This is a genomic window from Streptomyces sp. NPDC044719, from assembly GCF_056433405.1.
The window spans coordinates 1-48,067 of the sequence record NZ_JBWKHE010000018.1; the positions used below are offsets into that span (position 1 = coordinate 1).

Sequence of the window (48,067 nt, forward strand, 5' to 3'; positions counted from 1 at the left end):
TGGAGCCGGTGGTGTCGCGGGTGCCGTTTTGTTCCACGGTCACCGGTGACTGGCTGTCGACCGAGCGGCTGGATGCCGGGTACTGGGTGCGTAATTTGCGGCAGCCGGTGGAGTTCGAGACGGCGACTAGGAGTCTGCTGGCGCAGGGGTATGGGCTGTTCATCGAGTGCAGTCCGCATCCGGTGCTGACGCCGGGGATCACCGAGACGATCGCCGCGGTGGATGTGCCGGGTGTCGTGGTGGGATCGCTGCGTCGTGACGAGGGTGGTATGGAGCGCTTCGCCACCTCGGTGGCGCAGGCCTACGTCCATGGTGCCGATGTCGACTGGACGGCGCTGCTGCCCGGCGGGCAGCGGGTGGAGCTGCCTACGTATGCCTTCCAGCGCCGGCGGTACTGGCTGGAGTCGGAGGTGGGGGCGGGGGGTGTTGGTAGTAGCTCGGTGGATTCGTGGCGGTATCGGGTGGTGTGGCGTCCGGTGGCGGTTTCTGTGCCGGTGGCCGGGGGTGTGTCGGGGACGTGGTTGCTGGTGTCCGGGCTGGGGGAGCGGGAGGGGTGGGTGTCGGCGGCCGCGGAGGTGTTGGTGGCGGCGGGTGCCGAGGTGCGGCGGGTGGAGGTGGATACCGCTCGGCCGGATCGCCGGGCGTGGGCCGCGATGCTGGCCGCGGCGGTGCCGGACGGCGAGGTGTCCCGTGTGGGTGGGGTGGTGTCGTTCCTGGGGTGGCAGGAGTCCCCGCTGGAGGAGTCCGGGGCGGTGTCGGCGGGGCTGGCTGGAACGCTGACGCTGTTCCAGGCCCTGGGCGATGCGCGTATTCCGGGGCGTTTGTGGTGTGTGACGCGGGGCGCGGTGTCCGTGGACGGCACGGGCGGCACGGGCGGCGTGGAGGGCGTGGATCAGGGTCCGCGGCCGGTGCAGGCGCAGGTGTGGGGTCTGGGCCGGGTGGCGGGTCTGGAGGAGCCGGATCGTTGGGGTGGTCTGGTGGATGTCCCGGAGGTGGCGGACGTGCCGGCGGCGCAGCGGCTGGCTGCGGTGCTGGCCGGGGTGGGGGATGAGGATCAGCTGGCGGTGCGTGATTCGGGGGTGTTCGTACGGCGTCTGGTGCGCGCCCCGTTGGAGCCTTCGGCCGCGGTGAGGCCGTGGCGTCCGGATGGCACGGTGCTGGTGACCGGCGGTACGGGCGGCCTGGGCGGCCATGTGGCGCGGTGGCTGGCGTCGTTGGGTGCGGAGCATGTGGTGCTGGCGAGCCGGCGCGGAGCCGGCGCCGAGGGTGCCGGGCACTTGGCGGCACAGCTGGAGCAGCTCGGTGCCCGGGTGTCGTTCGCCGCCTGTGACATGGCGGATCGTGTCGCGCTGGCCGGGCTGCTGGACAGCCTGGAGGCGGAAGGGTCACCGGTGCGTTCGGTGGTGCATGCGGCAGGTGTTCCCGGACGTTTCGTGGCGCTGGCGGACGCTGAGGTGTCGGATCTCGCCGAGGCGCTGGGGGCGAAGGCGCTGGGTGCGACGGCGCTGGATGAGTTGCTGGATTCCGGCAGGCTGGATGCGTTTGTGCTGTTCTCGTCGAATGCCGGGGTGTGGGGTGGCAGTGGGCAGGGGGCGTACGCGGCGGCGAATGCCCATCTCGATGCGCTGGCGGAACAGCGTCGGGCACGGGGCGCGGTCGCGACCTCGCTGGCCTGGGGCATGTGGCACGGCGAAGGACTGGCCAATGAACAGGGCATGGGGGAGGAGCTGAGCCTTCGCGGGCTGCGCGCGATGGATCCGGATCGGGCGATCTCGGTGCTGCACCAGGCGCTGGACCAGAACGAGACCGTCCTCAGCGTCACCGACATGGACTGGAAACGCTTCGCTTCCCTCTACACAGCGGCCCGGCCGAGCACCCTGCTGGACGAGCTGCCCGACGCCCAGCTGACTGCGCACATCCCTGCGGCGCAGACGGACTCCGCGCCCCGCTCCCCCCTCGCCCAGCGCTTGACCGGAATGCCCCCGGCCGAGCAACGCCGGATGCTCCTGGACCTGGTTCGCGGCGAGGCCGGTGCCGTTCTGGGGCATGCGGAGTTCCAGGAGATCGACTCCCAGCGCGGCTTCCTCGAATCGGGCTTCTCCTCCCTCACCGCGGTGGAACTACGGAACCGGCTCAACGCGGTGACCGGACTCAAACTCCCTCCCTCGGTCATCTACGACCACCCCAACCCTTCCGCGCTCAGCCGGCATCTCCAGGCCGAACTGGCACAGGACGGGGGCGACAGCCAGGAGTCCCTCCTCGAAAGCCTCCGGCAGATCGAGGCGGCCGTGCTGGCGGAGTCCGTCACCGACGGCGCACGCACCCAGCTCGTCGAGCGCCTACGGGATCTGCTCTGGAAGGTGGACGACGGCGGACCGGACCCCAAGGCCAACGGCGTCATCGACCGATCCGTGATCGAGTCCGCCACGGACGACGAAATGTTCGCGCTGATCGACGAAGAACTCGGGCTTGAGTAATACGCCCTCCTGATCGGCACTTTATCGAGTGGGAGAAAGAGCGAAATGGTCGGCGTGGAAGACAAGCTTCGGGGTTACCTCAAGCGCGTCATGACAGACCTGTCCGAGACCCGGCAGCGGCTGCATGCCGCCGAGGCCAAGTCGAGGGAACCGATAGCGATCACCGGAATCGGGTGCCGTTTTCCCGGGGGCATCGAATCCCCTGAGGACTATTGGCGGTTGCTCGTCGGGGGCGAAGATGCGGTCGCCGAGTTCCCTGATGACCGGGGCTGGGACCTGGAATCGCTGTACGACCCGGACCCTGATGTGCCCGGCAAGAGTTACGCACGCGAGGGCGCGTTCGTCTACGGGGCCGGTGACTTCGACGCGGCATTCTTCGGAATCTCACCCCGCGAGGCACTGTCCATGGATCCGCAGCAGCGGCTGCTCCTGGAGGCGTCCTGGCAGGCGATCGAACGCGCGGGGATCGACCCGGCCTCGCTCCGTGGCCGCGAGGTCGGGGTGTTCGCCGGGGCGGCCCGGTCCGACTACGTCTCCGGCAGCCGGCAGATCCCCGACAGCGCGGAGGGCTACGCCATCACCGGCGGATCGTCCAGCCTGCTCTCCGGCCGGATCTCGTATGCGCTGGGTCTTGAGGGGCCGGCGGTGACGGTGGACACGGCGTGCTCGTCGTCCCTCGTGGCGCTGCACCTCGCCGCTCAGGCACTCCGTGCCGGCGAATGCTCGATGGCGCTCACCGGCGGCGTGTCCGTCCTGGTCAACCCCTATCCGTTCGTCGGTTTCAGTCGGCAGCGTGGGTTGGCGCGGGATGGGCGGTGCAAGTCCTTCTCGGCGGACGCTGATGGTGTCGGCTGGGGTGAGGGTGTGGGTGTGCTGGTGCTGGAGCGGTTGTCGGATGCCCGGCGGAATGGGCATGAGGTGCTGGCGGTGGTGCGCGGCAGTGCGGTGAATCAGGACGGGGCGAGTAGTGGGCTCACGGCGCCGAATGGGCCGTCGCAGCAGCGGGTGATCCGCGCTGCACTTGCCAGTGCGCGTCTTGATGCCGGGGACGTGGATGCCGTGGAGGCGCATGGTACGGGGACCGCGTTGGGGGATCCGATCGAGGCGCAGGCGTTGCTGGCGACCTACGGTCAAGGCCGGCCGGAGGGGCGGCCGTTGTGGCTGGGGTCGGTGAAGTCGAATATCGCGCATACGCAGGCGGCGGCGGGTGTGGCGGGTGTGATCAAGATGGTGTTGGCGCTGGGGCATGGGGTGTTGCCGCGGACGTTGCATGTGGGGGAGGCGTCGCCGCATGTGGACTGGTCGGCGGGTGCGGTGGAGTTGCTGACCGAGACGCGGCAGTGGCCGCGGACGGGGGACCGTGCGCGTCGGGCGGGGGTGTCGTCGTTCGGGATCAGTGGGACGAATGCGCATGTGATCGTGGAGGAGGCCCCGAGGGCGGAGGCGGATGGCCGGGAGGTTCCTGTCCCGGGTGTGGTGGTGCCGTGGGTGGTGTCGGGGCGCAGTGCTGAAGCCCTGGCGGCGCAGGCGGGGCGGCTGGCGGAGTATGCGGAGGCGCGCCCGGATCTGGATCCGGTGGATGTGGGGTGGTCGCTGGCGTCGGCGCGGTCGGTGCTGGAGCACCGGGCGGTGGTGCTGGGTGCGGGCGGGGACCGGGGCGAGCTGCTGGCCGGGCTGCGTGCCGTGTCGTCCGAGGGTGTGGCGGGTGGGGTGCGTACGGGGTTGTTGTTGTCGGGGCAGGGTGCGCAGCGGGTGGGGATGGGGGCGGAGCTTGCCGGGGTGTATCCGGTGTTCGCCGATGCGTTGGGGGAGGCGTGCCGGGCGGTGGGTGTGGATGCCGGTGTTTTCGCTGATGGTGTCCGGTTGGAGCAGACCCGGTTCACGCAGGGTGCGTTGTTCGCGGTGGAGGTGGCGTTGTTCCGGCTGCTGGACAGCTGGGGTGTGGGTGTGGATTACCTGTTGGGGCATTCGGTGGGGGAGTTGGCGGCGGCGCATGTGGCGGGGGTGATGTCGCTGGAGGATGCGGGTCGGCTGGTGGCTGCGCGGGGCCGGTTGATGCAGGCGTTGCCGCCTGGTGGGGTGATGGTGGCGGTGCAGGCCGGTGAGGCCGAAGCCCTGCAAGCCCTGCAAGCTCTTCAGGAGTGTGGGGGGCGGGTGGATGTGGCGGCGGTCAATGGGCCGCGGTCGGTGGTGTTCTCCGGCGAGGCGCAGGCGGTGGAGCGGGTGGTGGCCTGTTTCCCGGGGCGGCGCAGTCGTCGGCTGTCGGTCAGTCATGCGTTTCATTCGCCGTTGATGGAGCCGATGCTGGAGCAGTTCGAGGAGGTGGCCCGTCAGGTGGGTTACCGGCCGCCGAGGATTCCGGTGGTCTCCAATGTGACGGGCCGGATCGCGGGGCCGGGGGAGTTGGAGTCGGCGGAGTATTGGGTGCGGCATGTGCGGGCGGCGGTGCGGTTCGCTGACGGTATCCGCACTCTGGCTGGTGAGGGTGTGAACGTGTTCCTGGAGGTGGGGCCGGGAGGTGTGCTGGCCGCGATGGCCGAGGAAACCCTCGAAGAGCACGAAGAGTCCGGCACGCCCCGGCTGGTCCTACCGCTCCTGCGTCAGGATCGTCCCGAGCCGCAGTCCCTCACCACCGCACTGGCCCAGGCCTACGTCCATGGTGCCGATGTCGACTGGACGGCGCTGCTGCCCGGCGGGCAGCGGGTGGAGCTGCCCACGTATGCCTTCCAGCGCCGGCGGTACTGGCTGGAGTCGGAGGTGGGGGCGGGGGGTGTTGGTAGTAGCTCGGTGGATTCGTGGCGGTATCGGGTGGTGTGGCGTCCGGTGGCGGTTTCTGTGCCGGTGGCCGGGGGTGTGTCGGGGACGTGGTTGCTGGTGTCCGGGCTGGGGGAGCGGGAGGGGTGGGTGTCGGCGGCCGCGGAGGTGTTGGTGGCGGCGGGTGCTGAGGTGCGGCGGGTGGAGGTGGATACCGCTCGGCCGGATCGCCGGGCGTGGGCCGCGATGCTGGCCGCGGCGGTGCCGGACGGCGAGGTGTCCCGTGTGGGTGGGGTGGTGTCGTTCCTGGGGTGGCAGGAGTCCCCGCTGGAGGAGTCCGGGGCGGTGTCGGCGGGGCTGGCTGGAACGCTGACGCTGTTCCAGGCCCTGGGCGATGCGCGTATTCCGGGGCGTTTGTGGTGTGTGACGCGGGGCGCGGTGTCCGTGGACGGCACGGGCGGCACGGGCGGCACGGGCGGCGTGGATGGCGTGGAGGGCGTGGAGGGCGTGGATCAGGGTCCGCGGCCGGTGCAGGCGCAGGTGTGGGGTCTGGGCCGGGTGGCGGGTCTGGAGGAGCCGGATCGTTGGGGTGGTCTGGTGGATGTCCCGGAGGTGGCGGACGGGTCGGCGGCGCAGCGGCTGGCTGCGGTGCTGGCCGGGGTGGGGGATGAGGATCAGCTGGCGGTGCGTGATTCGGGGGTGTTCGTACGGCGTCTGGTGCGTGCGCCGTTGGAGCCTTCGGCGGCGGTGAGGCCGTGGCGTCCGGATGGCACGGTGCTGGTGACCGGTGGTACGGGCGGCCTGGGCGGCCATGTGGCGCGGTGGCTGGCGTCGTTGGGTGCGGAGCATGTGGTGCTGGCGAGCCGGCGCGGAGCCGGCGCCGAGGGTGCCGGGCACTTGGCGGCACAGCTGGAGCAGCTCGGTGCCCGGGTGTCGTTCGCCGCCTGTGACATGGCGGATCGTGTCGCGCTGGCCGGGCTGCTGGACAGCCTGGAGGCGGAAGGGTCACCGGTGCGTTCGGTGGTGCATGCGGCAGGTGTTCCCGGACGTTTCGTGGCGCTGGCGGACGCTGAGGTGTCGGATCTCGCCGAGGCGCTGGGGGCGAAGGCGCTGGGTGCGACGGCGCTGGATGAGTTGCTGGATTCCGGCCGGCTGGATGCGTTTGTGCTGTTCTCGTCGAATGCCGGGGTGTGGGGTGGCAGTGGGCAGGGGGCGTACGCGGCGGCGAATGCCCATCTCGATGCGCTGGCGGAACAGCGTCGGGCACGGGGCGCGGTCGCGACCTCGCTGGCCTGGGGCATGTGGCACGGCGAAGGACTGATGGCCGGCCAGGAAGACGTGGCAGAGGCGTTCGCCCGGCTCGGTATGCGCGCGATGGATCCGGAGCAGGCGATCTCGGTCCTGCACCAGGCGCTGGACCAGGACGAGACCGCTCTTACCGTCAGCGATGTGGACTGGGGACGCTTCGCTTCCCTCTACACAGCCGCCCGGCCCCGCCCGTTCCTCGACGACCTGTCCGACGTCCAACAGCTCCACCGCCCGTCGGAAAGCGCTCACGAAGGCGCCCACGAGGAGTCCGCGTCCCGCTCCGCGCTGACCGACCGCTTGGCCGACAGCCTGGCCGGGATGCCCCCCGCCGAGCAGCACCGGACGGTACTGGCGCTGGTGCGGGCCCAGGCCGCCGCCGTACTCGGGCACGGTTCCGGGGACGAGGTGGACGGCGACCGGCAGTTCATGGACCTCGGCCTCAACTCGGTGACCGCCGTCGAAATGCGCAATCGGCTCAACGAGGTCACCGGACTGCGCCTGCCGGTCTCGTTGGCCTTCGACCACCCCACGCCGCACGCGCTGGCCCGCTATGTCCGGGCGGTGGTGATGGGCACCGAGGACGATGCCCTGACGGAGACCGCCGCCGAGACAGCCGCGGTCATCACGGGTGCTGACGACGACCCGGTCGCGATCGTCGGAATGAGCTGCCGTCTGCCGGGCGGAGTGGAGTCACCGGAGCAGCTGTGGGAGCTGGTCATGGCAGGCCGGGATGCGATCTCCGACCTGCCGGGCGACCGCGGCTGGGAGGCCGTGGAGCGGCTGGCGGAACTCGGGGTGGACCTGGCCGGCGGACGCTGGATCCGTAAGGGCGGATTCATCGACAGCGCCGCCGAGTTCGACGCCGAGTTCTTCGGAATCTCCGCTGAAGAGGCGCTGGCAATGGACCCGCAGCAGCGGCTGCTGCTGGAGATGTCCTGGGAAGCGATCGAACGGGCGGGTATCGACTCGCGGACGATGCGCGGAAGCGGCACTGGTGTTTACGTCGGTACCTTCTACCAGGCGTACTGGGCGGGCCCGGACGGGATCGCCGAGGACGTCAAACCGTTCCTCGGGACGGGAGTCAGCCCCATGTTCGCCTCCGGGCGGATCGCCTACGCACTCGGCCTGGAGGGTCCCACCCTCACGACGGACACCGGATGCTCGTCATCGGGGGTGGCGCTGCACCTGGCGTGTCAGGCGGTGCGCCGGGGCGACTGCTCCTCCGCACTCGTCGGCGGGGTGACCGTGCTGTCCAGCCCGATGGGCATGCCGGACCATGGCGGTATCGCCTCCGACGGCCGTTGCCGGGCGTTCTCCGCGGATGCCGACGGGACCGGCTGGGGTGAGGGTGCGGCGATGGTGATGATCGAGCGGCTGTCTGAGGCCCGCCGCCTCGGCCACCCGGTCCTCGCGGTGATCCGGGGATCCGCCGTCAACAACAACGGTGCGAGCAACGGCCTGTCGGCCCCCAACGGTCCGTCGCAGCAACGGCTGATCCGCCAGGCGCTGGCGAACGCCGGGCTGTCCGCGGACGAGGTCGACGCGGTGGAGACGCATAGCACGGGCAGCCCTCTAGGCGACGCGATCGAGGCGCAGGCGCTGCTGGCCGCCTACGGTCAGGACCGTCCGGCGGACCGGCCTGTGCGGCTGGGCACGGTCAAGTCCAACATCGGTCACTCGCAGGCGGCTTCCGGCCTGGTCGGCGTCATCAAGATGGTCATGGCGATACGCCGCGGTGTGCTGCCGAAGACCCTGTACGCCGAATCCCGCTCGCCACGGACGGACTGGGATTCCGGAGCGGTCTCGCTGCTGACCGAGACGGTGCCGTGGCCGGACACGGGCCGGCCGCGGCGCGCCGCGGTCTCCTCTTTCGGAGCCAGTGGCACCAAAGCGCACATCATTCTCGAACAGGACATGCCGCCACTACCGTTCGCGGACCAGACCTCCGCGATCACCCCTGCCTCGGAGCACCACCGTGCCGGCCCGGTGCCGGTACTCGTGTCGTCCCGGAGCCGTGACGGGCTGCGGGAACAGGCGTGCAGGCTGAAGGAGTTCATGGCAGACCACCCGGAGACCGGGCCGCACGACCTCGCCTGGTCTCTGGCGACCACCCGGTCGGCGTTCGAACACCGGGCCGTGCTGTTCGCCGAGGACCGGGATGAGCTGCTGGCGGCGCTGGCGGCCGTGCAGCGGGGCGAAGCCCCGGAGCAGATGGTGGGCGGCAGGGCCGCGACGGACACCAGGACCGGGCTCCTCTTCACGGGGATCACGAATCTCACAGGGGTCACGGAGCAGGGGGCACGCTCCCTCGGAGCCGAAAGCCGGCGCAAGGGCGCCGCGAAGGAGCTGTACGACCGCTTCCCGGCCTTCGCCGACGCACTGGACGAGGCGTGCGCGTGCCTCGATGCCGCCTACGCAGGCCTGGAATCCCCGACGCGAGACATCGCACTGGGCCTGGACCCGGACGGGGTGACACCCGATCCGGTGGTGACTCGCGCGGCGTCCTTCGCCCATGAGGTCGCGTCAGGCGCTTTGCTGCACCAGCTGGGCCTCGAACCGGAGGTCTCGGCCGGGCAGGGCCTCGGCCTGATCGCCGCTGTTCACGCGGCCGGGACACTGACCCTCGAGGACGCGGCCACCCTGGTCGTCGCCGCGGGCCGACTGCCGAAGGCGGCGGGACCGGCGGCCGAGGAGGAGTTTCGGCGCGCGGTGAAGCATGTGAGGCTTCACCCGGCGCGCTTGCCCTGCGTCTCCGCCCCGACCGGTGAACCACTCGTGTACGAGCGCCTGCTGACGCCTGGCTATTGGTCACGAGAACGCGAGACAGACGAGACCCAGGAGACCCACAAGGCGGCCATCGGCGCACTGGCCGGCAGCGTCGCCCTGACACGAGCCGAGCCCGCCGCCCTGAACGAGGGCCTGCGGCCCGGTGACGGTGTGCTGCGGGCCATTGCCCAGGCGCACGTGAGTGGCGCACCGGTCGCCTGGCGGCGGACGCTGTCCGCGCTGGGCGTGCCGGACGTGCCCGTCGAGCTTCCCACGTATGCCTTCCGGCGCGACCGCTACTGGCTGAAGGCCAACCCTGTGGCAATGTTCGGCAATGCTCTGGTCGCAAAGAACGCTTCCGGCTAGACCGGCGCACGAGCCATGGGGAATTGATCGAATACCCGCGGGGATCACGTCCCGTCTTTACGGGACATGTCGAGGACTGCGGCGGCACCGAGGATTAACCCGGAGAAGAGGTATCGCCCGGCGGCCGTGCCGTCGAATTAAACCAGTACGGGGGGCAGCGATCCCTCAGGGAGTTGTGATGACTGTTGCCGCACCTGTCGATGAGCGGAGCCCGGTCGTGGAGCTGAGCCGGGCCGAGGCGAATTCCGTTGCCCGGACAGCCGAAGGACTCTGTGCGGCCGGCCATGAGCGGGTGGACAGTGAGGGGTTCGTCCGGCTGGCCAGGGAGGTGTGGGAGGACATGCCGCGGCAGTTACGGCGTACGATGCGCGAGTTTCGCCGAGATTCCGGCCGTCATGGTGCTCTCATATTCCGCGGTCTGCCGGTTGGCGCCGGGGCACTTCCGCCCACACCCAATGCAAGGGGCTCGGTGCAGTCCACGGTGACCGTCTCCGCCGCCGTTCTGCTTCTCATGGCGCATGGTCTCGGCGACCCGGCGGCCTTCCGGGAGGAGAAGTCCGGGGCGCTCGTTCAGGACGTCGTCCCCGTTCCCGGGCAGGAGGAAATCCAGGGCAATCCCGGATCGGTGCTGCTGTCGTTCCACATCGAGAGCGCGTTCCATGAACACCGTCCCGACTATGTGTCGCTGTTGTGTCTACGATCGGACCAGGAAGGCGTCGCGGGGCTGCGAACGGTATGTGTGCGGCAGGTACTCTCCGCGCTCAGCGACGAGAGCCGGGAAACGCTGTTCCGCGCGGAGTTCCAGACCGCACCGCCGTCCTCGTTCGCCCTCGACGGCGATCAGGCCCCCGTTCACGCCGTCCTGTCGGGCGCACCGCACGACCCGGATCTCCGGGTCGACCTGGCCTCGACGACGCCCCGGACATCGGCGGCCGCGGCCGCTCTTCTGGAGTTGGGCGAGCTCTTCGACAGCACTGCCGAGACGTTTCATCTCATCCCCGGCGATCTCGCCGTTGTGGACAACAGGGTGGCGGCACACGGTCGCACTGCTTTCCGGCCCCGCTACGACGGCCAGGACCGCTGGTTGCAGCGCACTTTTGTCATGAGTGATCTACGGCGTTCCCGCGACCACCGGCCCCACGACGGCTACGTTCTCCATTCTGGAGACGAAGGGGCATAAGAATTCCGCAAACGAAGAGGCGTGAGAAAGGTGGACTGAAAGGTGCCCTCGTCGAACCGGTTACCCGACGCCGCTCACCTGACCGCCAACATCACTCCCGGCATCGAGGCCGCTCAACATCGCCGCGCGCGTCAGTTCGGCTTTGTTGCCGAGATCGAGCTTCGATCTGATGCGCTTGACGTACGTGTCGACAGTGTGCGGGCTGATGGCCAGGGCGCGGGCTATTTGCCCGTGCGTCAGACCGACCGCGATCCGGGCGAGAACCTGTTGTTCCCTGGGCGACAGTGCGCCGGGTTCGACGTTCTGCTCGGTCACGTCGGCGAGTTGAGAATGGGGTGCGATTCCGTCGAACGTGACGGTTCTGACCACCTCGACCACGGTACTCGCCGGGGCACTGCGGTCGATCGTGGCGGCTGCCCCGGCCCGCCGATACTCCTCCAAGGTCCGGTTGTCACCGGCAGGGACGATAAGAACAACCGGTACGCCGGGAGGGATCTCTGCGGTGAACGCGCCTGGCGATGTGTTGTGCACGGTTTCCCGGGCGACGAGAAAAACGTCCGCACCAGTGGTACGACGCTCCTCCCACACGGTGTGCACGCCGATGACCGTGAAACCCGCGCGGACGAGTATGTCGGTCAAGCCGTGGGCAAAGATCGGGAACGCTTCGAAGATGCCGACTTTGATCACATAAGCCCCTGGCGATCCCGAACTCGTTTCTTTGACGAGGTCGAGGATAGGACGGCCGGGCCTTGGGGGGTCCTCAGCCGCTCCTCGCCCGGTCCTCACAGCAGGTCCGCGGCGGCCCGTCAGGTGACGTCTTCGCGCGCCTCGTCCAGAGGGATGATCAGGCGGTACTTGCCGCCCGCTGACTGCTGTGGCGCATCGGTGTCGAGCGTGACCTCGACGTTGTGCAGGCCGTGCTCGCCGAGGAACCGGTGGACTTCGGACCGCACGTTGTTCCACACGTGATCGGCGTCGGCGTCACGCGCGTGCTTGACCCGCACACCCAGGGCCGTCCGGCTCGTCTGCACCACTTGCGCGAGTTCAAGCCCCGGAGCCATGTCCACGACGAGAGCCAGTGCCCCCGGCGGGACGCCGACCGCACGACTGCGGACATCGTGGAAGGTGAGCGCCTCGGTGGAGCGCCCCTTGATGCGGATCGCGGTGAACGGACTGCCGCACGGGCACGGATCGGGCCGGGTGAGGACGGAGTCGCCGAGGTCGTAACGCAGGATCGGCTGGACGCGGTTCGCGAGATTGGTCAGCAGCACGGTGTGCGAGTGTTCACCGGCCGGCACCGGGCGGTGCTCGGCGTCGACCGGCTCCAGGATGACCCAGTCGGCGTTGACGTGCAGCCAGCCGTGCGCACAGCTGACCGCGGCCGACATGAACTCCGTGGCGCTGTAGCTGTTCGCGATCCTGGCGTCGAAGACCCGCGCGATCCGCTCGTACCCCTGTTCCGTCAGGCCCTCGGCGGACAGGACGACCAGCCGCGGGGAGATGCGCAGGCGGCCGGCCTCCTGCTCGCCGGCGAGGAGCGCCACCTGGCCCGCGTAGCCGACCAGGATGTTGGGCTGGAACCGGTTGAGCTCGTCGACGATCTCCGGCAGGGGTGAGAAGACGGAGAAGCCCCGCACTGTCTTGCTGCCCTTTCCGTCCCTGACGATGGACCGCGGCAGCACGGTCGAGGACGCGAAGTGGCCGCCGAGCGCCATCACGTACGCCATGCGTCCGCCGCCCCGGACGATGGCGCGCACATCGGCCGGCCGAAGCCAGCTCTTGAAGGAACGCAGGGCGAGCGCGCTGGTGACGGCCGTGCTCCGCTTGTCGAACACGAAGATGCCCCGGACGCCGCTGCTGCCCGACGTGGTGCCCACCCGGTATTTGCCGAGAAAGTCCGTCCCCACGAGTGCGGGGTCGTCGGTGAACGCGACGGCCCGCTCCAGTGAGACATCACGGTCCGTCACCCAGTCGTCGAACCGCCCCATGAGGCTTTTCTTGTCCGTTATGGGAAGTGTGGTGATGTCGCCGACATATTCGGGCAGACCGCTGTAGAGCTCGCGATAATAGGGTGAATGGGTGCGGGCATGGGACACGGCCGCGGCCAGACGCGTGGCGCGTCGCCGTTCCAGCTTTATGGGTCCCTCTTTCTCTGCCCGGCGTATGTCGAGAAGGAGTTGGGCGGTTCTGTAGACACTCATGCAATACCCGCCGTGGTGTCGCTCAGGCTACTCGGTTGAAAGTTTACCGAGTAGCGATTATTCCGCACGCCGGCCTCGAAGGATGGGAGTTTCTCAGGTTTTTTCTAGACCGTTTTGGAGGCTTTCCCCCGCGATGGGCATTATCCGCGCCCCTGCGCGCTGCTGACCCACCGATAGACCAGTTCAGGCCTGCCGACCTGTCCGTAACAGGGACTCCGTCCTGCCCGGCCCGCCGACACCAGATGCTCCAGATACCGCCGGGCCGTGATCCGGGAGATCCCCACGGTCTCCGCGACGCCGGCCGCCGTGAGCCCTTCCTCGGCCTCCCGCAAGGTGCCCGTCACCCGCTCCAGCGTCGGCGCGCTCAGCCCCTTCGGCAGGGCGGCCGGCCCCGGCGCCCGCAGGACGGCCAGCGCCCGGTCGACCTCTTCCTGCCCGCTCGCCTCGCCCGCCGCCGCGTGGAACTCCGCGTACCGCACCAGCCGGTCCCGCAGCGTCGCGAAGGTGAACGGCTTCAGGACGTACTGGACGACGCCCAGGGAGACCCCCTCCCGCACCACCGCGAGATCCCGCGCCGACGTCACCGCGATCACGTCCGCGTGGTACCCGGCCGCCCGCAGCGTCCGCGCCGGCTGCAGCCCGTGCACGTCCGGCAGATGCAGATCCAGCAGCAGGTCCACCGGTATCCGTTCCAGCGCGCGCCGCGCCTCCGCCCCGGTGTGGACCTTGCCGACGGCCACGAAACCCGGCACCCGGCCGACGTACATGACATGCGCGGCCGCCGCCACCGGGTCGTCCTCCACGACCAGCACGCGAATGGGGTGCCCGTCCACCGTCATGCGTCACCTCCTGGCACCGGAGCGGACTCGACCGCCGTACGTTCCGCCGCCGTAGGTTTCTCCGCCGTAGGCAGCGGCAACCGCACCTCGAACTCCGCCCCGCCCGCGTCGGCCTTCCGCACCGACAGTGTCCCCTCGTGCCGCGCGACCGCCTGCCGCACCAGCGCCGGGCCCAGCCCTCGCCCGTTCGCCCCGCCCGGCTTCGTGGAGAAGCACCGCTGGAAGACGAGCTCGGCGTGCGCGGGATCCACCCCCCGGCCCGGTGTCCGAGACCCGCAGCACCCAGCTCGGCACCGTCCGTGTACGCCGTCACCGTCGCCCGCGCCCGCCTGCTCCCCTGCGCGGCGTCCACGGCGTTGTCGATCAGGTTCCCGAGGATCGTCACCAGGTCCCGGGCCTGAAGGCTCTCCGGGAGTAAACCGTCGTCCAGTCGGCTGTCCTCCGACACCACCAGCACCTACTTCGAGCTGGAGGAGTCCGACGAACCGGTCGCCCGCGACAGCACGGGCCGCAAGCTGGAGGGCGGCCAGGCAGACGGCGACGCGACGCAGGCCGGGTTCCGGACCTACGGCAAGTCGAAGGACTCCCGCGACGACCTGCCGCAGATCGTCATCGGCATGGCGGTCACGCGGGACGGGATCCCGGTCCGCTGCTGGTGCTGGCCGGGCAACGCCTCCGACCAGACCCTGATCCGCCAGGTCAAGGACGAGATCCGGGACTGGACCCTCTCCAAGATCGTGTGGGTGGCCGACCGCGGCTTCTCTGGGCTGGCGACGACCCCGACGGCCGACTTCTACGACCTGGTCGTGATCGGCGGCGGCCCGGCCGGCAGGGCCGCTACCAGGACGTCGGCGAGAACATGCGCGTGAAGGAAGTACGAAGCGGCCGAGCATGACCGGCACATGCGCGAACAACTCGTAGCCCAGCTAGCCGACTTGATCACCGACACCGACAAACTCAGCGACTTCAAGCGGGGCGAACTGCGCGGGCGGATCGCCGACAAGCCCGGCCTGAACCGCTACCTTCGCGCCACCCCGGCCGGCAAGCTCCGCATCGACCAAGCGAAGATCAAGGCGGAGGAGAACCTCGACGGGAAGTACCTCCTGCGCTGCTCGGACCCCCATCTCAGCGCCGAGGACATCGCCCTGGGCTACAAGCAACTGCTCGAAGTCGAGTGCGGCTGGCGCGACATGAAACAGATCATCGACCTGCGGCCCGACTACCACCGCCTCGAAGAACGCATTCGCGCCCACGTCATCCTGTGCTGGCTCGCCCTCCTGCTCATCAGGATCACCGAGACCACCGCCGGGGGCACCTGGCCGCGGATCCGACGCGAACTCGACCGCCTCCACCTGGGCACCTTCACCGGCCCCACCGGAACGTTCCAGCAGGTCACCGCCCTGACCAAGCCCCAGCGAGACCTGCTCGCGAAGCTGGAGATCCCTATCCCCAAGCAGGTTGTCACGCTCCAGCCCGCACCCCGCTGACCAGCACGAACGCCACCGCGTAGAGAAACGCCCTCCAGGCGGTCCCACCCATGTCTGCCCAGGTCAAAGCCCGGAGTAACTTGACCCGATCAAGACGGCTTCGCCCGTCCAAGCCTCCTAGGGGCACGAGGCCGCGATGTAGGGGTTTCGGCGGGCAGGTCGGCCTTTTACGGTCCTCAAGGACCCGAGTCGGGATTCGTCTCCTGCCTCGATCGACAACGCCGCACCGCCCAGTGACGCCCCGCATATCGAGGTAGTGACATGGAAGCCATAGTGAGCGCCGTATTGTCCGGCGAAGCGACCTCCGAAGACTTCGCCGGTCTGCGCATCCCCGAGAGCTACCGGGGCACGGTTGTCCGAAAGGAAGAGGCCGACCTCTTCGAGGGATCGCCTTCCGCGGACAAGGATCCGCGCAAGTCGTTGCATCTCGACGACGTTCCGGTGCCGGAGGTGGGGCCGGGTGAGGCCCTGGTGGCCGTGATGGCCTCCTCGGTCAACTACAACACCGTCTGGTCCGCGATCTTCGAACCGCTGCCGACCTTCCGCTTCCTGGAACGGTACGGAAAGCTGTCGCCGCAGGCCAAGCGTCACGACCTGCCGTACCACGTCATCGGCTCCGACCTCGCGGGCGTCGTCCTGCGCACCGGCCCGGGCGTCAACGCCTGGCGGCCCGGTGACGAGGTCGTCGCGCACTGTCTGTCGGTCGAGCTGGAGTCCTCCGACGGCCACAACGACACGATGCTGGACCCCGAGCAGCGCATCTGGGGCTTCGAGACCAACTTCGGCGGTCTCGCCGAGGTCGCGCTGGTCAAGTCGAACCAGCTGATGCCCAAGCCGGACCACCTGAGCTGGGAGGAAGCGGCGGCCCCCGGCCTCGTCAACTCCACCGCCTACCGGCAGTTGGTCTCCCGCAACGGCGCCGGCATGAAGCAGGGCGACAACGTCCTGATCTGGGGCGCGAGCGGCGGACTCGGCTCGTACGCCACGCAGTTCGCGCTCGCGGGCGGGGCCAACCCGATCTGTGTCGTCTCCAGCGAGCAGAAGGCCGACATCTGCCGGGCCATGGGCGCCGAGGCGATCATCGACCGCACCGCGGAGCGCTACAAGTTCTGGAAGGACGAGCACCACCAGGACCCGCGCGAGTGGAAGCGCTTCGGCAAGCGCATCCGCGAACTCACCGGCGGCGAGGACGTCGACATCGTCTTCGAGCACCCGGGCCGCGAGACCTTCGGCGCGAGCGTCTTCGTCACCCGCAAGGGCGGCACGATCGTCACCTGCGCCTCGACCTCGGGCTACATGCACGAGTACGACAACCGCTACCTGTGGATGTCGCTGAAGCGGATCATCGGCTCGCACTTCGCCAACTACCGCGAGGCCTGGGAGGCCAACCGGCTCATCGTGAAGGGCAAGATCCACCCGACGCTGTCGAAGGTCTACTCCCTGGAGGAGACCGGGCAGGCCGCCTACGACGTGCACCGCAACCTCCACCAGGGCAAGGTCGGCGTGCTGTGCCTGGCGCCCAAGGAGGGCCTGGGTGTGCGGGACCACGAGAAGCGCGCCCAGCACGTCGACGCCATCAACCGCTTTCGTGAGCCAGGTATTTGACCTGCGCCGCCCAGCCAAGAAACGGGCCAGGCAGGAAGGATGCGGCAAGTACGGCGAGCCGACTGTCCATCCATGCCTGGCCCACAATGACATCACCCAGTCACGAGGCGATCCACCGTCGTGATTTCGCCAGCTCGACGACAATGCCGCGGACCTCTCTGACCTGTGCCGCAGTGAGAGTATCGGCTCGTTCGAGCAGCGCTTCTGTGAGGTCGGCACGGAAGCGTGCGGTGTCCTGCGGACCCGCTTCAAGGGCGTCGTCGTCCGTGTCGCTCAAGAACACCGGCTGCCGCTCGGTTGGCGCGCTGTCGACCTCCGCACCCCGAGTGACCCGATGGGAAGAGGGTTGGTAGACGAGACGGATCTCCGATGCTTTGGGCCCTTTTTCTCCCATTTGCAAGAAGAACTCTACTTCGCTGCCCTCCTGATACAGGAACTTCTCGTCAAGGAGGTCATTCGCGTGCATGAACACGTCGTCGCCACCCTCCTTGGGCGCGATGAACCCATACCCCTTGACCTCGTCGAACCGAAGGACTTTACCCAACGTCAACACAGCCATACCCCCAACACACACCGCAACATGAGGAGTCGCTCCCTCAATGAGCAACCCAAGGGAGGAATCTACAGTCCCTGCTCGGCAGCGTGCGTGTTTTATCGCCAACCCCCGTTGGGGGACAACACTGGCCCTCGCCGAGGATCAGGTGCTTCCACCCGCTGCCGGGGGGCCCGCGTCCGCGTGGTGTGCTTCCCGCACGCCGGTGGCTCGGCGTCGTACTACCACCCGGTGTCGAGAGCACTCTCCGACCCAGCCGAGGTGTTGGTGCTCCAGTACCCGGGCCGTCAGGATCGCAGGACTGAGCCCTACTCATGGTTTCCGGGCGGCGTCCCCCCGGGCGACTCGTCCCTGAGTCGGTGCACGCGTCAACGGAAGCCCAACTGATCGCACACGTCACGTCCGGGACCGGCTCTCCCAGGAGTCGCACGTGCGTCGTACAACGTGGACGATGCGCGAACAGTACGTTCGGATGACACAAACATGGCGGTTATTTGAGGGAAACTCAGGTCAACCGAATCGTCGACGCAGACAACTCCTCTACAACCCGCGGGTCGAGCGGGTCACGGCAATACGCTGTGTGGCAGGCAGGGGGCGTCGGTGACGAACAACGGGGATCGGGTCGGTCAAGGGCGGGCACAGGGGGACGGGTTCGATCCCCTGCGTGTGCCGGTGGAGGGGAACCTTCGGGACTACTTGACCTACGCGGACGAAAGCATGGCCGACGAAGCCGCGGCGCGGGCCGAGTTGGGAAAGTACGTACGCACATATCTGGACGACGGCGCCGGAGTGCTGGTCCTCGCCGGGCTTCCCGCCGATCGCGACAGCGGTGAGCGAGCCGTCTCCCGCGCGACCAGCCTGATCGGCGCGCCGCTGCCGCAGAACCGGGAAGGCACCCTCGTCCGCGAGGTGAAGGACCGGGGCATGAGCATCAGCCAGCGGGGGCGTACCCGGTACTCCGACTCCCGGCTCGGTGGTGACCTGCACACCGATGGCGCCGAGGCGGCGCTGCCCGCGCCCGATGTGTTCACGCTCTTCTGCGTACGCCAGTCCGAGTGGGGCGGGGCTCTCCAGTGCTTGCACGTACGGGACGTGGAACGCGCACTCGAGCCGGGCGTTGTGCGGACCCTGCGGGAACCCTTCCATTTTGACCGGCGCGGCGACCAACAGCCGGGCGAGGCCCCCACGACAACCAAACCCGTCCTGTTCACCCAGCGCGGACGGCCCGCCATCACCTACCTGCGCAGCTATATCGACCAGGGCCACGATCACCCGGACGTGCCTCCCCTCACCGCCCGGCAGCGGACAGCCCTTGACGCTCTTGACGCGTTGATCGGTTCGAGCAGCGCATTGCTGACCGGAAAACTGCGCGAAGGCGAACTCGCCCTGTTCGACAACCTGGCATTGCTGCATGGGCGCACGGAGTTCCGGGACGAGCCCGACCACACCCGGTTGCTCCTGCGCACATGGATACGTCGCACCATCGAAGCGTCGTGAACGCCGGCCAGGCGGCCGCCGCGGACATCGTGGTGGCTCCCAACTGCATGCGCGGACACGCCTCGGCCACTGAAGTGGCCGCCGCGCTCGTCGCAGGCGTCCGACGGGCCCGGCCCGCCGCGAGCGTGCTGGCCCGGCCGCTCTCGGACGGCGGCGACGGCACGCTCGACGTCCTGCACGCGACCCGGGGCGGCCGCCTCCACCCGCTGGACGTCATCGACGTTCTCGGTCGGCCGGCGAAGGCCCGATGGCTCGCGCTCGACCGGCACACCGCCGTGGTCGAGAGCGCCGGGCTCTGCGGTCTGGGGGCACTGCGCCCCCACGAACTACGGGTGCTGGAGGCCAGTTCGGCCTCGGTCGGCCACGCCATCGCCGCGGCCGTCGCAACAGGTGCCACCACCGTCCTCGTGGCTCTTGGCGGAACAGCCGTCACGGATGGCGGCGCCGGCGCGCTGGCCGCGCTCGGAGCCCGCTTCCTGGACCGCGGAGGTCGCGAGACGGATCCCAGCCCGGGGCGCGTCACCGGGGCGGTGCGCGTCGACCTGACCCCCGCCCGCTCGCTGCTGTCCGGGGTGACCGTGCGCCTGCTCGCGGACGTACGCACACCCCTGTCGGACAACCTGGACACGTTTGGAGCCCAGAAAGGCATCACCGCCCAGAACCGTCCGGCAGCCGTCCGAGCCCTGCATCACCTCACCGGCCTGCTCACGGACGCCGGCGACCGCGGTGCGACAGAGCGATTCCACACCCCCTGGTTCGGGGCCGGCGGCGGCATCGGCTTCGGACTCTCCGCGGTGACGGACACCACCGCCCGCAGCGGTGCGGAAGCACTGCTGGACATCACCGACCCGGACGACACCATCGGCCAAGCTGACCTGGTCCTGACCGCAGAAGGGGCCATCGACGAGGGAACCTGGCAGGGCAAACTGCCGGGCAGTATCGCCCGGCTGCGCCGCGAACGCGGACTGCCCACGGCCATGGTCGCCATGCGTGCCGACGAGCCCGCCGACCATCCGCTGGTCACCACTCACCTCATCGACAACCCGCGCCCCGGCGCCCCCCTGACAGGACCCGCACTCCGGCGGGGCCTGGCGCGGGCCGCCGCGGAGGCATGCGCGGCCCGGGCGGTCGCGGAGACGTAAGCCCAAAGCTCGACAAACAGTGCGACAAGCCGCCGATGACACGGCCGGCTCGAAGAAGGCATGGAGCTGGAGGGACATGTACCACAGTGATCGCACCGACCGGGCTTTCGTGGTCGGCAGGAAATCCCTGACCGAATTCGTCGTCGAAGCGCTCGTGTCGGTCGGCGCCGCCGAGGCCGACGCGGAAGTGACGGCCGAGGTCCTAGTGGCCGCGGACCTCGCCGGTGTCGACAGCCACGGAGTCGCCCGGCTCCGCCGGTACGTCGAGGGCTTGCGCGCGGGCACGATCAACAAAGGTGCGCGGCCGCGCGTGGTCCGTGAGGCCGGGGGCGTCAGCGTCGTCGACGCGGAGAACGGGTTGGGGCAGCCCGCCCTGTGCCTGGCCGTCGACCTGGCCGTCGAACGCGCCAAGGAACACGGCGTCGCGGCGGTGGCAGTACGCCGGTCGAACCACATCGGCATCGCAGGCTGGTACACCGAACGTGCCGCCAGAGCCGGAACGCTGGCCCTGGTGACCACCAACGCCACCCCTCAAGTCGCTCCCACCGGCGCTGCCGAGCCCATGTTCGGCACGGACCCCGTCAGCTACGCGGTACTCACCGACGGCGAGCCGCTCTGCTACGACGCGGCGACCAGCATCGTCCCGCGCGGCAAGCTGGAGCGGCTGCACCGGGAGGGCAGGCCCATGCTCCCCGGTTGGGCCGTCGGACCGGACGGTGTCACTTCCACCGACATTCCCCTGGTCGTCGCCGGACTGCGAGCCAGAGAGGGCTACGCGCTGCTGCCTGTCGGCGGCCTCGGCGAGGAGCACGGCGGCCACAAGGGCTCCGGGATCGGCCTGCTGGCCGAACTGCTCTGCGGACCCCTCACCGGCGCGAGCTGGAGCCGTCACACCTACGGACCGCAGGGTGCGGACCTCGGACACTTCGTGCTGTGTCTGGACCTCGCTGCGTTGGGCGACATCGGACGCATCACGCGCGACATCACGGCGATGGCGGATGAGATCCGCGCGGGTAGCCCCGTCGACGAACGGACTCCTGTCCGGCTTCCCGGCGATCGCCGCCATCGCTGCGCCGAGGAACGCTCGGCCAACGGCATACCGCTGCTCCGGCCCGTCGTCGAGGATCTGGGCAAGATCGCGGAACTCGCCGGTATCAGGCCGCTCACCGCCAGGGAGGGCCAGCTGTGAACGACGACCCCGGCAGCGCGACTTCCGCCTCATTCCTCCACGAGAAAGCCCCGGCGGCCGATCCCATAGACCTGTCGTCCGGACAGATCCTGGAGCCCTTACCCGAGATCGCACGCGCCGCTGTCCGCCGGATGCTGGACTCCCCACGCGTCGCCGCGTACGCGCCCGGCACCGGTTCGACGGAACTGCGCTCGGCCGTGGCGCACCACTACAGGCTCCGCACCGGCACGGCCGTCGACGCCGAGCACATCACGATCACCGCAGGCGGCCGGCACGGCTTGTTCGCGGCCATCGCCGCCGTGGCGCGCGATGGCGAGATCCTCGTTCCGGCCCCGTACTGGAGCCACTACCCGACCGTCGTCCAGCTTGCCGGCGCCACAGCGGTCGCCGTGCCGGGCGACCCGGAACACGGGCTGCTCGTCGACCCGGAGCGCCTGGACGCCGCCCGTACACGCCGTACCCGGGCCGTACTCGTCAACAGCCCGGTCAATCCCTCGGGGGCCTGCTACGACGAAGAACGCATGCGCTCGCTGCGCGAGTGGGCGGCCGACCGGGACATACGCCTGATCATCGACGACATCTACTGGGCCTACGGCCCGGACGTCGACAACCGTGTCCAGGCCGGGCCGCACGAAGTCGTCATCGGCGGGGCTTCCAAGGTGTACGCCCTGGCCGGTCTGCGTGTCGGCTGGGTATGGGCGGACCCTCGGCTGACCGCGGAGGTACTGGAGATCGTCGAGCACACCACCGGGCCCGTCTCCGGCCCGGCCCAGGCCGCCGCCGCCGCGGTGCTGCGGCACGAGAACGACACCGTCGGCACGGGCACGGCGACCGGAGACGGCGTCGCCCGGCGTGCCGCGGAACTGGCCGCTCAGCGGGCCGTGGCGCTGGAGGCCATGTCCGCGGTCCCGTACCTGAAACCACTGCCGGCTGCCGGTGGGATCTACCTCTGTCTCGACGCGTCGCAAGCGCTGGCGCGCCGACTGCTCGGTGCCGACGACGACCAGCAACTGTGCCGCGCGCTGAGGCGCGAGGCCGGAGTCGGACTCCGCGCCGGCTCGACGTTCGGCATGCCCGGCCATCTGCGGCTCTGTGTCGCGGAACCCCATGACGTCCTGCGCACGGCCGCCCGTCGCCTGACCTCGTGTCTGTCCGCGGCGGCCGAGCTGTCACTCACACCGTAGGAGAAGCGTGACCATCACCTCATCCGAATCGTCGACCACCCGCACGAAGTCAACTGTGTCCTCTCCGCGCGCCGCCGCGCTCCGGGAGGCGTTCGCCGATGCCCGGCTGGTCAGAACTGCCGGCGCGCACGACGGCCTGTCGGCCCGGCTCGCGGAGGAGGCCGGATTCGACGCCGTTTGGGCGTCCGGGCTGGAGATCTCGGCGGCGAACGGCCTGCCGGACGTCAGCCTGCTCGGCATGGCCGAATATCTTGCCGGAGCCGTGGCGATGCAGCGTTCGGTGTCGCTCCCGGTGATCGCCGACTGCGACACCGGATTCGGCGGTGTCCTCAACGCCGCTTACACGATGATGCGTTACGAAGAGGCGGGCATCGCCGGCATCTGCATCGAGGACAAGATCTTCCCCAAGCGCAACAGCTTTGTGAACGCCGGCCAGAAGCTCCTGGCGGCCGATGAGTTCGGCCGTAAGCTCCAAGCCGCCAAGAGGGCCCAGCTGTCGGCGGACACCGTACTGATCGCCCGCACCGAAGCGTTCATCTGCGGCCTCGGGCTGGAGGAGGCGCTGAGCCGCTGCCACCTCTACGTCGATGCCGGCGCGGACGCCGTACTCGTCCACTCGAAGGCGGTGGACTCCTCGGAGATCGTCTCTTTCATGCGGGAGTGGGACCACCGGGCGCCGGTCGTGATCGTTCCGACCACCTACGCCGACTTTTCCTCCACGCAGGCGCGCGAGGCGGGGATCGCGATGGTCATCTACGCGAACCACGGTATGCGCGCCGCCATCACGGCCATCCGCGACACCTGGGCCGACGTCATCGCGAAGGGCTCCACCGCGGACCTGGAACCGCGTATCGCCACCGTCAAGGACATCTTCGCGCTGTCCGGCATGGACCAGTGGCTGGAAACCGATCGATGAGCCCCCAGGTCACCGCAGAGGAGTTCGTCGCCGCCCTGCGTGCCTACGGGGTGCGCAGTGTGGCGGGAGTGCCGTGCGGGCATCTCGCCGGCCCCTGGGCACTGTTCGACGACGCCGGGGATCTGACGCCGGCTGTGTCGGAAGGCGCGGCGCTCGCCATCGCCGCAGGGTGGGAACTGGCGGGCCGGACATCGGCCGTGCTCTGCCAGAACTCCGGATTCGGCAATCTCATCAACCCGCTGGCGTCCCTGCTGCTGCCGTACCGGGTGCCGTTGCTCGTCGTCATGACCATGCGTGGGTGGCCCGATCCGGGTGAGGACGAGCCGCAGCACGCCACGATGGGCAACTCCACCATCGGCATGCTGGAGAGCCTTGATGTGCCCCACACAATGCTGTGGGAGGGGAAGCTGGACGAGGCACTGGCCCAGGCCGCGGAGGCACGGGCACAGGGCCGTCCCTTCTTCCTGCTGGTTCCTCGGGGCGCCATCGGAAAGGTCACCGGCGCCTACTCCGTCGCTGAGTCCACCGACGGCCGGCTCACCCGCCCGGACGTCGTCTCCTGCCTCATGGCGAAGCTGACGGACGAGCTGCTGGTCACCACCACCGGCTATCTGTCCCGACAGGCCCACCACGAACGGGACCGGCCGGACACCTTCTACATGCAGGGCTCGATGGGGCACGCCTCGGCCGTCGGCGTCGGCCTCGCCACCGCCCGGCCGGACCGGCGTACGGTCATGCTGGACGGCGACGGCGCTTTCCTCATGCACCTGGGAACCGGCTCAACCCTCGGCGCGTCCGGTGCCCGCAACCTCACCCATGTCGTCGTCGACAACGGCTGTTACGAGTCCACCGGCTGCCAGCCCACCACCTCCCGCCGACTCGACTGGGCGGCCCTCGGCACAGGGCTCGGTTACCGAACCGTACTCACCTGCGACTCACCCCGAGAGCTTGACGGGAGCACGCACACGGCACTGACCGCAGAAGGCCCGGTGCTCCTCGTGCTCACCGTCGTTCCCACGCCGGACGAAGTCCACCCCAGGGCAACCGCGTCGACCGGTCCGGTGGAGATCGCTGACCGTTTCCGCGTGGCTGCCGCAGCCGGTGGCGCGGTCGGCACCGGGACCACCCAGGACACGCCGTGAACCGCAGGACAGAGCTCGGTACCGGAAGTGGGCACATCACCGTACTGCTGGAGGGCAGGGGGAGCTTCGCTGAGGTCCCTCGCCTGTGCGCGGGCCGCCGTGTGCTCGTGGTCGCGAGCGAAGGAGCGCTGCGCCGGGTACCGGTCGCGGCGTGGCCGGCAGTCGACGTCGTCACCTTCACCTCATTCCAGCCCAATCCCACCCTCGCACAGGCGGTCGAAGCGGCCATGCTGTGTCAGGCGTCCGGCGCCGACCTGGTGGTGGGCCTCGGCGGAGGCTCCGCGCTCGATGTCGCCAAGGCCGGGCGCGTACTGCCCGGCGACGTCGCTGCGGCCGAGGAGATCATCGCCGGGCGTCGGCCGGCCACGGCGGACGGGCGGCAGCTGCTGCTCGTCCCCACCACGGCGGGCACCGGTAGCGAAGTCACGCAGTTCGCGACGCTCTACCGGGGACACCGCAAGGTCTCCCTCGACACCCCCGTCGCGCGTACCGACTTCGCCGTCGTGGACCCGGCACTGACCGAGACATGTCCACCCGGTCTGACCTGGACATGTGCTCTCGACACACTGGCCCACGCCGTTGAGTCACTCTGGTCGATCCGCTCCACGGCGTCGTCGCGGGAGCAGGCCACCGCAGCTCTTCGACTGCTCGTGCCCGTACTCCTGCACGCCGACGACCTGCCGGACCCGGCCGAGCGCGATCAGCTCAGCCGGGCGGCCACTTTGGCGGGACGAGCCATCGACATCACCCGGACGACGGCGGCGCACGCGATGTCCTATCCGCTCACCGCGCGTTTGGGCATCCCGCACGGCCTGGCCTGCGCACTCAACTTGCTGTGGCTGGCCCCGTTGGTGGAGGGGGCAAAGGCGGAGCAGGTCATCGACGCCCGCGGCCCTGAGGCGGTGCAAGATGCGGTCGGAACGTTGCACGACCTCTTCAGAACCGCCGACGGTACGGACCTGGCCACAGTGCTGCGGACCGTGCTCGACCGGCGGGCTCCCCGCCCCTACACCTCAGTCCGGTACGACACGTCGCTCGACCTGCTCGTGCGGGAGGGCATGTCGTCGGACCGGATGAGCGGGACACCGGTTCGTATCGAGCGGTCCCAGGCGCGTGCGGGGCTGGAAACCGTCCTTCGCGACGATTCGAGGGAAGGAGTGAGGCACACATGCGCAACTACAGGGTGACGGGCCCCGTCGAGGTACCGCATCACACACTCGCGGCCATGAGCACCCGGATGGTCAGCCACCGTTCCGCGGGATTCCGCGAGCTCATCGGCGCCATCACGCCCCGGCTCGGCATGCTTTTCGGTACGGAGGGCGCAGTCCTGCCCCTGACCTGCTCCGGAACCGGCGGCATCGAGGCGGTCGCCGCGTCGCTGCTGCGGCCGGGGGACCGCGTGCTGTCCGTACAACTCGGCTACTTCGGCGAGCGCTTCGCGGACATCGCCGCACACCACGGAGCGCTGATCGACGTGCTCGCCGCTCCTTGGGGCCAGATCGTGCCCACGGAGCGGATCACCGAGCGCCTCGCCCTCGGGTACGACGCCGTCCTGCTCACCCACAACGAGACGTCCACCGGCGTCATCGCGCCCCTGGGTGAGTGGGCGCGGGCCATCAGGGCTGTGAGCGACTGCCTGATCCTCGTTGATGCCGTCAGTAGCGTGGCCGCCACCGAGATCGGCTTCGACGCACTCGGACTCGACGCCGTCGTCACTGTGACGCAGAAGGCCCTGGCCTGCCCACCCGGCCTCTCACTGGTCGCGGCGTCCGAGCGTGCGCTGGCCCGGGCCGCCGAGCCCGGCGAGGGCTCCTACTATCTGAACCTCGCCCGCGCCGCCGAGCACGCCCGGCAGGGCACCACCACGTACACGCCTGCTCTCTCGGTGCTCTATGCCCTGGACACGGCTCTTGCCGAGATCGAGAAAGAAGGCGTTGAGAGCGTGTGGGAGCGCCACGACCGTACGGCGCTGCGATGCCGGGAAGCCCTGCGCGCCCAGGGGCTGACGGTCGTTCCCGACGAGGCGAACAGCTCCCCGACGGTGACCGCCGTCCGACTTCCGGCGCCCGCGGACGCGGAACGCGTGCGGGAGGTACTGGCGGCCGAGCACGACGTGTGGGTCTCGTCGGGACGTGGGCCGTGGAAAAGCGAGGTGCTGCGCATCGGCCACATGGGTCCGGTCGACCCCGACGACGTCGAGGCGTGCGCCGTGGCCATCGGCGTGGCCCTGCGGTCCGCGGCCACGTCTGCGTCGGCTGATTCGTCCTCCCAGTCCCCGCCGACCGCCACCGCGCGGACCGCCGGCTCCGGCGTGCCGCGCACCACCGAGGCGACGCCACTGGTGACCGGGGGGACAGAAACGGCCGACGCACTGGCTTCGGACTGGGACACCCTGGTGTCGAGGCTGGATGCCCCGGTCTTCCACACGCGGGCCTTCCTCAGCGCGTACGAGCACCATCCAGTGCAGCGGATCAGCGCACCCAGGTATCTGGAGGTCCGCAGAGGCGGCGAACTGGTCGCCGCGGCCCCCACGTACCTTCAGGGTGACCCTCTCGGCCTCCTCGGGCTCGCAGACGGCGAACAGGCCCTGCTCTCCCCGATGTGGCACTCCCCGGATTCCCGGCTGCTCACCGCAGACGAAGAGGCGCTCGGGGCACTGAGCGCCGCGTTCGGCGACCGCGCCGCCGAACTGAGCGCCCCCCTCTGGGGGTTCGTCAATCTGAGCGAAGACAGCCCGCTGCTGCCGTCGCTGGCGCGACGGGGGTTTCAGCGCAAGGAACTGGTGCCCCGCTGGACACTGCACCGCTCCGACGCGCCGGACGGCGACACGTACCTGGCCGGCATGCGCAGGTCGGTACGGCGCGACTATCAGCGGCAACTGCGAAGGTATGCGGAGCGCGCCCACACCCTGGTACACGGGGCCCGGTACCCCGGCCTGGTACCGCTGCTCGAACTCATCGCGGCCAGCGCGGCCAGGGCCGGCTCGCCCAAGTACTACGACCCACAGCGGCTGGCGGCGTTCCTGCGTGAACTCGACGGGCCGGTCCGGGTGGTGGAAGTGCGTGAGAACAACGGCGAACCCCTCGCGGTAGCCGTCTGCTTCCTGGAGTCCCGGCGTTTGCAGGCATGGGCCGGCGGCTATGTGAGAGGCCGCTCCGACCTCACCTTCAGCCCGTACTACGCCCTGTGGTGGGAGATCGTCCGGCTCATGTGGGCGACTCGCGCCGACTCGATCGAATGCGGACGGCTCAACGAGACCTTCAAGGAAAAGATGCTCCTCTCTCCGCAGAGGCTCGTGGCCATGATCGGCCCTTCGAAATGACCCCAGGAGGAATACGCATGATGGCCCATGAATCCCTCATCAACAGTCAACTCAACTATTACCGGGCCCGCGCGAAAGAGTACGACGCCACATTTGTGCCGTACATGGACCCGGCATTGCCTCCCGTGCTGACGCGCCTGCGGGCCGGCAACATCAAGGGAGACGTACTGGAGCTGGCGAGCGGTACCGGCTACTGGACCCGCCATCTCTCGGAAATCGCCGATCGGGTCACCGCCCTGGACGGCTCGCCGGAGATGATCGAGGAGGCGCGCAGGCACGGGCTTCCGAACGTCGAGTACATGCGGCAGGACCTCTTCGACTGGACCCCCGAACGTCGTTGGGATGCCGTTTTCTTCGCGCATTGGCTCGCCCACGTGCCCGACGACGCGTTCGACGCCTTCTGGACGGCGGTCGGCCGCGCCGTGCGACCGCAGGGTGTCGTGGAGTTCGTAGATGTGACGCACCACGAACGGCGCCTTGAACAGAAGGACGAGAGTGAGCCGGACGTCGCAGTCCGCCGGAGCCTTCAGGACGGGCGCAGCTTCCGGATCGTAAAGGTGTTCCGCAGTCCCGCGGAGTTGGCGCAGCGGTTGGCCGGCCTGGGCTGGGCGTGCCAGATCGACGAGGTGCATCCCGGCTTCCTGTACGCAACATGCCGTCCTGGTTCCGCGTGATGCCGGTGCCGCTCCATCAGCCGACCCACCTGCCCGTGTTCGCAGTCAAGAGGAGTGACGACCAGTCGTGAAGGGTTCACTGAGCATCAATCAGCCGGGCGTACGCAAGGCGCTCAACCGGTATTTCCTGAAGAACAGCGGTGGCCGCAACCGGTTCAGGATCATGTCGCCCTACTCGCTGTTCCCCGAGTCGAGGAAGCTTGACCACCAGTTCGACCAGATCAAGTCCGAGGTCACCAAGCTCATCGAGTCGCGTGACGTCCGCAAGTACGGGGACATCGATCCCCTGCGGGCCGCGGAGGTGTCCACCGACTGGCGGCTCTACTACGCGTACATGCTGGGCGAGACCAACACGGACGCGTACCGGGACTGCCCCTTGTTCGTGGACTTCGCCGAGCGCACCCCGCGCGTCGTCAACGCGATCATCGCCATCCTCGAACCCGGGGTGACACTCAAGGCGCACAATGGCCCATACGCCGGAATCCTCCGGTACCACCTGCCGTTGACGGTCCCGGACAACAACCCGCCTCGCCTCCGTGTCGACCGGGAGATCCACACGTGGAAGGAGGGCGAGGGAATCCTCATCGACGACACGTTCGAGCACGAGGTCTACAACGAGAGCGACGGCCGCCGGATCATGCTGATCATCGACATCCGCCGGCCCATGGGCCTCCTCCCGGACGCGATGAACCGGCTCAGCCTGCGGGCCAAGCGCAAGTGGTCCGCGCAGTTCATCCAGGACTCGGGCGGCGACATCTGATGACAACGGGCGCAACCGTCGTCACAGGAGGCAGCCGGGGGATCGGCGCCGCCGTCGCACGCCGGCTCGGCGGCCTCGAGGGGCGCGTGTGCATCTCCTACCGCGAGGACGCGGAAGCCGCACGGTCGGTCGTCTCCGACGTGATCGCCGCCGGCGGCGAGGCAGTAGCCGTGCAGGCCGACATGAGCCGACCGGACGACATCGAGAGGCTGTTCACGACCGCCGACAAGGAACTGGGAACTCTGAGTGGCCTGGTCAACAATGTGGGCATCCTGGAACGGCAGTGTCGTGTCGACGAGTTGGACGCGGACCGCCTCCGGCGGATCCTGGACACCAACGTCGTGGGGTACTTCATGTGCGCCCGGCAGGCGGTTCTACGGATGTCGACGATGCATGGGGGCGCCGGCGGGGCGATCGTCAATGTGTCGTCGGCCGCCTCCCGGCTCGGGGCACCCGGGGAGTACGTGGACTACGCGGCGTCCAAGGGGGCCGTGGACACGCTCACCACCGGACTCTCCCTCGAGGTCGCCAGCGAGGGCATCCGCGTGAACGCCGTCAGGCCCGGGTTCATCCGCTCCCAGATCCACGCGAGCGGGGGGGATCCCGACCGGGTGGCACGCGTTGAGCGGAATCTGCCGATGCGACGTGGCGGAGATCCGGATGAGGTCGCCGCGGCCGTCGTATGGCTGCTGTCGGCCCAAGCCTCCTACGTGACAGGTTCGTTCATCGATCTCGCGGGCGGGAAGTAAGAGGTTCCAGCGGTGTCACACATCAGCGATCTGAACAGCGTGGACGACGTCCCGGTCGGGGAGTGGGAGGAGCTGACCCACGAGTCGGACATCGACGCGAGCCGCGGCTTCCTCCAGTTCAGGGAGTTTCTGGAGCCGGGCGAGAGCGTACTGCTCACGTCCCGGTCGGCGGGTCGGCTGCGGGGCGCCCTGCGCGGCGTACTGGCCGTTCCGGAGTCCGGCCTGACCAGCGACCCGTGGAAGTTCGTCGGCTCCCAGGCCGTCCTGCGGCTGGATGACAGCGAGGAGGGCAAAGCCGATCCCCTTCGGCGCGCCCAGCGAGCCCTGGCCTGCGAAGCGGCGGGAGCGAAAGAGGAGACGGACGGGGAGGCGCCGCTCTGGCAGGTGCTGAGCCGCGGCGTCGGCCCGTGCCTGGTCGTCAGGGAGTTCGACCGCAGTGAACTGCAGCTGCACCCCGAGGCCGACGCAGCCGAGGCCGAAAGCCTGGCGGCGCAGTTGGTCCGTGCGGCGCAGACATGGGTGGTGGAAAAGGGCGCGGGGGCGGTGGCGTTCCCCTTCGTCAGCCCTCGTGACGGCAGGCTGCGCGAGGTCCTCACTCAGGCCGGGTTCCGCGGTGGAGCGATGACGGGGGCGTCCTGGATGGACACCGGGAGATTCGGCAGTTACGAGGAGTTCCTGACCGCTCTCCCGAGCCGTCGCCGTCGGAGGTACCTCCTGGAGGAGAGACGGCTCCAGGAGGCGCCGGGCCTGGCCACGGGCGTGGCCGACCTGGCCCGGAACGCCGAGCGGGTCGCCGTCCTGGAAGCACAGACGCTGATCAAGCACGGCGGAAAGGCCGATGTGGAGGCGATACGCCGGGCACGTATCGAACTGGCGGGAAGACTGCCGGACGCGGTACGCGTGCCGACCGTCGAACAGGACGGCCGGATCCTCGCCTGCGCCCTGCACCTGCAAGGCCGGAAGAGCGTCGTCTTCATGTCCTACGGCTGCGACTACGGCGTCGAGGACCGCAGCGCCGCGTACCCATGGGCGGCGTTCTACTACCCCATCAGGACGGCCATCACCAGTGGCGCGGCGACGGTTCGGCTCGGTCTGGAAGGGTTCGAGGCGAAGACCCGGCGTGGCGCTGTGACCGAGGCGCGCGAGCTGTGGGTCTGGATACCGGACGCGGTCAGGCTCGGGAGGCTCGGAGAATTGCTCGACTTGGTGGGGGACAGGAACACCGCGTATCTGAAGCGATTCCCGGGCTGAGGCCACCCACCGACCAACTCGCCGACCACGACCGACAGGAAGCGGTACAGCAGTCATGACATCGCGAGGGACCACCGCCGAGACCGGCATGGAAACGGCCGGGAAGGAGGGCATGCCGCATCGGCTGCTGCTGCTGGCACTGGCTCTCGGCGCTTTCAGCATCGGCACTGACAGCCTGATCATCAGCGGTCTGCTCGGCGAGATCGCCGCCGACCTCGACGTGTCCGCGGCCACCGTGGGCCAGCTGATCAGCGTCTTCGCTCTCGTGTACGCCGCGGGGGCGCCCGTCCTGGCGACTGTCACCGCGGCCCTGAACCGCAAACGGCTGCTGCAGGGCGCCCTGACGGTCTTCGTCCTCGCCAACCTGCTGGGAGCCGTCGCCCCGAACTACGCGGTGTTGATGGCTTCCCGGGTGCTGGCCGCTCTGGCAGCGGGACTCTATCTGCCGTGCGCCATCATGATCACGGTGAGCGTCGCCCCGCAGCAGTGGAGGGGCCGGGCGCTCGCCATTGTGGTCGGCGGCATGTCCGCGGCGACCGCCCTGGGCATCCCCCTCGGCACCCTGGTCGGTGCCGTCGGCGGCTGGCGCTTGGCGCTGCTCCTGGTGGCGGCCCTCGCCGCAGCAGCCGTGGCCGTCCTGGCCGGCGTCCTCCCGTACGTACCTACGCAGGCAGCGGTCACCATCCGGCAGCGGATCACCGCGGCGACACACCCCATCGTCCTGATCGCACTTCTGACCAACGTCCTCGCCTGCGCCGGCGAGTTCGCCGTCGTCATCTACATAGCTCCCCTCGCGATGCAGCTCACCGGAGTAGAGGCAGCCGGCGTCAGCGCCTTCCTGCTGGTGTCGGGCATGGCCGCAGTGGCCGGCAGCGCCCTCGGGGGGAGGGCTGCCGACAGATTCGGGGGCCGACGCGCCTACGGCGGAGCCGTCGTTCTCCTCTTCACCGGACTGTTGGCCATGGTGCTGCTTGCCGTGGCCGCCCAGAGAAACGCCCCGGGCACCACGTTCGCGTTCGCGCTGTGCCTGTGCGTCGTCAGTGTGGCGTCCTGGGCACTGCCTCCCGCACAGAACCACTTGATATCCGGCCTGGACATCCCCGAGCCGACCGTGGCTCTGTCCCTCAACGGCTCATCCTCCTATCTAGGCCTGGCACTCGGCGGAGCCCTGGGCGGACTCGCCCTGGAACGCGGATCGATCACCACGCTCACCCTGACCGGAGCGGCAATCGAACTCCTGGCCCTCGTCACCGTGGTCCTGGCGGCGGCTCTTGCGAGACAGCGCCGGACTGCCGCCCGCTGACCTCCCTCCGACGGCGTCAGTCGCCTCGGGCGCCTGGCCCCTTCCCGATCAGGTTCAGTACGGCGGTACCGACGACGGCGACGGTGAGATTGAGCAGCATGGCGGCCAGGCCCGCGTAGAACGCCAGCGAACGGCCGGGTAGACCTAGCGGAACGAGGGGCGAGAAGCCCGCGTGTACGACCAGGACCGTCCCGAGCACCATCCCCACCGCCCAGCCGGTGATCAGCGCCCGGGGATGCAGACGTCGGGTGTAGAGACCGATGGCGACGGCCGGGAAGATCTGCAGGATCCAGACACCGCCGAGGAGCTGAAGGTTGATGGCGTCCTGGTCGCGCAACCCGAAGACGAAGGCGGCCGCACCGGCCTTCGCGGTGAGCGAGACTGTCTTGGCGATCCGTACCTGCCGTTTGGGGGTGGCGGTGGGGTCGAAGTACTCGACGTACACATTGCGAACGAAGGAGGTCGCAGCCGCGATCGACATGACGGCGGCCGGAACCAGCGCGCCGATCGTGAGCGCTCCGAGGATCACTCCGGCCAGTGCTCCCGGCATCAGCCGCACGATCAGCATCGGGACGGCGGTCTCCGCTCCGTTCGGAGGAGTGTGCACATTCGCCGCCAGTGCGGCGATGCCGAGCAGACCAAAGAGAGCGAGAACGGCTGTCCACAACGGCAGAGCGACAGTCGCCCGGCGCAGCGTCGACGGACCGGCGGCGGCAAAGGCGGCGGTGACCACGTGCGGATACATCAGCAGGGCGAGAGCCGAACCGGCGGCGAGTGTCGCGAATGCGGGCTGCTGGTCGGCCGTGAGGAGCAGGGCTGGATTTCCGGTGGAGGTGGCGAGGCGGGTCGCCGCCGCGTCGAAGACAGCGCCGGTGCCACCCAGACGCGTCAGCACCAACCAGCAGATCGCCAGCGTCGAAACGAAGATGACGACGCACTTGAAGAGCGAGATGACCGTCGGGGCCCGCAACCCGTACCGATAGGTGGCAACGGCCAGTCCCGCGAAGATCACGACCATCGCGATGTCACTGACGATGCCTCGCGAGGGCATCCCAGCGGCGCTCAGCACGGCCCGGATTCCCAGGAGTTGCAGGGCGAGATACGGCATGGTCGCGAGGATGCCGGTCAGCGCGACCACCAACGCCAGTGGCGCCGACCGGTACTGGCCGCGTACGAAATCGGCCGCAGTGACATAGCCGTGCTCTTGCGCCATCGTCCACATCCGGGGCAGCAGGATGAAGGCCAACGGGCACACAATCACGGTGTAGGGGAGGGCGAAGAAGGCCGGCGCGCCGTTGCCGTACACCAGACCCGGAACCGCAGTGAACGTGTACGCGGTGAAGATGGTGCCGCCCAGGAGCAGCCACGTCCAGAAAGTACCGAGCACGCGGTCGGAGAGCGCCCAGCGGTCGAGCGAGGGAAGGTAGTCGTTGGGATGCAGACGGCGGGCCGTGACGGTGAGAAGCGAGGCGCTGCCGATGACGACGATGAAAGTCGCGGCCATCGGAACATCGGTCATGGGCACTGCCTCTGGGGTCGTGAGCCTTGCGCTGGGAAGCTGCTGCGGTCAGGAGCGGACTTTCGGCTGAATCCCACCGAACAAACTGCGGGAATCTGAAAGAAAACCGGCCATACAACTGGCGGATAATATCAACTCTCGCGCACGGGGGACAGGATTGAGGAGGACTTGGTGCCACAGGCGGAAGACATAAACCCCAGGAAGGGGCGAGCGCGTCGGTTCGCCGCCGCTGCGTGCCTGATCGCTCCGGTCGTCGCGCTGCTCTCGGTCCCGTTGTACGCGCGTGACCGGCCGCGGCTGGCCGGGGTGCCGTTCTTCTACTGGTTCCAACTCGCCTGGGTTCCCGGCTGCATCATCGCGATGCTCATCGCACACCTCCTCACCCGGCGACGGGCCCAGGACTCATAGCTCCTTTCCATGACTCGGCCGCCGCCGCGCGCCGTGGGTGAGTGCGCAGAAGGCTCAGCGCAGGACGGAGGAACCCGGTCCCACGGGAGCCGACCCTCGTACGATCACGTCGTCCGGCCGACCGAGCTCCAGGCACATCTTGACGTCATCGAACCGCTCGTTGGCGACAGCGACCCCACTGGGAAGCCGCCCCCACTCACGGAAGCCGAGCTGCTCGTACAGGGCGATGGCCCCGTGGTTGTTCCCGCGGACACCGAGCGTCAGCAGCTCCAGTCCGGCGCGTCGTGCGTCCTTGACGAGCGCGGTGACAAGGAGGCGCCCGATCCCCAGTCCGCGTGCCTCCGGGTGGCTCATGAGCTGGGGGATCTCTGCGCTGTGCCGATAGCTGGCCGCGGAGGTGTGTCGCTGCCAGAGCCCGCATCCCACGATGTCATCGCCCCGCACCGCCACGGCGAGCGCTGCGTCGGACGACCGTACGTCGGCGAGCATTTCCTCCAGCCACGCGTCCGTCTCCTCCCGGCCGGGAACCATGTGATAGCCGAGAGCTCCGCCCTGTTCCGTGACAGCGGCGATGACCGCGTGCACCCCTGCCAGCAGAGTGGGGTTCGCCTCGGTCGGCCAGACGAGGTCGATGTCTCCCGAGCCGACTTTCCCGGCGCAGTCGGTGGAATTCCCTTTCCACGCGGGGGAGTTGGTGGATATGGCATCTGCCAGGGCGGAGGCGAACCGGGCCGGATCGTCTGCCGGCAGCTCGACTCCGGTGCCTGGCACCTCGATGACCGGGACGCCGGCCGCCCGGACCTCGTCCTCGTGCGCACGCGGTCGGCTGTGGGCGCCCCGAACCAGGGCTTTGGGGTGCGGCAGCTTGAGAAACAGCTCCGTCAGGCCGGAGTCCCTCCCCTTCATCCAGCCGACCGCGCTGCGATGCAAGGCGGTGGGGTTCGCGGTCCGGATCCGGGCCGCGTGCTCGGGCACCGATCCTGCCAGCACACTCCGGAACCCACGGCTGACGAACTCGGCCTCGGCGTAGGAGGCGACAGTGGCCCCCCGCAGCCCGTCGCCACCACAGAGAGCGGCCCCGGTGACGACGACACGGGAGAACAGTTCGGGACGCCGGGCGGCCAGAACAACACAGACAGCACCGCCCATCGCGTCACCGATGAGAACGCAGTCCCGGGCCCGTACATGGTCGAGGAGTGCAGCGACGGTCTCGGCGTGGGCCTCCAGCGTGTAGGTGAAGTCGCCGGGGGCGTCACTGAATCCGTGACCGAACAGATCGGGGATGAGACTTCGCTTTCCAGCGAGCCCTGGCTGCGACGCGATGCCGGGAAAGTCCGCGGAACCGGCACGCCCAAGGTCATGAAGAAAGACGTGCGGGGGCCCGTCGCCAGACATGTCAATCCAACGCAGGTGACCGGAGGCTTCACTGACATATATCGACTGCACAAGTGCTCCTCGTGGGCGGCAACGCCTTCGCTCGGCTGAACCTCGCCGGCGCATTGGCCAGTACGGTATCGCGAAGCGGCCGTCACCTCGGGGTGGGGGAAAGGCCGGGCCGTCCGCCGACCCCACACACCGGGCAAGGACCGAACGAGGATGCGGCAAGGCCGGACCGAGGACCTCTCTCCCCAGAATGTCCTGGTCGCGACCATGTTGGATCAGCTCGGCATCCTCAATTTCCTTCGTTTCGCGACGTCCACGGCTAACAGATCTGCCGCACTTTTTCGTGCGTATTCCGAGCCTGAAAACGAGGAGCACGATGTCCGCACCGGCCGCAGAAAGGCAGCCCCAACTTCTTTTCAAGAAGGCCCGGGTGACCCGGCACGACGAGCGCGTCTTCGTGGCCAAACTGCTCGTCGCTCTCGTAATGGTGGCGACCGGCTGCTTCCTCGCGCTACGGCCACAGTGGCCTTTGGTGATCGCCGGAGTGTTCCTACTCGGCGCCGCGTACACCCACATGGTGGAACTCCAGCACCAGTGCCTGCACCATTCGTCGTTCCGCAATTCGAAACTGCACCGGGCGGTCGGCCTTCCACTTGGCCTTCCCCTGCTGGTGGTCTACAGCCACTACCGGGTACAGCACTTGCAGCACCACAGATACCTGGGCACGCCGCAGGATTCCGAATTCTTCGGCTTCGATGCACGGCAGCCCCTCACCTGGCGCATGCTGATTGAGGGGACTTTCGATTACGTGCGCCTGGCCAAAACCCTCAAGGATATCGCACGCAGCTGCACGGGACGCTGGACGTACGACCTCGGCCAGATATCCGAACGGCGTAGACGTGAAGTCATGACCGAGTACCGGATCCTCGGTGCGCTGCTGCTGGCCATTGTGCCCCTGACCGCCTCGGGCATGGGGGACTTCATACTCCGCCTCTGGCTCCTTCCACTGCTTTTTGCCGTACCGATGCACTTTCTGCTGGAACTCCCCGAGCACATCCTGTGCGACTCCGAAACCACGGATGTTCTGCGGAACACGCGCTCCATACGCGGCAGTTGGCTGAGCACCTGGTTCACCAACGGGAACAACCTGCATGTCGAGCACCACGCCGCCATGGTCGTACCGATCAACCGTCTGCTCGAAAGGCACGACGAAGTGCGGCAGCACGGTGCGCATGTCGAACGCTCCTATGTCGACTTTTACCGGCTTGTCCTCCGGGAGGCCCGGAAGAACTCCGCACGGACCCGATGACGTGCCGACCGGGCAGGCCTATACCGCGCCGAGCCGCCTGCGCCACCGGTCGGGGCGCCAGTTTTTGGCTGGTTTCCGTGGCTCTCGCTGTCCTCCCATTGGCACGGTCGCGCAACTCATGAGAAGAAGTTGCGCATGTCTAACGGGGGGACGGTGACTGATGCCTGAAGAAGCCATGCTCGCGGGCCTGGTCTCCGTCATCGGCGGGGCGTCGGTCCTGACCGTTCTCGCGCGCAGGTTCCGCCGAACCGACGACCTGCCCTCGCTCGAGAACTGGGCCCTGCTCGACCGGAAACTGAAGACGGTATGGACCTGGCTCCTGCTGGGCGGCGCGATCTACACCGCGTACACTTTCGCCGCCGTGCCCGGCCTGGTCTACAGCGACGGCGCGTCAGGCTTCTTTGCCCTGCCCTACACAGTGATCGTCGGTCCGCTCGCCTTCTTCCTCCTGCCCCGGCTCTGGGCGGTCGCACGACAACACGGTTACGTGACCGTGGCCGACTTCGTCCACGGCCGCTACGGGTCACCGCCGCTGGCCCTGGCAGTCGCCCTCACCGGGATCCTGGCCACCATGCCGTATCTCGCACTGCAACTGCTCGGCGTGCGCGCCGTGCCGGCCGTCGGGGATTTGAATCCGCGAGGAGCGACCAGTGACCTGATCATGTTCGGACTGTTCGCCGTGCTGACTGTGGCGACCTACCGCCATGGCCTTCGTACGCCGACGGCTCTCTCGGCTCTCAAAGGGATCGCGATCTTCTGCTCCGCCTTCGCGGTGACGGCGCTCGTCCTCGTCCGGCTGGACGGACCGGGGAACATGCTCCAGCGGGCCGCGCACCGACTCGCCGCTCGCGGGGCCTCCGACGCCTCACTCACCCTGGCGCCGGATCAGCAGAGCGCCTTCCTCACGCTCGCTCTCGGCTCTGCCCTGGCGCTGCTGGTGTACCCGCACGTGCTCACCGCGGCCTTCGCCGCCTCGGGCACCGAGACCCTACGGAGGGCCAGCGTCGCCCTGCCGGCCTGGACAGGTACTCGGCCTGTTCGGAATGCTCGCCGTGGGAATCCGCCCGCCACCCGGGCGCGCCGAGGCCGCCGTTCCGCTGCTCGTCGAGCACCTCATGTCCCCGTTGCCGGCCGGACTCGTTTTCGGAGTCATGACGCTGGGCGCACTGGTCCCCGCCGCGATGATGTCGATCGCGGCGGCATCCCTGTTCGTGCGGAACGTCTACGTCGCTTACTTCCACCCCACCGCCACACCCAAGCGCCCGGTGCGAATGGCTCGTTGGCTGTCACTGACGGCGCAACTCGGCGCGGTCGCCTCCGTCTACGGCGCCCGCGACCAGGCCGCCATCAACCTTCAACTCCTCGGCGGTGTCTGGATCCTGCAGACCTTCCCCACCGTGACCGTCGGGCTGTTCACACGGTGGCTCCACCAACGAGCCCTGCTCAACGTCCTGGTTGCCGTGGTCCTCACTCCGACGTCCGACCGTATCGGCGCACCCCGCGGTGCGGACGCCACCGCTCTTCCGTCGCGTCTGAATCTCAGGCGCAGTCCAGAGAAGGGAACGAGCAGTTTATGAAACGGGCTCGCCAGAACGCGTATCCCCCGTTGTCACCGACCGTCACGGACGTCGAGCTCACGAAGAACAGTGGCACGCAGGACGGCGACGGACCGCCCCTGGTGGACCCGGACGAGCTGGAACGCGAAGCCGCGCTGTCCCAGCTGTTCGACCGTCACTACACCTCGATGCTTCGGCTGGCCACGCTCCTCGGCGCCGACGACCCCGAGAACATCGTGGCCGAGGCCTACTACCAGGTTTATCGAAAATGGCGCAAACTGCGCGACACGGGTGCCTCTGAGGCCTATCTGCGCTCCGTCGTATGCAATCTGACGCGGATGCGCATACGCCATCTGCAGGTCGTGCGGAAGCATGTGGAGGCACCGCCGGTCGACGCGGTGGCGTCCGCGGAGAGCTCGGCCCTTCTCCATGAGGACCAGCGTGCGCTCATCTCCGCGCTGAACCGGCTTCCGCGCCGGCAGAGGGAGGCCCTGGTCCTGCGTCATTGGCTGGGGCTGAAAGAACAGGAAATCGCGCAAGCGATGGGCATATCGTGCGGCTCGGTCAAAACGCACACCGCACGTGGTGTCGCCGCACTGACTCAGGCGATGGAGGCCCGACTGTGAGTAATTCCGCTATGCCGACACCTCCGCCGGGCACCGAACAACAGCTTCGCGAGGCTTTCGAGGCATTGGCGGAAGGGGTACAGCCCGCACCTGACGCGTACCGTGCCGCACGCGGAGACTGGGTGCGCAGGGAACGACGGCGTCGGCACATCCTCGCCGTCCTTGTGATTGTGTTGTTCACCCTGGCCATTCTGATCGGGCTCTGGGTGCTCAACCAGGTTCCCGTTAACCTCGCGCTTTCATGAAGCGGGCTGTCCGGCAGGCGGTCAGGAAAGCAGAAAGTGCCCTGACCAGCAAGAATGAGGATTGTCGAGGTCCTTGTTCCTGCCACCGCCGGAGGCACTTCCCAGGTGAAGCGCTCTATCGGGTCCTACCCCCGTGTCCGTGTACAGGACGGCGGCCGTCAGGTCGCCTCCCAGGCTAGGGCCGTCGTGCTCGTCGAAACGGTCCGCCAGACCGGTCTTGACCAGGCAATATCCCAGGCTCTGGCTCCGCGGCGCAAACCGCGGGCCGTCCACGGTCCCGGCAAGGCCCTCCTGGACGTCGCCCTGGCGGTCGCACTGGGCGGGGACTGCCTCGCGGACGTCGCGATGCTGCGGTGTGAGCCGGCCGTCTTCGGCCCCGGTCGCCTCCGACCCGACCATCTCCCGCCTGATCGACACCCTCGCCGCCTCTGGCGAGAAGGCCCTGCAGGCTATCCGGTCCGCACCCTCCGAAGTCCGTCGCCGTGCCTGGTCGTTGGCCGGCGAGAATGCCCCGGACGTCGACGGCCAGGTCACGGTTGATCTCGACGGTGTCCTCGTGATCGCCCACTCCGGCAAGGAGGACGCGGCCGCAACCTGGAAGAAGACCTACGGTCATGGCAAAACCGGTGAGCCCGTTGCTGCCTCAGGCCGGGAAACGCGGGCTCCAACACGGCAGCCGACCACATCACCACCGCCCAACTCGCCCTGGCTCAACTGCCCAAGCATTACCGGCGAGGGCGCCAGGCCCTGATCCGCACCGACTCCGCGGGCGGCACCCACGACTTCGTGTCCTGGCTCGCCAGGCGAGGGCGATGGCTGTCCTACTCGGTCGGCATGGTGATCACCGAAGCGATCCACGGACGTGTACTGAAAATCCCCGCCTCAGCCTGGACCCCGGCCGTCGAGATTGACGGTGAGGTGCGTGACGGGGCCTGGGTCGCCGAGCTCACCGGCAAGCTCCTGGACGGCGATCGGCCGGCCGGGTGTGTTGGTCGCGAAGCACGTGATCCGCATGCCGTCCGCGTCCGTGATCCTCAACTGGGCGCTCCGTCACCGGCTGCGGGCCAGGACCGAGGACCGGATCCTGGCCGCCCGAGCCACCGGCCTGCGCAACCTGCCCCTCCGCACAACAGCCCAGAACGAGGTCTGGCTCGAGATCGTCCAGATCGCCCTCGATCCCGCCCGAATCGAGGCTAGGGACAGGGTGCTGCCCTCCGAACCGGGCCCGGCGGGACAGCACAGGTAGCCCGCAGCCGCGCTTGGGTCATGGAAGAGGACGGCGTGAGGCCGAATCGAGGAGCGCGCGTCCTAGCCTGACCTCGTTTGTGTGGCGAGGTCGCACTTTCAGTGACGTCTGTAGCGCGGTGCTGCGTCCCTGCCGCTGCTGAGCAACATTTTTTGAGCCGGTCAAGCACGTTGCAAGAGGGAGTGGGGAGAGGTCATGCAGGAAACCAGGAAAATCCTTCAGCCTGCATTGCCAGCTCAGTTCGGCGTAGGAGTTGCGCGACGGCGCGAGCCGAATAGCGTGCAGTACAACTGCGCCATCTCCTTCTCGGGTGCGGGCCATCTGGATCGCGACCTTCTGGAGCGGGCGATTCGCTCGGCGACCCAGCATGACGAAGCGCTACGGCCCTGCCTCCACGTCATGGATCTGACCAGTGTGTCTGACGCGGAAGACGTGGCTCAGGCATGGGTGGACGGTGACGTGGCCCAGGTCGGTGACCTCATGTCCGGCGAGGCTCTGTTGAACCACGCGCTGTTCCTGCTGCCGGACCAGCAGTTCACCTTCTACGTCCGCTTTCATCGCGCCCTGCTCGACGAGCACCATGCCATGGTGTATTGCGAGCGCATCGCCGACGCGTATTCGGCATTGAGCCGGGGGGACCTGCCAGGGGATGTCGAAGAAGGCGAAGGAATTGAAGGAACTGACGGGGCAGAGTGGTTCGACAGGACTGAGGAATCCCTCAGTCCTGCGCGGCTGAAGCGCGCCCAGGCGTACTGGTCGCAAGCCTTCACGGAACTTCCCGCGCCCACAAATCTCGGGCAAGGCCCGAGCGTTTCGGCGGAACCCGTCCAGAGTATTTCGACAACACTGCCGCTCGACCTGGTGGCGAAGGTCCGTAGAGCGGCCGAGAGGCTGGGCCGGCCGTGGCCCGTACTCGGAATAGCGGCTGCCGCCGTCTACGCGCACCGGATGACGGCGATCGACGACGCGATCACGGGAGTCAACGACGTGATCGTGGACGTCCCCGTACCCGCTCGTCCGACTGGCTCCGCGCGGGTCTCCATGGCGAAGCCGGCACACGTGCCGTTGCACGTCGCCGTGACAGATTCGATGAGCTTTTCCGAACTCGTGGATCAGGTGTCCCGCAAAATCGGCATGCTCGTCGAATTCCTCGACACGCGACTTTCGTTCGCCGAGTACCGGACCGTCACTCAGGTACTCGCTTCCGCATCCGCGCGCGATTTGTCCCTGCATCTCCATGGAGGAGCCGACGGATCCGCATCGACGATCGGACTGAAGATCGAAGCGAATTCGAAGATTTACTCGGCCGAGGAAATGACACTCCATGCGCAGCGGTTCCTGGCCTGTGCCAGTGAGCTGGTCGACCGGCCCGGCACTCCCCTGGAGGGACGCGATCTGCTTGCGCCGGTGGAGCGGGAGCGGTTGCTGGTTGAGTTCAATGACACGGCTCGTGGGGTGCCGGTTGGTACGGCGTCGGAGTTGTTCGAGGCTCAGGTGGGGCGGACGCCGGATGCGGTGGCGGTCATCTGTGGTGATGCTCGTGTGAGTTATGGCGAGTTGAATGCGCGGGCGAATCGGCTGGCGCGGGTGTTGGTGAAGCGGGGTGTGGGTCCGGAGCGTCTGGTGGGTCTGGCGTTGCCGCGGTCGGTGGACATGGTGGTGGCGGTGCTGGCGGTGCTGAAGGCCGGCGGCGCGTACCTGCCGATCGACACCGATTATCCGGGTGAGCGGATTGCGTTCATGCTTCGGGACGCGGAGCCGGTGTGTGTGCTGACGACGGGTGGGGTGGCGTCGGGGCTGCCGGTGTGGGACGCCGCGCGCGTGCTGTGTGTGGATGATGACGAGGTGGCCGCGGAGACGACGGCCATGGAGGTTGAGGATCTGGCTGCGGGAGAGCGGCTGGGGTCGTTGAGGGCGGAGAGTGCGGCGTATGTGATTTATACGTCGGGGTCGACGGGTCGGCCGAAGGGTGTGAGTGTCACGCACACCGGGCTGGTGAGTCTGGCTGTGCTGGAGGCTGACCGGTTCGGTGTGGGTGTGGGCAGTCGGGTGCTGCAGTTCGCTTCGCCGAGTTTCGATGCGGCGGTGTGCGAGCTGATGGTGGCGTTGCTGTCGGGTGCGGGGTTGGTGGTGCCGGATACCGGTTCGCGTGCGGATGTGGCGGGCCGTCTGGCGAGCCTCGTACAGGAGCATTCCGTCACTCATGCCCTGCTCGTGCCGAGTGTGTTGGCTGGTGTGGACCCCTCTGACATGCCGAGTCTGCGTGTTCTGTTGGTCGGTGGTGAGCCGTGTGCACCGGACGTGGTGGCGCGGTGGTCGGTGGGCCGGCGGATGTTCAACGCCTATGGGCCGACCGAGACGACGGTGTATGTGACGTTGAGTGATGTGTTGGTGGGTGGGGTGGTTCCGCCGATCGGCCGGCCGGTGTGGAACACGCGGGTGTATGTGCTGGATGGTGGGTTGCGGTTGGTGGCTCCGGGTGTGGTGGGTGAGTTGTATGTGGGTGGTGCGGGTCTGGCGCGGGGGTATCTGAACCGGGCGGGTCTGACGGCGGGCCGGTTCGTGGCGGATCCGTTCGGTGCGGCGGGTGGGCGGTTGTATCGCACGGGGGATCTGGTGCGGTGGGGTGCGGACGGGCAGTTGGAGTTCGTCGGGCGTGCGGATGACCAGGTCAAGGTCCGTGGTTTCCGGATCGAGACCGGGGAGATCGAAGCGGTCCTGGCCGAGCAGCCCGGTGTGGCTCAGGCGGCGGTGGTGGTCCGGGAGGACCGGCCGGGCGACAAGCGCCTCGTCGGCTACGTCGTACCCGTCGGCATCGCTGCCGATCCCGACACCGTCGCGGGCGCCGCAGCCGAGCAGGTGGGTGAATGGCGCAAGATGTACGACTCCGTCTACTCCGGAGAAGAAGCGGGGAAAGCCGGACTCGGCGAGGACTTCGTCAGCTGGAACAATTCCTACGACGGTGCACCGATTCCCCTGCGCGAGATGCGTGCCTGGCGGGACGCCGCCGTCGCCAGGATCACCGAGGCCGCGCCACGCCGGGTGCTGGAGATCGGCGTCGGTTCCGGCCTCCTGCTCGGACCGCTGGTGCCGCACGTGGAGGAATACTGGGCCACGGACTTCTCCGCGTCGGCGATCCACCGACTCACCGACCAGGTCAACGCGGCCGGCTACGGCGACAGGGTCACGTTGCGCTGTCAGCCCGCTGTCGACTTCGAGGGGCTGCCCACCGGCCGGTTCGACACCGTGGTGCTGAACTCCATCGTGCAGTACTTCCCTGATGCCGACTACCTCGCCGAGGTCCTCGACGGCGCGCTCAACGCGTTGGCCCCCGGTGGCCGGATCTTCATCGGTGACGTCCGCAATCGGGCATCCTTGCGGGCCTTCCACACCGCGATCCGAACCGGTTCCGCCGCGGCTGCCGCGGACAACGCTCAGCTCCGTGCGGCCGTTGAACAGTCCATGGCGATGGAGAAGGAACTGGTCATAGAACCGGACTTCTTCGCCGTGTGGGCCGAGGGCCGCTCCGACGTCGTAGCGGTCGATATCCGCCTGAAGCGGGGAGCTGATCACAACGAGCTGACCAGGCACCGCTACGAAGTGGCACTGCACAAGACGCGGACGACCGGGGATGCCGTGTCGGCTTGCGAGGACGTGGTATCCCTCGAGGACATCCCCGAACTGGTCTGGGGCGAGGGCGAACTAAACACCCCGGAGGCTTTGTTCCGTACGCTGGCCGGGCTGTTGGAGCAAGCTGATCCGTCCGGACAGTCCCCGGGGACCGGGCCGATAAGGCTTACCGGTATCACGAACCGCCGCCTGGCAGCCGAGGCCACCGCCGAGCGTGCGCTGGCCGAGGGGGCGTCACCGCAGCGGACTCAATTGCTCCTGGACGGTGCGGAGCGCAGGGCTGGGTACGAAGGCGCCCCCCAGACAGGCGAGATCGACGAGTTCGGCCAGGCCGAAGAGCCGGCACGAGTGGATCCCGAAGCGTTGCACGACTGGTGCGCGCGACACGGTTGCCGCGTTCTGACGACGTGGTCCCGGCACGGCGCGCACGCTTTCGACGCGGTGATCCTTCCCCAGGCCGGGCCGGAGGACGTCACGCGTGAGTCGAAGCCATCGGGCGCCGCGACGCGCGGGGGTACCACCGTGTACACGGACGTATATCGTCCGCACGGCGTCGGCGGACGGCTGCAGGACCTGGTGAACGACCCGCTGGGATTCCGTACGACCGGACAGCTGCTTGCTGACCTGCGTGAGCACTTGCGCGGACGGTTGCCGGAGTACCTGGTGCCGTCGGTACTGGTGACCGTGGACAGCTTGCCGCTGACAGCGAACGGCAAGCTCGACCGTGCGGCGCTCCCGGCACCTGATCTCGCGGGCCTTGTGTCGGAGCGGGGACCACGCAACAGCCGGGAGGAGCTGCTGTGTGGACTGTTCGCACAGGTCCTCGGCCTGCCGCGGGTGGGAATCGATGACAGCTTTTTCGCCCTGGGCGGGGACAGTATCTCCTCCATCCAGTTGGTGTCGCGCGCCCGCGAGGCGGGGCTGGAACTGAGCTCGCGGCTGGTCTTCGAGCACCAGACCGTCATGGCGCTGGCGGCCCTCGCCGATGACTTGACCGCGGCGGACGGGGCGGTGAACGAACCCTTCCTGGTGGGCGCCGACCAGATGCACCTCGATGAGTGGGCGGCCGAGAACGTGGTGGTCGAGGATGTGCTGCCGCTGTCGCCGTTGCAGGAAGGGCTGTTGTTCCACACGCTGTTCGACGAGGACGCCGCTGACGTCTACAACACCCAGCAGGTCGTGGATCTGGCTGGTGCGCTGGATGTGGAGGTACTGCGGCGGTCAGTCGAGACACTGATCGACCGGCACGCCAGCCTGAGGGCGTCCTTCCGCCAGGGCAGCGGCGGTGAGTTGGTGCAGGTGATCGCAGGCTCGGTGACCGTGCCGTGGCGTGAGCTCGATCTGATCGACCACACCGAGGTCGATCAGCGCGAGCGGGTGGCGCAGCTGCTGGAAGAGGAGCAGTTTGTCCAATTCGACATAGCGAGCGCGCCGCTCATGCGTTTCGTGGTCGTGCGGCTTGCCGCTGACCGGCACAAGCTCGTGATCACGACTCATCACGTTCTGCTGGACGGCTGGTCGCTGCCCTTGGTGCTGCGGGAGCTGTTCGACCTCTACGCGCGGGGTGGGAACGGTGGCGGGCTGCCCCTGCCGGTGCCCTATCGCAGGCACCTGGCCTGGCTCGCGAAACAGGACAATACGGTTACTGAAACAGTGTGGCGCGAGACGTTGGCCGGGGTGGAGCCGACCCGGATCGCACCTGCCGGGCACCGGCCACAAGCGCGCGCTCACCAGTTGACCACGGTCGAGTTGAGTGGCGAGGTCAGTGCTGGGGTTACGGAGTTGGCGCGTCGGCATGGGCTGACGGTGAACACGGTGATGCAGAGCGCGTGGGCGTTGTTGCTGGCCCGGCTGACGGGCAAGGACGATGTCGTCTTCGGTATGACGGTGTCGGGGCGGCCTGCGGAGATTCCCGGTATCGAGCAGATGGTCGGTCTGCTGATCAACACGGTTCCGGTGCGTGTCCGGCTCGATCCGTCGCAGTCGCTGACCGAGTTGATGGCCCGGGTGCAGGAGGAGCAGGCCCGTCTCAGCGACCACCAGTACCTGGGCCTGACCGACATCCAGCGTGCGGCCGGCCAGGGTGAACTCTTCGACACCCTCTATGTGTTCGAGAACTACCCGTCCAATGCCGACAGTATTTACGACCGCACGGATCTCTCGATTACCAGTGCCGATGAATACGGCATTCCGCACTATCCGCTGGGCCTCTGTCTGCTGCCGGGAAAGAAGATGCGTCTTCGGCTCGGGCACGATACCGATCTGTTCGACGAAGCCACTGCACGGCAGATGCTGGACCGGTTGTGCCGACTGGCCGAAGCGATGGTGGCCGATCCGGCTCAGCGGGTTGCTGTGGTCGATGTGCTGGTTGCCGGTGAGCGGGAGCGGTTGCTGGTTGAGTTCAATGACACGGCTCGTGGGGTGCCGGTTGGTACGGCGTCGGAGTTGTTCGAGGCTCAGGTGGCGCGGACGCCGGATGCGGTGGCGGTCATCTGTGGTGATGCCCGTGTGAGTTATGGCGAGTTGAATGCGCGGGCGAATCGGCTGGCGCGGGTGTTGGTGAAGCGGGGTGTGGGTCCGGAGCGTCTGGTGGGTCTGGCGCTGCCGCGGTCGGTGGACATGGTGGTGGCGGTGCTGGCGGTGCTGAAGGCCGGCGGCGCGTACCTGCCGATCGACACCGATTATCCGGGTGAGCGGATTGCGTTCATGCTTCGGGACGCGGAGCCGGTGTGTGTGCTGACGACGGGTGAGGTGGCGTCGGGGCTGCCGGTGTGGGACGCCGGGCGTGTGCTGTGTGTGGACGATGCTGCCGTGATGGCCGCGGCGGAGTCCATGGCGGAGGTGGACCTCACCGATCAGGACCGGAGCGGAGCCCTGCTGCTGACCGGTCTGGCGTATGTGATTTACACGTCGGGGTCGACGGGTCGGCCGAAGGGTGTGAGTGTCACGCACACCGGGCTGGTGAGTCTGGTTGTGCTGGAGGCTGACCGGTTCGGTGTGGGTGTGGGCAGTCGGGTGCTGCAGTTCGCTTCGCCGAGTTTCGATGCGGCGGTGTGCGAGCTGATGGTGGCGTTGGTGTCGGGTGCGGGGTTGGTGGTGCCGGATGCCGGTTCGCGTGTGGATGTGGCGGGCCGTCTGGCGAGCCTCGTGCAGGAGCATTCCGTCACTCATGCCTGGCTTGTGCCGAGTGTGTTGGCTGGTGTGGACCCCTCTGACGTGCCGAGTCTGCGTGTTCTGGTGTTGGGCGGTGAGCCGTGTGCGCCGGATGTGGTGGCCCGGTGGTCGGTGGGCCGGCGCTTGGTCAATGCCTACGGTCCGACCGAGACGACGGTGTATGTGACGTTGAGCGATGTGTTGGTGGGTGGGGTGGTTCCGCCGATCGGCCGGCCGGTGTGGAACACGCGGGTGTATGTGCTGGATGGTGGGTTGCGGTTGGTGGCTCCGGGTGTGGTGGGTGAGTTGTATGTGGGTGGTGCGGGT

28 protein-coding genes and 6 pseudogenes are annotated in these 48,067 nt (G+C 68.4%); 27 read left to right on the forward strand and 7 right to left on the reverse strand.

What is annotated here, in order from left to right; translation table 11 throughout:
• From AC07DF_RS40880 to AC07DF_RS40890, 3 genes are all read left to right on the forward strand, one after another.
• On the forward strand, positions 1-2,477 hold a 2,477-nt coding region (locus AC07DF_RS40880; protein WP_478982616.1), incomplete at its 5' end, for a beta-ketoacyl reductase.
• 54 nt (positions 2,478-2,531) lie between these two features.
• Positions 2,532-9,671 carry a type I polyketide synthase gene (locus tag AC07DF_RS40885; RefSeq protein ID WP_478982667.1) on the forward strand — a complete coding sequence of 2,380 codons (7,140 nt, stop codon included), beginning with the start codon at positions 2,532-2,534 and terminating at the stop codon, positions 9,669-9,671.
• 178 nt (positions 9,672-9,849) lie between these two features.
• The gene (locus tag AC07DF_RS40890; protein ID WP_454366262.1) at positions 9,850-10,851 is read left to right on the forward strand and encodes a TauD/TfdA family dioxygenase; all 1,002 of its coding nucleotides are present in this window, start codon (positions 9,850-9,852) and stop codon (positions 10,849-10,851) included.
• A 60-nt stretch (positions 10,852-10,911) separates the two neighbouring features.
• Here AC07DF_RS40890 and AC07DF_RS40895 read toward each other — a convergent pair whose 3' ends face one another.
• The 4 genes and pseudogenes from AC07DF_RS40895 to AC07DF_RS40910 all read right to left on the reverse strand — a co-directional run.
• Positions 10,912-11,538, reverse strand: coding sequence for a helix-turn-helix transcriptional regulator (locus AC07DF_RS40895; protein ID WP_478982618.1), 627 nt, complete (start codon positions 11,536-11,538; stop codon positions 10,912-10,914).
• Between the two features lie 119 nt (positions 11,539-11,657).
• A complete protein-coding gene (locus AC07DF_RS40900; RefSeq protein ID WP_478982620.1) occupies positions 11,658-13,052 on the reverse strand; it encodes a phenylacetate--CoA ligase family protein in 1,395 nt (464 codons plus the stop codon).
• A 140-nt stretch (positions 13,053-13,192) separates the two neighbouring features.
• Positions 13,193-13,891: a response regulator gene (locus tag AC07DF_RS40905; RefSeq protein WP_478982623.1), complete on the reverse strand. Its 699-nt coding sequence runs from the start codon at positions 13,889-13,891 to the stop codon at positions 13,193-13,195.
• Positions 13,888-14,345 (reverse strand): annotated as a pseudogene (locus tag AC07DF_RS40910) (sensor histidine kinase); the annotation flags it as partial. The gene AC07DF_RS40905 and the pseudogene AC07DF_RS40910, both read right to left, overlap by 4 nt.
• Positions 14,346-14,358: 13 nt before the next feature.
• Here AC07DF_RS40910 and AC07DF_RS40915 point away from each other — a divergent pair.
• The 3 genes and pseudogenes from AC07DF_RS40915 to ccrA form a co-directional block, all read left to right on the forward strand.
• Positions 14,359-14,595: pseudogene (locus AC07DF_RS40915) on the forward strand (IS1634 family transposase); the annotation flags it as partial.
• 186 nt (positions 14,596-14,781) lie between these two features.
• A pseudogene (locus AC07DF_RS40920) lies at positions 14,782-15,378 on the forward strand (IS1634 family transposase); the annotation flags it as partial.
• A gap of 261 nt (positions 15,379-15,639) precedes the next feature.
• Complete coding sequence (ccrA, locus tag AC07DF_RS40925; protein ID WP_478982625.1) at positions 15,640-16,983, forward strand: crotonyl-CoA carboxylase/reductase; 1,344 nt, start codon at positions 15,640-15,642, stop codon at positions 16,981-16,983.
• Between the two features lie 100 nt (positions 16,984-17,083).
• Here the strand turns inward: ccrA and AC07DF_RS40930 are convergent, their stop codons facing one another.
• The gene (locus AC07DF_RS40930; protein ID WP_478982627.1) at positions 17,084-17,542 is read right to left on the reverse strand and encodes a cold-shock protein; all 459 of its coding nucleotides are present in this window, start codon (positions 17,540-17,542) and stop codon (positions 17,084-17,086) included.
• A gap of 137 nt (positions 17,543-17,679) precedes the next feature.
• Here AC07DF_RS40930 and AC07DF_RS40935 point away from each other — a divergent pair.
• From AC07DF_RS40935 to AC07DF_RS41000, 14 genes and pseudogenes are all read left to right on the forward strand, one after another.
• A pseudogene (locus tag AC07DF_RS40935) lies at positions 17,680-17,845 on the forward strand (thioesterase II family protein); the annotation flags it as partial.
• A 408-nt stretch (positions 17,846-18,253) separates the two neighbouring features.
• On the forward strand, positions 18,254-19,033 hold the full coding sequence (locus tag AC07DF_RS40940; RefSeq protein WP_478982629.1) for a TauD/TfdA family dioxygenase: 780 nt from the start codon (positions 18,254-18,256) through the stop codon (positions 19,031-19,033).
• Positions 19,030-20,175, forward strand: coding sequence for a glycerate kinase (locus AC07DF_RS40945; RefSeq protein ID WP_454364344.1), 1,146 nt, complete (start codon positions 19,030-19,032; stop codon positions 20,173-20,175). The genes AC07DF_RS40940 and AC07DF_RS40945 overlap by 4 nt, the downstream gene beginning before the upstream one ends.
• Before the next feature lie 76 nt (positions 20,176-20,251).
• Positions 20,252-21,364, forward strand: coding sequence for an Ldh family oxidoreductase (locus AC07DF_RS40950; RefSeq protein ID WP_478982632.1), 1,113 nt, complete (start codon positions 20,252-20,254; stop codon positions 21,362-21,364).
• Entirely contained in the window at positions 21,361-22,548 is a 1,188-nt protein-coding gene (locus AC07DF_RS40955) for a pyridoxal phosphate-dependent aminotransferase (RefSeq protein ID WP_478982635.1), read from the forward strand. Before AC07DF_RS40950 ends, AC07DF_RS40955 begins: the two co-directional genes overlap by 4 nt.
• Positions 22,549-22,603: 55 nt before the next feature.
• Positions 22,604-23,464 carry an isocitrate lyase/phosphoenolpyruvate mutase family protein gene (locus AC07DF_RS40960; protein ID WP_478982637.1) on the forward strand — a complete coding sequence of 287 codons (861 nt, stop codon included), beginning with the start codon at positions 22,604-22,606 and terminating at the stop codon, positions 23,462-23,464.
• Positions 23,461-24,606 carry a thiamine pyrophosphate-dependent enzyme gene (locus AC07DF_RS40965; RefSeq protein ID WP_478982639.1) on the forward strand — a complete coding sequence of 382 codons (1,146 nt, stop codon included), beginning with the start codon at positions 23,461-23,463 and terminating at the stop codon, positions 24,604-24,606. The genes AC07DF_RS40960 and AC07DF_RS40965 overlap by 4 nt, the downstream gene beginning before the upstream one ends.
• Complete coding sequence (locus AC07DF_RS40970; protein WP_478982641.1) at positions 24,603-25,793, forward strand: phosphonoacetaldehyde reductase; 1,191 nt, start codon at positions 24,603-24,605, stop codon at positions 25,791-25,793. Before AC07DF_RS40965 ends, AC07DF_RS40970 begins: the two co-directional genes overlap by 4 nt.
• Positions 25,775-27,928: an aminotransferase class V-fold PLP-dependent enzyme gene (locus AC07DF_RS40975; protein WP_478982643.1), complete on the forward strand. Its 2,154-nt coding sequence runs from the start codon at positions 25,775-25,777 to the stop codon at positions 27,926-27,928. Before AC07DF_RS40970 ends, AC07DF_RS40975 begins: the two co-directional genes overlap by 19 nt.
• Before the next feature lie 17 nt (positions 27,929-27,945).
• On the forward strand, positions 27,946-28,602 hold the full coding sequence (locus tag AC07DF_RS40980) for a class I SAM-dependent methyltransferase (RefSeq protein WP_478982645.1): 657 nt from the start codon (positions 27,946-27,948) through the stop codon (positions 28,600-28,602).
• A gap of 67 nt (positions 28,603-28,669) precedes the next feature.
• A complete protein-coding gene (locus AC07DF_RS40985; RefSeq protein ID WP_478982647.1) occupies positions 28,670-29,362 on the forward strand; it encodes an aspartyl/asparaginyl beta-hydroxylase domain-containing protein in 693 nt (230 codons plus the stop codon).
• The gene (locus AC07DF_RS40990) at positions 29,362-30,111 is read left to right on the forward strand and encodes an SDR family oxidoreductase (protein WP_478982649.1); all 750 of its coding nucleotides are present in this window, start codon (positions 29,362-29,364) and stop codon (positions 30,109-30,111) included. The genes AC07DF_RS40985 and AC07DF_RS40990 overlap by 1 nt, the downstream gene beginning before the upstream one ends.
• 12 nt (positions 30,112-30,123) lie before the next feature.
• The gene (locus AC07DF_RS40995) at positions 30,124-31,362 is read left to right on the forward strand and encodes a GNAT family N-acetyltransferase (RefSeq protein WP_478982651.1); all 1,239 of its coding nucleotides are present in this window, start codon (positions 30,124-30,126) and stop codon (positions 31,360-31,362) included.
• Positions 31,363-31,417: 55 nt separating this feature from the next.
• Positions 31,418-32,665, forward strand: coding sequence for an MFS transporter (locus tag AC07DF_RS41000; RefSeq protein ID WP_478982653.1), 1,248 nt, complete (start codon positions 31,418-31,420; stop codon positions 32,663-32,665).
• Positions 32,666-32,681: 16 nt separating this feature from the next.
• On the opposite strand, the gene AC07DF_RS41005 is transcribed toward AC07DF_RS41000, so the two are convergent.
• Positions 32,682-34,184, reverse strand: a complete 1,503-nt coding sequence (locus AC07DF_RS41005) for a sodium:solute symporter family protein (protein ID WP_478982655.1) — start codon at positions 34,182-34,184, stop codon at positions 32,682-32,684.
• A gap of 171 nt (positions 34,185-34,355) precedes the next feature.
• Between AC07DF_RS41005 and AC07DF_RS41010 the strand changes: the two genes are divergently transcribed.
• Positions 34,356-34,592, forward strand: coding sequence for a DUF3311 domain-containing protein (locus AC07DF_RS41010; RefSeq protein ID WP_478982657.1), 237 nt, complete (start codon positions 34,356-34,358; stop codon positions 34,590-34,592).
• A gap of 54 nt (positions 34,593-34,646) precedes the next feature.
• Here AC07DF_RS41010 and AC07DF_RS41015 read toward each other — a convergent pair whose 3' ends face one another.
• Positions 34,647-35,987 carry a GNAT family N-acetyltransferase gene (locus AC07DF_RS41015; protein ID WP_478982659.1) on the reverse strand — a complete coding sequence of 447 codons (1,341 nt, stop codon included), beginning with the start codon at positions 35,985-35,987 and terminating at the stop codon, positions 34,647-34,649.
• Positions 35,988-36,351: 364 nt separating this feature from the next.
• Here AC07DF_RS41015 and AC07DF_RS41020 point away from each other — a divergent pair, with 364 nt between their 5' ends.
• From AC07DF_RS41020 to AC07DF_RS41045, 6 genes and pseudogenes are all read left to right on the forward strand, one after another.
• A complete protein-coding gene (locus tag AC07DF_RS41020; RefSeq protein ID WP_478982661.1) occupies positions 36,352-37,284 on the forward strand; it encodes a fatty acid desaturase family protein in 933 nt (310 codons plus the stop codon).
• Between the two features lie 160 nt (positions 37,285-37,444).
• A pseudogene (locus tag AC07DF_RS41025) lies at positions 37,445-38,861 on the forward strand (sodium:solute symporter family protein).
• The gene (locus AC07DF_RS41030) at positions 38,858-39,466 is read left to right on the forward strand and encodes an RNA polymerase sigma factor (RefSeq protein ID WP_478982663.1); all 609 of its coding nucleotides are present in this window, start codon (positions 38,858-38,860) and stop codon (positions 39,464-39,466) included. The pseudogene AC07DF_RS41025 and the gene AC07DF_RS41030 overlap by 4 nt, the downstream one beginning before the upstream one ends.
• Positions 39,467-39,477: 11 nt before the next feature.
• The gene (locus tag AC07DF_RS41035; protein ID WP_478982670.1) at positions 39,478-39,711 is read left to right on the forward strand and encodes a hypothetical protein; all 234 of its coding nucleotides are present in this window, start codon (positions 39,478-39,480) and stop codon (positions 39,709-39,711) included.
• A 105-nt stretch (positions 39,712-39,816) separates the two neighbouring features.
• Positions 39,817-40,888: pseudogene (locus AC07DF_RS41040) on the forward strand (transposase); the annotation flags it as partial.
• Positions 40,889-41,152: 264 nt separating this feature from the next.
• A partial coding sequence (locus AC07DF_RS41045) for an amino acid adenylation domain-containing protein (protein ID WP_478982665.1) occupies positions 41,153-48,067 on the forward strand: 6,915 nt, incomplete at its 3' end.

Excerpts from the sequence above, each read along its gene's own strand:
- AC07DF_RS40890 (WP_454366262.1), top strand. The coding sequence starts at position 9,850 with ATGACTGTTGCCGCACCTGTCGATGAGCGGAGCCCGGTCGTGGAGCTG.
- AC07DF_RS40900 (WP_478982620.1), bottom strand. The coding sequence starts at position 13,052 with ATGAGTGTCTACAGAACCGCCCAACTCCTTCTCGACATACGCCGGGCA.
- AC07DF_RS40905 (WP_478982623.1), bottom strand. The coding sequence starts at position 13,891 with ATGACGGTGGACGGGCACCCCATTCGCGTGCTGGTCGTGGAGGACGAC.
- ccrA (WP_478982625.1), top strand. The coding sequence starts at position 15,640 with ATGGAAGCCATAGTGAGCGCCGTATTGTCCGGCGAAGCGACCTCCGAA.
- AC07DF_RS40930 (WP_478982627.1), bottom strand. The coding sequence starts at position 17,542 with ATGGCTGTGTTGACGTTGGGTAAAGTCCTTCGGTTCGACGAGGTCAAG.
- AC07DF_RS40940 (WP_478982629.1), top strand. The coding sequence starts at position 18,254 with ATGGCCGACGAAGCCGCGGCGCGGGCCGAGTTGGGAAAGTACGTACGC.
- AC07DF_RS40950 (WP_478982632.1), top strand. The coding sequence starts at position 20,252 with ATGTACCACAGTGATCGCACCGACCGGGCTTTCGTGGTCGGCAGGAAA.
- AC07DF_RS40965 (WP_478982639.1), top strand. The coding sequence starts at position 23,461 with ATGAGCCCCCAGGTCACCGCAGAGGAGTTCGTCGCCGCCCTGCGTGCC.
- AC07DF_RS40975 (WP_478982643.1), top strand. The coding sequence starts at position 25,775 with ATGCGCAACTACAGGGTGACGGGCCCCGTCGAGGTACCGCATCACACA.
- AC07DF_RS40980 (WP_478982645.1), top strand. The coding sequence starts at position 27,946 with ATGATGGCCCATGAATCCCTCATCAACAGTCAACTCAACTATTACCGG.
- AC07DF_RS40990 (WP_478982649.1), top strand. The coding sequence starts at position 29,362 with ATGACAACGGGCGCAACCGTCGTCACAGGAGGCAGCCGGGGGATCGGC.
- AC07DF_RS41000 (WP_478982653.1), top strand. The coding sequence starts at position 31,418 with ATGACATCGCGAGGGACCACCGCCGAGACCGGCATGGAAACGGCCGGG.
- AC07DF_RS41005 (WP_478982655.1), bottom strand. The coding sequence starts at position 34,184 with ATGACCGATGTTCCGATGGCCGCGACTTTCATCGTCGTCATCGGCAGC.
- AC07DF_RS41015 (WP_478982659.1), bottom strand. The coding sequence starts at position 35,987 with ATGTCTGGCGACGGGCCCCCGCACGTCTTTCTTCATGACCTTGGGCGT.
- AC07DF_RS41020 (WP_478982661.1), top strand. The coding sequence starts at position 36,352 with ATGTCCGCACCGGCCGCAGAAAGGCAGCCCCAACTTCTTTTCAAGAAG.
- AC07DF_RS41030 (WP_478982663.1), top strand. The coding sequence starts at position 38,858 with ATGAAACGGGCTCGCCAGAACGCGTATCCCCCGTTGTCACCGACCGTC.
- AC07DF_RS41035 (WP_478982670.1), top strand. The coding sequence starts at position 39,478 with ATGCCGACACCTCCGCCGGGCACCGAACAACAGCTTCGCGAGGCTTTC.